50 protein-coding genes and 2 riboswitches (2 of these 52 only partly in view) are annotated in these 56,519 nt (G+C 66.9%); of the genes, 22 read left to right on the top strand and 28 right to left on the bottom strand.

The genetic code is table 11. The annotated features are described in order from the left end of the window. The 4 genes from FYM52_RS01020 to selD all read left to right on the top strand — a co-directional run. A protein-coding gene (locus FYM52_RS01020) for a methyl-accepting chemotaxis protein (RefSeq protein WP_154162896.1) crosses the window boundary here: on the top strand, positions 1-337 show its 3' end. The gene continues 1,298 nt to the left of window position 1, outside the view; 337 of the gene's 1,635 nt are visible here — the last part of the coding sequence; its start codon lies beyond the left edge, outside the window; the stop codon is at positions 335-337. A gap of 10 nt (positions 338-347) precedes the next feature. After that, a complete protein-coding gene (locus tag FYM52_RS01015; protein ID WP_154162728.1) occupies positions 348-863 on the top strand; it encodes a chemotaxis protein CheW in 516 nt (171 codons plus the stop codon). Between the two features lie 21 nt (positions 864-884). Further along, a complete protein-coding gene (locus FYM52_RS01010) occupies positions 885-2,171 on the top strand; it encodes an EAL domain-containing protein (RefSeq protein ID WP_154162727.1) in 1,287 nt (428 codons plus the stop codon). Positions 2,172-2,311: 140 nt separating this feature from the next. After that, positions 2,312-3,385: a selenide, water dikinase SelD gene (gene selD / locus FYM52_RS01005; protein WP_154162726.1), complete on the top strand. Its 1,074-nt coding sequence runs from the start codon at positions 2,312-2,314 to the stop codon at positions 3,383-3,385. Positions 3,386-3,465: 80 nt separating this feature from the next. Here the strand turns inward: selD and FYM52_RS01000 are convergent, their stop codons facing one another. The 4 genes from FYM52_RS01000 to FYM52_RS00985 all read right to left on the bottom strand — a co-directional run bounded on the left by FYM52_RS01000 (position 3,466) and on the right by FYM52_RS00985 (position 6,764). Further along, positions 3,466-3,711 (bottom strand): hypothetical protein, encoded by a 246-nt coding sequence (locus FYM52_RS01000; protein WP_154162725.1) that lies wholly within the window; start codon positions 3,709-3,711, stop codon positions 3,466-3,468. A 214-nt stretch (positions 3,712-3,925) separates the two neighbouring features. Continuing rightward, positions 3,926-5,311 carry an HD-GYP domain-containing protein gene (locus tag FYM52_RS00995; RefSeq protein ID WP_154162724.1) on the bottom strand — a complete coding sequence of 462 codons (1,386 nt, stop codon included), beginning with the start codon at positions 5,309-5,311 and terminating at the stop codon, positions 3,926-3,928. 103 nt (positions 5,312-5,414) lie between these two features. Then, complete coding sequence (locus tag FYM52_RS00990) at positions 5,415-6,053, bottom strand: 3-oxoacid CoA-transferase subunit B (RefSeq protein ID WP_043377995.1); 639 nt, start codon at positions 6,051-6,053, stop codon at positions 5,415-5,417. A gap of 9 nt (positions 6,054-6,062) precedes the next feature. Then, positions 6,063-6,764 carry a CoA transferase subunit A gene (locus tag FYM52_RS00985; protein WP_043377998.1) on the bottom strand — a complete coding sequence of 234 codons (702 nt, stop codon included), beginning with the start codon at positions 6,762-6,764 and terminating at the stop codon, positions 6,063-6,065. A 79-nt stretch (positions 6,765-6,843) separates the two neighbouring features. Between FYM52_RS00985 and FYM52_RS00980 the strand changes: the two genes are divergently transcribed. The 3 genes from FYM52_RS00980 (at position 6,844) to FYM52_RS00970 (ending at position 11,758) form a co-directional block, all read left to right on the top strand. Further along, a complete protein-coding gene (locus FYM52_RS00980) occupies positions 6,844-7,386 on the top strand; it encodes a PAS and helix-turn-helix domain-containing protein (protein WP_042412684.1) in 543 nt (180 codons plus the stop codon). A gap of 485 nt (positions 7,387-7,871) precedes the next feature. Then, entirely contained in the window at positions 7,872-10,073 is a 2,202-nt protein-coding gene (gene katG / locus FYM52_RS00975; RefSeq protein WP_154162723.1) for a catalase/peroxidase HPI, read from the top strand. A gap of 269 nt (positions 10,074-10,342) precedes the next feature. Continuing rightward, positions 10,343-11,758, top strand: a complete 1,416-nt coding sequence (locus FYM52_RS00970; RefSeq protein WP_154162722.1) for an MBL fold metallo-hydrolase RNA specificity domain-containing protein — start codon at positions 10,343-10,345, stop codon at positions 11,756-11,758. A 102-nt stretch (positions 11,759-11,860) separates the two neighbouring features. On the opposite strand, the gene FYM52_RS00965 is transcribed toward FYM52_RS00970, so the two are convergent. Then, entirely contained in the window at positions 11,861-12,352 is a 492-nt protein-coding gene (locus FYM52_RS00965; protein ID WP_045266673.1) for a DUF6882 domain-containing protein, read from the bottom strand. 145 nt (positions 12,353-12,497) lie between these two features. Here FYM52_RS00965 and FYM52_RS00960 point away from each other — a divergent pair, with 145 nt between their 5' ends. Next, positions 12,498-13,079 carry a peroxidase-related enzyme gene (locus FYM52_RS00960; RefSeq protein ID WP_154162721.1) on the top strand — a complete coding sequence of 194 codons (582 nt, stop codon included), beginning with the start codon at positions 12,498-12,500 and terminating at the stop codon, positions 13,077-13,079. 266 nt (positions 13,080-13,345) lie between these two features. Here the strand turns inward: FYM52_RS00960 and FYM52_RS00955 are convergent, their stop codons facing one another. The 3 genes from FYM52_RS00955 to FYM52_RS00945 form a co-directional block, all read right to left on the bottom strand. Further along, entirely contained in the window at positions 13,346-14,677 is a 1,332-nt protein-coding gene (locus FYM52_RS00955; protein ID WP_154162720.1) for a sigma-54 dependent transcriptional regulator, read from the bottom strand. Continuing rightward, complete coding sequence (locus FYM52_RS00950) at positions 14,674-16,545, bottom strand: ATP-binding protein (RefSeq protein ID WP_154162719.1); 1,872 nt, start codon at positions 16,543-16,545, stop codon at positions 14,674-14,676. Before FYM52_RS00950 ends, FYM52_RS00955 begins: the two co-directional genes overlap by 4 nt. A 71-nt stretch (positions 16,546-16,616) precedes the next feature. Continuing rightward, positions 16,617-17,921, bottom strand: coding sequence for a dicarboxylate/amino acid:cation symporter (locus FYM52_RS00945; protein WP_154162718.1), 1,305 nt, complete (start codon positions 17,919-17,921; stop codon positions 16,617-16,619). A gap of 500 nt (positions 17,922-18,421) precedes the next feature. Between FYM52_RS00945 and FYM52_RS00940 the strand changes: the two genes are divergently transcribed. From FYM52_RS00940 to FYM52_RS00925, 4 genes are all read left to right on the top strand, one after another. Next, complete coding sequence (locus tag FYM52_RS00940) at positions 18,422-20,122, top strand: electron transfer flavoprotein-ubiquinone oxidoreductase (RefSeq protein ID WP_154162717.1); 1,701 nt, start codon at positions 18,422-18,424, stop codon at positions 20,120-20,122. 275 nt (positions 20,123-20,397) lie between these two features. After that, positions 20,398-21,363, top strand: a complete 966-nt coding sequence (locus FYM52_RS00935; RefSeq protein WP_154162716.1) for an ABC transporter substrate-binding protein — start codon at positions 20,398-20,400, stop codon at positions 21,361-21,363. Between the two features lie 84 nt (positions 21,364-21,447). Continuing rightward, positions 21,448-22,332 carry an ABC transporter permease gene (locus tag FYM52_RS00930; protein WP_154162715.1) on the top strand — a complete coding sequence of 295 codons (885 nt, stop codon included), beginning with the start codon at positions 21,448-21,450 and terminating at the stop codon, positions 22,330-22,332. Between the two features lie 30 nt (positions 22,333-22,362). Next, positions 22,363-23,157 carry an ABC transporter ATP-binding protein gene (locus FYM52_RS00925; protein ID WP_042412664.1) on the top strand — a complete coding sequence of 265 codons (795 nt, stop codon included), beginning with the start codon at positions 22,363-22,365 and terminating at the stop codon, positions 23,155-23,157. Between the two features lie 124 nt (positions 23,158-23,281). Here FYM52_RS00925 and FYM52_RS00920 read toward each other — a convergent pair whose 3' ends face one another. The 10 genes from FYM52_RS00920 to FYM52_RS00875 form a co-directional block, all read right to left on the bottom strand. Further along, the gene (locus FYM52_RS00920; protein ID WP_154162714.1) at positions 23,282-25,996 is read right to left on the bottom strand and encodes a cation-transporting P-type ATPase; all 2,715 of its coding nucleotides are present in this window, start codon (positions 25,994-25,996) and stop codon (positions 23,282-23,284) included. A gap of 135 nt (positions 25,997-26,131) precedes the next feature. Continuing rightward, complete coding sequence (locus tag FYM52_RS00915) at positions 26,132-26,764, bottom strand: VWA domain-containing protein (protein WP_202981128.1); 633 nt, start codon at positions 26,762-26,764, stop codon at positions 26,132-26,134. A 35-nt stretch (positions 26,765-26,799) separates the two neighbouring features. Then, on the bottom strand, positions 26,800-27,900 hold the full coding sequence (locus FYM52_RS00910; protein ID WP_154162713.1) for an ATP-binding protein: 1,101 nt from the start codon (positions 27,898-27,900) through the stop codon (positions 26,800-26,802). After that, positions 27,900-31,727 carry a cobaltochelatase subunit CobN gene (gene cobN / locus FYM52_RS00905; RefSeq protein ID WP_154162712.1) on the bottom strand — a complete coding sequence of 1,276 codons (3,828 nt, stop codon included), beginning with the start codon at positions 31,725-31,727 and terminating at the stop codon, positions 27,900-27,902. Before cobN ends, FYM52_RS00910 begins: the two co-directional genes overlap by 1 nt. Beyond that, positions 31,727-32,806, bottom strand: a complete 1,080-nt coding sequence (cobW, locus tag FYM52_RS00900; protein WP_154162711.1) for a cobalamin biosynthesis protein CobW — start codon at positions 32,804-32,806, stop codon at positions 31,727-31,729. The genes cobN and cobW overlap by 1 nt, the downstream gene beginning before the upstream one ends. Positions 32,807-32,849: 43 nt before the next feature. Then, the gene (locus FYM52_RS00895; RefSeq protein WP_154162710.1) at positions 32,850-33,659 is read right to left on the bottom strand and encodes an ABC transporter ATP-binding protein; all 810 of its coding nucleotides are present in this window, start codon (positions 33,657-33,659) and stop codon (positions 32,850-32,852) included. Beyond that, positions 33,659-34,693, bottom strand: a complete 1,035-nt coding sequence (locus tag FYM52_RS00890) for an iron ABC transporter permease (RefSeq protein ID WP_202981127.1) — start codon at positions 34,691-34,693, stop codon at positions 33,659-33,661. Before FYM52_RS00890 ends, FYM52_RS00895 begins: the two co-directional genes overlap by 1 nt. Beyond that, positions 34,690-35,559, bottom strand: a complete 870-nt coding sequence (locus FYM52_RS00885; protein ID WP_154162709.1) for an ABC transporter substrate-binding protein — start codon at positions 35,557-35,559, stop codon at positions 34,690-34,692. Before FYM52_RS00885 ends, FYM52_RS00890 begins: the two co-directional genes overlap by 4 nt. After that, positions 35,559-36,185 carry a cob(I)yrinic acid a,c-diamide adenosyltransferase gene (cobO, locus tag FYM52_RS00880; protein ID WP_154162708.1) on the bottom strand — a complete coding sequence of 209 codons (627 nt, stop codon included), beginning with the start codon at positions 36,183-36,185 and terminating at the stop codon, positions 35,559-35,561. Before cobO ends, FYM52_RS00885 begins: the two co-directional genes overlap by 1 nt. A 123-nt stretch (positions 36,186-36,308) precedes the next feature. Continuing rightward, positions 36,309-36,525, bottom strand: a riboswitch (cobalamin riboswitch). 45 nt (positions 36,526-36,570) lie between these two features. Next, positions 36,571-37,074, bottom strand: a complete 504-nt coding sequence (locus FYM52_RS00875) for a GNAT family N-acetyltransferase (protein ID WP_202981126.1) — start codon at positions 37,072-37,074, stop codon at positions 36,571-36,573. A gap of 59 nt (positions 37,075-37,133) precedes the next feature. Further along, a riboswitch (cobalamin riboswitch) is annotated at positions 37,134-37,360 on the top strand. A gap of 133 nt (positions 37,361-37,493) precedes the next feature. On the opposite strand from FYM52_RS00875, the gene FYM52_RS00870 reads away from it, so the two are divergent. The 6 genes from FYM52_RS00870 (at position 37,494) to FYM52_RS00845 (ending at position 44,130) form a co-directional block, all read left to right on the top strand. Then, positions 37,494-38,501, top strand: coding sequence for an ABC transporter substrate-binding protein (locus FYM52_RS00870; protein WP_154162707.1), 1,008 nt, complete (start codon positions 37,494-37,496; stop codon positions 38,499-38,501). 55 nt (positions 38,502-38,556) lie between these two features. Further along, entirely contained in the window at positions 38,557-39,636 is a 1,080-nt protein-coding gene (locus tag FYM52_RS00865) for an iron ABC transporter permease (RefSeq protein ID WP_154162892.1), read from the top strand. Between the two features lie 5 nt (positions 39,637-39,641). Then, positions 39,642-40,427, top strand: a complete 786-nt coding sequence (locus tag FYM52_RS00860) for an ABC transporter ATP-binding protein (protein WP_370513778.1) — start codon at positions 39,642-39,644, stop codon at positions 40,425-40,427. Positions 40,428-40,444: 17 nt separating this feature from the next. Next, positions 40,445-40,897 carry a pseudoazurin gene (locus FYM52_RS00855; protein WP_154162705.1) on the top strand — a complete coding sequence of 151 codons (453 nt, stop codon included), beginning with the start codon at positions 40,445-40,447 and terminating at the stop codon, positions 40,895-40,897. Positions 40,898-41,025: 128 nt separating this feature from the next. Then, the gene (locus tag FYM52_RS00850; protein WP_154162704.1) at positions 41,026-42,363 is read left to right on the top strand and encodes an OprD family outer membrane porin; all 1,338 of its coding nucleotides are present in this window, start codon (positions 41,026-41,028) and stop codon (positions 42,361-42,363) included. 300 nt (positions 42,364-42,663) lie between these two features. Further along, positions 42,664-44,130, top strand: coding sequence for an amino acid permease (locus FYM52_RS00845; protein ID WP_154162703.1), 1,467 nt, complete (start codon positions 42,664-42,666; stop codon positions 44,128-44,130). 140 nt (positions 44,131-44,270) lie between these two features. On the opposite strand, the gene FYM52_RS00840 is transcribed toward FYM52_RS00845, so the two are convergent. Further along, positions 44,271-45,773, bottom strand: a complete 1,503-nt coding sequence (locus FYM52_RS00840) for an MFS transporter (protein ID WP_154162702.1) — start codon at positions 45,771-45,773, stop codon at positions 44,271-44,273. Positions 45,774-45,843: 70 nt separating this feature from the next. On the opposite strand from FYM52_RS00840, the gene FYM52_RS00835 reads away from it, so the two are divergent. Further along, complete coding sequence (locus FYM52_RS00835) at positions 45,844-46,362, top strand: TetR/AcrR family transcriptional regulator (protein ID WP_154162701.1); 519 nt, start codon at positions 45,844-45,846, stop codon at positions 46,360-46,362. A gap of 36 nt (positions 46,363-46,398) precedes the next feature. On the opposite strand, the gene FYM52_RS00830 is transcribed toward FYM52_RS00835, so the two are convergent. From FYM52_RS00830 to FYM52_RS00805, 6 genes are all read right to left on the bottom strand, one after another. Then, positions 46,399-47,688 carry an arsenic transporter gene (locus FYM52_RS00830; protein WP_154162700.1) on the bottom strand — a complete coding sequence of 430 codons (1,290 nt, stop codon included), beginning with the start codon at positions 47,686-47,688 and terminating at the stop codon, positions 46,399-46,401. A 167-nt stretch (positions 47,689-47,855) separates the two neighbouring features. Beyond that, a complete protein-coding gene (locus tag FYM52_RS00825; protein ID WP_154162699.1) occupies positions 47,856-48,368 on the bottom strand; it encodes an arsenate reductase ArsC in 513 nt (170 codons plus the stop codon). A 6-nt stretch (positions 48,369-48,374) separates the two neighbouring features. Then, positions 48,375-48,875, bottom strand: coding sequence for an ArsI/CadI family heavy metal resistance metalloenzyme (locus tag FYM52_RS00820; protein WP_154162698.1), 501 nt, complete (start codon positions 48,873-48,875; stop codon positions 48,375-48,377). A gap of 11 nt (positions 48,876-48,886) precedes the next feature. Continuing rightward, positions 48,887-49,210: a helix-turn-helix transcriptional regulator gene (locus FYM52_RS00815; RefSeq protein ID WP_042412634.1), complete on the bottom strand. Its 324-nt coding sequence runs from the start codon at positions 49,208-49,210 to the stop codon at positions 48,887-48,889. Between the two features lie 352 nt (positions 49,211-49,562). Then, positions 49,563-50,396 carry a substrate-binding domain-containing protein gene (locus FYM52_RS00810; RefSeq protein WP_154162697.1) on the bottom strand — a complete coding sequence of 278 codons (834 nt, stop codon included), beginning with the start codon at positions 50,394-50,396 and terminating at the stop codon, positions 49,563-49,565. A gap of 47 nt (positions 50,397-50,443) precedes the next feature. Beyond that, on the bottom strand, positions 50,444-51,418 hold the full coding sequence (locus FYM52_RS00805) for a tripartite tricarboxylate transporter substrate binding protein (protein ID WP_043378044.1): 975 nt from the start codon (positions 51,416-51,418) through the stop codon (positions 50,444-50,446). 100 nt (positions 51,419-51,518) lie between these two features. On the opposite strand from FYM52_RS00805, the gene FYM52_RS00800 reads away from it, so the two are divergent. Further along, complete coding sequence (locus FYM52_RS00800; protein WP_154162696.1) at positions 51,519-52,469, top strand: LysR family transcriptional regulator; 951 nt, start codon at positions 51,519-51,521, stop codon at positions 52,467-52,469. Positions 52,470-52,606: 137 nt separating this feature from the next. Here the strand turns inward: FYM52_RS00800 and FYM52_RS00795 are convergent, their stop codons facing one another. Further along, positions 52,607-53,161 carry a DUF3455 domain-containing protein gene (locus FYM52_RS00795; protein ID WP_154162695.1) on the bottom strand — a complete coding sequence of 185 codons (555 nt, stop codon included), beginning with the start codon at positions 53,159-53,161 and terminating at the stop codon, positions 52,607-52,609. Between the two features lie 70 nt (positions 53,162-53,231). Continuing rightward, positions 53,232-53,825, bottom strand: coding sequence for a ferritin-like domain-containing protein (locus FYM52_RS00790; protein WP_045266653.1), 594 nt, complete (start codon positions 53,823-53,825; stop codon positions 53,232-53,234). A gap of 232 nt (positions 53,826-54,057) precedes the next feature. Between FYM52_RS00790 and FYM52_RS00785 the strand changes: the two genes are divergently transcribed. Both FYM52_RS00785 and FYM52_RS00780 read left to right on the top strand, forming a co-directional pair. Then, the gene (locus FYM52_RS00785; RefSeq protein WP_042412625.1) at positions 54,058-54,633 is read left to right on the top strand and encodes an RNA polymerase sigma factor; all 576 of its coding nucleotides are present in this window, start codon (positions 54,058-54,060) and stop codon (positions 54,631-54,633) included. Positions 54,634-54,651: 18 nt separating this feature from the next. Then, positions 54,652-55,455 (top strand): anti-sigma factor domain-containing protein, encoded by an 804-nt coding sequence (locus tag FYM52_RS00780; protein WP_154162694.1) that lies wholly within the window; start codon positions 54,652-54,654, stop codon positions 55,453-55,455. Between the two features lie 235 nt (positions 55,456-55,690). Here the strand turns inward: FYM52_RS00780 and FYM52_RS00775 are convergent, their stop codons facing one another. Continuing rightward, positions 55,691-56,519, bottom strand: the end of a protein-coding gene (locus FYM52_RS00775; protein ID WP_154162693.1) for a TonB-dependent siderophore receptor. The gene runs 1,307 nt beyond the window's last position; the window shows 829 of its 2,136 coding nt (coding positions 1,308-2,136); its start codon lies off the right edge, out of view; the stop codon is at positions 55,691-55,693.

Below are 56,519 nucleotides of genomic sequence, written 5' to 3'. Positions count from 1 at the left end.
ACTGGTGCAGGAAATTGCTGCGGCCTCCGAAGAGCAGAGCAGCGGCATCGGCCAGATCAACCTGGCCATGGGGCAACTGAGCCAGGCCACCCAACAAAACGCCTCCAGCTCCGAAGAGCTGGCGGCCACGGCCGAGGAAATGAGCGCCCAGGCTGAGCAATTGCAGCAAGCCATTGCCTTCTTCCGGCTGAGCGGCCCTGCGGCCACTGCGCTGCACGCCCATCCACCGCGCACAGGCACAACCGCCAAACCCAAGGGCGCAACGCTGGCACGCGGCCCCATGGTGGCCCGCACCAGCGGCAAGACCCTGGACGAGTCTGATTTCGTCAAGTTCTGAGAGGACGGGCATGCACGCAAGCCAATCGTCCCCTGCCACCCCGGCCCTTCCCAGCCAGTACCTCACCTTCTTGCTGGGCGGTGAGGCCTATGCCCTGGGTATCCTGTCGATCAAGGAAATCATCGAATACACGCACATGACCGAGGTGCCGCTGATGCCGGCCTGCATCCGCGGGGTGATCAACCTGCGTGGTGCGGTGGTGCCGGTGATGGACCTGCAGGTCCGCTTCGGCCAGGCCACCAGCGCGGTGAGCAAGCGCACCTGCATCGTGATCGTGGAGCTGCCGGGCAGCGAAGGCCCCCACACCATGGGCGTGGTGGTGGACGCCGTTAGCGAGGTGCTGGAGATCGCCCCGCAGGACATCGAGCCACCGCCGGCCTTCGGCACCCACATCCGCACCGACTTCATCTCCGGCATCGGCAAGGTGCGGGGCCGGTTCGTCATCCTGCTGGACGTGCAGCGCGTGCTGGATCTGGACGAGCTGCAAACCCTCTCAGAATCGCTGGCAGCCACAGAAAACGGTTAAGCTTGTCGTTTTAACGCCACCATGCCATTGACACACTCAGCCCCGTCATCGCTAGGTCTGCAGTCCATCATGGTGGTGGACGACAGTCCCGTGCAGCGCGACCACGCGGCGCAGCTGTGTCGCCAGCTCGGCATCGGCCTGATTTACGAGGCCTGCCACGGGGTCGAGGCGCTGGAGCAGCTGGCCATGCTGCGCCTCAAGCCCGATGTGATGCTGATCGACCTGCACATGCCCGTCATGGACGGGGTGGAACTGATCACGCAGTTGCAAGACAAGGGCTGGAAGATTCCGATGCTGGTGGTGTCCAGCCAGCAGCAGGGCATCCTGAACGCGGTGCAGGAACTGAGCAGCACCCTGGGCCTGCCCATGCTGGGTTCGCTGCCCAAGCCCTTGCGCCAGGAACAGCTGGAGTCCGCGCTGCAGCACTACAGCCAGTGCCTCAAGGGCAATGTGCTGCAGTCCGGCCCGCGGCAGCCGCTGCCCATCAGCACCCAGGACCTGTGCCACGCCATCGACTGCGAACACATCGACGTGCACTACCAGCCCAAGGTCGACATCCGCACGGGCCTGGTGCGCGGCATGGAAGTGCTGGCCCGCTGGACGCACCCCAGCCTGGGCCGCATCCCCCCCGACCAGTTCATTGCGCTGGCCGAAAAGGAAGGCCTGATCTTCGACCTGACGCTGCGGGTGCTGCGCAAATCGATACGCCAAGCCGCCGCCTGGGTACACATGGGCTTCACCCCCAAGCTGGCCATCAACCTGTCGCCCCTGCTGCTGGACAACCCCGGCATCGTGCAGGAGATCACCTCCCTGGTGGAAAGCAGCGCCATCAGCCCATCCCAGGTAGTGCTGGAAATCACCGAAAGTGCGGGTGTGGAACACCTGGGCAAGGCGATTGCCGTGCTCACCCGCCTGCGGCTCAAGGGCTTCGGGCTGTCCATCGACGACTACGGCACCGGTTTCTCGTCCATGCAGCAGCTGGCGCGCCTGCCCTTCTCGGAGCTGAAGATCGACCGCAGCTTCGTGCACGGCGCGCACCAGCGCCGCAACCTGGGCGTGATTCTGGAGTCGGCGCTGGACATGGCCAAGCGCCTGGAGCTGGTCTCCGTGGCCGAAGGCATCGAGACCATGGAAGACTGGCGCCTGTTGCAACGCTGCGGCTGCGCCGTCGGCCAGGGCTACCTGATTGCCCGGCCCATGCCCGCGCAGGACATCCCGGCCTGGCTGCGCAGCCACCGCACCCGCCTGCCCGAATTGCGCCTGCCGCCCTCGCCCGCCCTGGCGCCGGCCCTCACGCCCCTGGATTGAGCACGCACGCTCCTCGGCGATGGCCGCACCCCACCCGCCCAGGCCGTGAACTGGCGCACAATGTGGGGCGCACCTGCGGGTGCCGTCTCTTCCATGCCTCTCAAGCCAACTGCCGTGCTGCGTGCAGCCATTGAATGACCATGACCCAAGCTTCCCCCACCACCTCTGCCCACACGCCCCCCCGCCTGACCTCCCTGTCGCACGGCGGCGGCTGCGGCTGCAAGATTGCCCCCGGCGTTCTGGCCAAGCTGATCGGCCAGAGCACCCTGCCCAAGCAGTTCTTCCCGGACCTGCTGGTGGGGACGGAAACCGCCGACGATGCCGCGGTCTACCGCATCAACGATGCACAGGCCATCGTCGCCACCACCGACTTCTTCATGCCCATCGTGGACGATCCGCGCGACTTTGGCCGGATTGCCGCCACCAATGCGCTCAGCGACATCTACGCCATGGGCGGCACGCCCCTGATGGCGCTGGCCATCGTCGGCATGCCCATCAACGTGCTGCCGCACGAGACCATCGCCGCCATCCTGGAAGGCGGGGCCTCCATCTGCCAGGAAGCCGGCATTCCCCTGGCCGGCGGGCACTCCATCGACTCGGTCGAACCGATTTACGGCCTGGTCGGCATTGGTATCGTCAACCCCCAGCACATCAAGCGCAACGCCGACGCCCAGGCTGGCGACGTGCTGGTGCTGGGAAAGCCCCTGGGCGTGGGCATCCAGTCGGCCGCGCTGAAGAAAAATCTGCTGGATGCAGCCGGCTACCAAGCGATGGTGGCGGCCACCACCCAGCTGAACCGCCCCGGCGCAGCACTGTCGCAGCTGGCCGGCGTGCACGCCCTGACCGATGTGACCGGCTTCGGCCTGCTGGGCCACAGCCTGGAGCTGGCACGCGGCGCGCAGCTGACGGCCCACCTGGACATGCAGGCCCTGCCCGTGCTGCCCGGTGTGATGGAACTGGCACAGCAAGGCGTATTCACCGGCGCGTCCGGCCGCAACTGGGCCTCGTACGGCGACGCCGTGCAACTGGCCAGCCACGTCACCGATGCCCAGCGCGCCCTGCTGACCGATCCGCAGACCTCCGGCGGTCTACTGGTGTCCTGCACGCCCGAGACGGTGGACCAGGTGCTGGACATCTTCCGCAGCAGCGGCTTTGCCCAAGCCGCCGTCGTGGGTCGCATGCAGGCCGGCGCGGCCCAGGTGCACGTGGCCTGACGCCACCGTTCACACAGCGTCCATGCCCAAGCCCCGGGTGACCGCACCCGGGGCTTTTTTGTCTCCATCCTGGGCCGGCTTCAGGCCAGCGTCTTGCGCTGCATCCAGGCACTGGCCTGGTCCACGGCATAGGCCAGCGCACCGTCCGCCGACTCGAACACCGGGGTGAAGGTGAAGAGGCGCTGGTAGCGCGCCGCGCCGGCACCGCTGTCGATGCGCAATTGCGACACAAAGCCCGGCCCGTCCGTGGGCTGTGCATGCGGCACAAAGGTGAAGCGGTCCATGGTGATGCCCGGGTGGGCGGCGGCGGCGTAGGGGCTGTGCATGGCAAAAATCCTGGGTGATCGGGCCACCGCATCGGTGGCCGCACGCAGCCGTCATGGCCGCGCGGGTGTGCAACATCTGAGCGTGTGGAATGCAGCTTAGGCCTGGCGCATGACAGCCTGATTACATAAAAAAAGGAGCGCCTTGCGCAGGCACTCCTTGGTATTCAGCATCCAACGTATTCAAACACCTTGAAATACGTGCGCAGTCCGCTCCTCAAATCGCAGCATCTGCAGTGACCGCCGTGACCCCAGCGGGCAAGGCCGCATGGCCCAGCACCGTGCGGCAGCTCTGCAGCCAGTCGTGCATGGCCGCATCGAAGGTGGTGCGCGGCTGCAGCAGCTGTGGCCAGCGCCGCACACAGGCCTCGATGCAGTTGTTGACCTGCCACAGCGCCTCTTTGTTGATCAGCACCAGCTCGCCCATGCTGGAGGGGTCCTCCTCGAACATGCGCAGCCAGTCCGCCTGCTGGCGCGGGTGCGAACCCGATTCGGCCAGGGATTTTTCCAGCGCCTGCATGCGCAGGTCCACGTACACGCCAGCGCGCCCGCCGGGCAGGGCCTGCCACTGCGATGGGAACTTGCGCTTGCACATCGTCCAGTGCTGGAACACGGCGCCCAGTGTGGCGATCACCTCGCGCACCTCGGCGCTGGTGTGCGTGACCGCCGTGGCCGCGGCCGGCACGGCCTGCGCCAGCAGCGCAAACACGTGCTGCGTCAGCGCTGCGTCAAAGCGGCTGTGGTTCATGCGCAGCATCAGCGACAGGCGCTGGGCCGGCATGTCCGAGAACTTGCTGTAGAACGCCGACACCACCTCGGCCAGCATCAGGATGCGCCCCCAGGGCCCCACCTCGTCGCCCTTGGTGTGGCGCGGATAGCCGCTGCCGTCCAGGCGTTCATGGTGCTCCAGCACGGCATCGGCCACCGCCTGGGGGTAGACCTTGGCGCCCTGCACCACCAGCATGGCGGTGATGGAATGCGCGGCCAGCTGTCGGTGCTCCTGCGGTGTCAGCTTGTGCCGGGGGTTCAACCAGTTGGGCGGCATATAGAGCATGCCCACGTCGTGCAGCAGCGCCGCCGCCGCCAGGTCCGCGCACTCCGCAGGCTCCATGCCCTGCTGCACGCCCAGAAAGACCGCCACCATCATCATCAGCACGCTGTGCTCGAACAGCTCCGGCATCTGGTGGCGCATCACCGTCATCTTGAAGCTGGCCGGCTGGGGCCACTTCAAATGCCGCAGTGCCTCCAGCAGCAGGTGGTGGCGCTCGCCCATGTGCTGCGCCAGCAACTGGCCCAGCGGCGTCGAGCCGGACAGCAGCAGCACCTGGGCTTCCAGGCAGGCGCGGTCCACCGGATTGCGGGTGCTCAGCTGCTCATCGATCGATGTCGCCAGCCGGTGCTGGATCAGCTGCTCGTACAGGCGGCTGTCGATGCGCCCGCCCTTGTCCAGCAGCTTGATGCCGCTTTCGGAGTAGATCGCGCTGTCGGCCACCACCTCCTGGCTGTCGGCCATGCCGGTGACGGCACGCAGGAAGTGCGCGTCGTTGTGCAGGGACGACGCATTCAAAAGCAAGGAGGCAGCATCCGCTGTGGCCGAATTCATCCGTAAAAAGCAAGTTGCGACGGTGCCGATGTTAGTGGATTCCCCAAGTCAAAAAGCCCGCACCGGACTGGGTGCGGGCTTGACAGTCGTCAAAAACCGGCGCTCAGCGCAGCAAGGTCACCCCGGTCTTGGACTGGATCTCCTCGAAACTCACGCCCTCGGCCAGCTCCACCAGGCGCAGGCCCTGGGGCGTGACGTCCATCACGCCCAGGTCGGTGATGATGCGGTCCACCACGCCCACGCCGGTCAGCGGCAGGCTGCAGTGGGGCAGGATCTTCAGGTCGGTGGTGCCATCCTTCTTCTTGGCCACGTGTTCCATCAGCACGATCACGCGCTTGACGCCGGCCACCAGGTCCATGGCGCCGCCCATGCCCTTGACCATCTTGCCGGGGATCATCCAGTTGGCCAGGTCACCCTGCTCGGACACCTGCATGGCGCCCAGGATGGACAGATTGATCTTGCCGCCACGGATCATGGCGAAGGACTGGTCCGAGCCAAAGATGGCCGAGCCGGGGATGGTGGTCACGGTCTGCTTGCCGGCATTGATCAGGTCAGCATCGACCTGGTCTTCGGTCGGGAAGGGGCCGATGCCCAGCATGCCGTTCTCGGACTGCAGCCACACTTCCTTGTCGCCCGTGTGGTTGGCCACCAGGGTGGGGATGCCGATACCGAGGTTGACGTAGAAGCCGTCTTCGAGTTCCTGGGCCGCGCGCGCGGCCATCTGGTCTTGGGTCCAAGGCATGACAGCTCCTTATTGCTTTTCGGTGATGGTGCGCTTTTCGATGCGCTTTTCCGGCGTGGCGTTGTGCACGATGCGGTGCACATAGATGCCGGGCAGGTGGATGTCGTCGGGCGCGATCTCGCCAATCTCGACCACTTCCTCGACCTCCACGATGCAGACCTTGCCGCAGGTGGCCGCTGCCGGGTTGAAGTTGCGCGCCGTCAGGCGGAACTGCAGGTTGCCGCTCTTGTCGGCGCGCCAGGCCTTGACCAGGGCCACATCGGCCACGATGGCACGTTCCATCACATAGGTTTCACCGTCGAATTCGCGCAGCTCCTTGCCCTCGGCCACCTGCGTGCCCACGCCGGTCTTGGTGAAGAAGGCGGGAATGCCGGCGCCACCGGCGCGCATCTTCTCGGCCAGCGTGCCTTGCGGCGTGAATTCCAGTTCCAGCTCGCCCGCCAGGTACTGGCGCTCGAACTCCTTGTTCTCACCCACGTAGCTGGCGATCATCTTCTTGATCTGGCGGGTTTCTAGCAGCTTGCCCAGGCCAAAGCCATCGACGCCGGCATTGTTCGAGGCGATCGTCAGGTCCTTGACACCGCTGTCGCGCAGGGCGTCAATCAGTGCCTCGGGGATACCGCACAGGCCAAAGCCGCCAACCGCCAGCAATTGCCCATCGGCCACCACGCCTTGCAGGGCCGCCGCCGCAGAGGGATAGAGTTTTTTCACGTTGTCTCCTATTGATCTTGAGCCACTTGCAACGATACTACGTAGCTACGTACGTAGTATTTCTTAAAGTCTTACCCACATGAACCTGGACCACCGTTTGGCATTCGATCTGGCGCCCGTCGGGCTGGTGATCTCCCGCAACCGCATCATGGTCGACTGCAACCAGCATGTGTGCGAGATGTTCGCCACCTCGCGCGAATTGCTGATCGGCCAATCCTTCCAGGTGCTCTACCCCTCGGCCGATGAATACGAACGCCTCGGGGCCCACATGGCGCCCATTCTGAATGCCAAAGGCTTTTACGCCGACAACCGCATCATGAAGCGGGGCACAGGCGAAACCTTCTGGTGCCACGTCAGCGGCCGGGCGCTGGACCGCAGCGAGCCCCATGCGGCGGGTATCTGGAGCTTTGAGGACCTCTCGGCCCAGCGCCCCGTCAAGGCCGAACTCACCGGCCGCGAACGCGAAGTGGCCGCACGCCTGCTGGAGGGGCTGACGTCCAAGGAAATTGGCCGGGCCCTCAACATCAGCCACCGCACCGTGGAAATCTACCGTGCCCGGCTGATGCGCAAGTACTGCGCCTCGACCGCAGCGGACCTGGTCCACAAGCTGCTGGCCGGCTGAGGGCCGCCCCAGCCCTGCTCGACCTGTTCCCCGGCCTCGACAGGGTTACAGACGTACTGCCTGATTTCAGCCCCCAGCAGCCAGGGCAGTTGCCCTTCATCACAACCGCCGCTGGTGTAGGCCAATCCCGCGATTTGACCGGGCACCCTTGTTAGTGCCTTGTCGGTCTTCTAAGCTTTTTGCACAGCATGCGCACGAGGCTGCGTCTTTGCTTGTCGACACCCAGGTTCCGTGCCACACCCCGCACTGGCTAAGCGGGCCTGGACTGCCCGACAACCCGCCGTGCCAACGGTGATGAAGACGCTGCCTATGGTGCAGCTAAGAAAAATCAATAGCAAAAATCGCCCGCTTTGCTTGCAAGCAAGGATAATTCGAGGCATCAATTGCAAACAGCTATTGATTTAATAAGTTTAATATCGATTATTAATTGATATTGCACTCCCGAAACCGTCGACTTGTCGGCCTCGCAGAAACGGAGATTCCCCATGACCACTGAATCCAAGTGCCCCTTCCACCAAACCAACAGCGGCACCGCTGCCAAGGGCGGTGGCACCACCAACCGTGACTGGTGGCCGAACCAGCTGCGCGTGGATCTGCTGAGCCAACACTCCGCCAAAAGCAACCCCATGGACGAAGGCTTCGACTATGCACAAGCCTTCCAGCAACTGGACTACGAGGGCCTCAAGCGCGACCTGCGCGCGCTGATGACCGACTCCCAGGACTGGTGGCCTGCCGACTTCGGCCACTATGGTCCCCAGTTCATCCGCATGGCCTGGCACGCCGCCGGCACCTACCGCATGCAGGATGGCCGTGGAGGTGCTGGACGCGGCCAGCAACGCTTCGCCCCGCTGAACAGCTGGCCTGACAACGTCAACATCGACAAGTCGCGCCGCCTGCTGTGGCCCATCAAGCAGAAATACGGCAACAAGATTTCCTGGGGCGATCTGATGATCCTGTGCGGCAACGTCGCACTGGAGACCATGGGCTTTCGCACGTTCGGTTTTGCCGGTGGTCGCGTCGACACCTGGGAACCCGATCAGGATGTGTACTGGGGTGCGGAAAAGGAATGGCTGGCCACCAGCGACAAACCCAACAGCCGCTACAGCGGTGACCGCGATCTGGAGAACCCGCTGGCTGCGGTGCAGATGGGCCTGATCTACGTCAACCCCGAAGGCCCGGACGGCAATGGCGACCCACTGTCGGCCGCCCGCGACATCCGCGAGACCTTTGCCCGCATGGCCATGGACGATGAAGAGACCGTCGCCCTGATCGCCGGTGGTCACACCTTCGGCAAGACCCACGGCGCAGGGCCAGCCAGCCACGTCGGCACCGACCCCGAGGCTTCCGGCCTGGAAGCCCAGGGCCTGGGTTGGGCCAGCAGCTTTGGCAGCGGCCACGGTGGCGACACCATCACCTCCGGCCTGGAAGTGACCTGGACGCAAACCCCCGCACAGTGGAGCAACTACTTCTTCGAGAACCTGTTCAAGTACGAGTGGGTCAAGACCCACAGCCCCGCCGGCGCCATCCAGTGGGTGGCCAAGGATGCCGGTGACGTCATCCCCGACGCCCATGGTGGACCCAACAAGAAGCCCACCATGCTGACCACCGACCTGTCGCTGCGCATGGACCCGGCCTACGAAAAGATTTCGCGCCGCTTCCTGGAAAATCCCCAGGCTTTTGCCGAAGCCTTTGCCCGCGCCTGGTTCAAGCTGACCCACCGCGACATGGGCCCGCGTGCACGCTACCTGGGCCCCGAAGTGCCCAAGGAAGAGCTGGTCTGGCAGGACCCTGTGCCCGCCGTCAACCACCCGCTGGTGAATGCCGCCGACGTGGCCGCACTGAAGGCCAAGCTGCTGGCCTCCGGCCTGAGCGTGCAGGAACTGGTGGGCACGGCCTGGGCCGCGGCTTCGACCTTCCGGGGTTCGGACATGCGCGGCGGCGCCAACGGGGCCCGCATCCGCCTGGCCCCGCAAAGGGACTGGGCCGTCAACCACCCTGTGCAGCTGGCCAAGGTCCTGGCCGTGCTGGAAGGCATCCAGCGCGAGTTCAACAAAGCTGCCGAGGGCGACAAGCGCATCTCCTTGGCCGACCTGATCGTGCTGGGTGGCTGCGCCGGTGTGGAACAGGCCGCCGCCGATGCCGGCACGCAGATCTCGGTACCGTTCACCCCCGGTCGCACCGACGCCAGTGCCGAGCAAACCGATGCCGCATCGTTCGATGTGCTGGAGCCTGTGGCCGATGGCTTCCGCAACTTCCAGAAGCAGGCGTTCGCAGCGCCTGCCGAGGCCTTGCTGATCGACAAGGCACAACTGCTGACGCTGACCGCCCCCGAAATGACGGTGCTGCTCGGCGGCCTGCGTGCCATCAACATCAACACCGATGGCAGTGAGCACGGTGTGCTGACCGCGACACCCGGCAAGCTGACGAACGATTTCTTCGTCAACCTGCTGGACATGGGCACCCAGTGGAAGGCGCTGGACGATGGCACCTACGAAGGCGTGTGCCGCAAGACCGGCGCCAAGAAGTGGACCGGTACCCGTGTGGACCTGGTGTTTGGCTCCAACGCCATCCTGCGCGCACTGGCCGAGGTGTATGCCGAAGCAGGTTCCAGCAGCAAGTTCATCCACGACTTCGTGGCCGCCTGGACCAAGGTCATGGAACTGGACCGCTTTGACCTGAAGAAGTGAGACACCACACTGGGGCACCGGCCCCAGCGCTGCCCCGCTCCTGCCGCGCCCTTCGGGGCGCTTTTTCTTGGCAGCGTACACCTACGGTGCCAGGCAGCGCGCGGTTTGCCCTGTATCAAGCCAGGCTGCCACAGCGGGCCACGCACCGCGCCTGGCTTGAACTGCCCTCCGTTTCTGGCGTATGGTGGACCTGTGCACCACCGCTGCACAGGCCTGTCCGAGGGTGGTGTGCTCTCCTGTAACACAGGGACAGGCCCGGATCCTCATTCATGCAGATCACTTTTCATGGTGCCGCCCAGCAAGTCACGGGATCGTGTTTTCTGGTGGAGGCGGCGGACTGCCGTTTCCTGATTGATTGCGGCATGGTTCAGGGCAATCGCGAAGCCCGGGAACGCAATTACGAACCCTTTGCCTTCGACCCGCGACGCATCGATTTTGTGCTGCTGACCCATGCGCACATCGACCACAGCGGCATGCTGCCGCGGCTGGCCATGCAGGGCTTCAACGGGCCAATCTTCACCACGCCGGCCACCCTGGACCTGGTCGACGTCCTGCTCAAGGACAGCGCCCACATCCAGGAAACGGATTTTGAACGCAGCACCCAGCGGGCCAGCAAGCCCAACGGGCGGCACCGCCACCACAAGATAATGCCACCGCTGTACACGCTGCGCGATGTGAACCACTGCCTGCGGCTGTTCCACACCGTGGACTACGACACCGAGTTCTCACCGCATGCCTCGGCCAAGGTGCGCTTTCGTGACGCGGGGCACATCCTGGGCTCGGCCATCCTGGAAGTCTGGCTCACCGACGAGCAGGGGCGCACCCGCAAGCTGGTGGCCAGCGGCGACCTGGGGCAGCCGGGGCGGCCCATCCTGCGCGACCCCACGCCGATTGACAGTGCCGATGTGCTGCTGATCGAGTCCACCTATGGCGACCGCCTGCACAAGGACATGCCGTCCACGCTCGACGAGCTGGTCGAGGTGGTCCAGCGCACGGTCGCCAAGGGCAATGTGGTGATTCCCGCCTTCGCCGTCGGCCGCACCCAGGAGCTGATCTATGAATTCCTGAAGCTGTCCTCGCAGGGGCGGCTGGGGCCGCTGGACATCTTCATCGACTCGCCGATGGCGATTGCCGCCACGGAAGTCACCCGCAAGCATTTCACCCTGTTTGACGACGAAGCCCGCGAGCTGTTTGCGCAGGCCAAGCAGCTGACCCAGCAGCTGCGCATCCATTTCGTGAGCGATGTCCAGGACTCGATCAAGCTGACGCGCGTGCGGTCCGGGGCCGTCATCATCTCGGCCAGCGGCATGTGCGATGCCGGGCGGGTGATCCACCACCTGCACCAGAACCTGGGACGCCGCGAATGCGCCGTGGTGATTGCCGGCTTCCAGGCCCAGGGCACACTGGGGCGGCGGCTGGTCGATGGCGAACGCCATGTGCGCCTGCTGGGCGACGACATCGAGGTCCAGGCCACGGTCCACACCCTGGGCGGCTTCTCGGCCCACGCCGACCAACGGGCGCTGCTGGACTGGGCACGGGCTTTTGAACGGCCACCGGCCAAGGCCTATGTCATCCATGGCGAGGCCCAGGCCTCGCAGGCACTGGCCTCGGCACTGCGCCAGCAACAGGGCTGGGGCACCAGCGAGGTGGTCGTGCCCAGCCACGGTAGCGCGTACGCCCTGTGAGCGCCATGCCAGTGGCCTGGCGCTGAGGGCAAGCCGCCTGGGCCCGGACGGTACGCTCCACGGTGGCAGGCACGGTATCAGCGCCGGGACTCGGCCGTGCCCTCAGTTCAGCGCCAGATCGTCGTCCACAGCCACCTGCAGGTGCAGGATGGTGAAGTACAGGGCCACATCGCCCTGCTGGTCGATGAACGTGCCCACCGCTCGCTGCAGGCGACCGGCAATGCACAGGCATTCGGTCGCCTCCGGGCGGCCGCCCTGGATGCGCGGGGTCGTCAACAGTGCCAGATGGTGGTCACGCCCGAATTCATGCACCACCTCCAGCGCCTGGCCGTGCACAGGGGGAATGGCCTCGTTGGCCCAGCTCCAGACAAAGCTGCCTTCGCGCTCGCTGGTCGTGCCCACCAGGCAGACGGTGGCCACCACTTCGTGCAATGGCCCTTCAAACACCAGCAGCGCACGCTCCAGATCCCAGCGGTAGGCCGGGTGGCCCTGCAGGCCAAACTGACGTGGCCATTCCGCGTTGCGGGCCACCATGGTCTCGACCGCCTCGCGGCTCCAGGCCGCCCAATCGGTCGCTTCGTGTGCGTCACTCATTCCAGATTCCATCTTTTTGCAATAGGCATGATTGTCAGGCAGGCGGGGCGCCCTTCTCGTTATGCTGGGCTTGGGCGTGCCACCGCCGCCGCAGGGTGGCGGTGCGCAGCCCCACCCTCTTCCCAGAACCACGGAGACCTTGACCATGCCAGCGGTACGCTACCCTTTCCCGGACCTGAACAGCCTGCCCGCGGACATCCGCGAGCGCATTCTGCAGGTGCAGGACAAAGCCGGCTTCATTCCGAATGTCTTCCTGGCCCTGGCCCGCCGGCCGGCCGAATGGCGTGCATTTTTTGCCTACCACGATGCACTGATGCTCAAGGAGGAAGGCAGCCTGACCAAGGGCGAGCGCGAGATGATCGTCACCGCCACCAGCGCCGCCAACCAGTGCCTGTACTGCGTGGTGGCCCACGGCGCCATCCTGCGCATTTACGAAAAGCAGCCACAGCTGGCCGACCAGGTGGCCGTGAACTACCGCAAGGCCGACATCACGCCACGCCAACGCGCCATGCTGGACTTCGCCATGAAGGTCTGCCAGCGCAGCCACGAGGTCGAGGACGCAGACTTTGCCCTGCTGCACGCCCATGGCCTGGACGACGAAGACATCTGGGACATTGCCGCGATCACGGCCTTCTTCGGGCTGTCCAACCGCATGGCCAGCTTCAGCAACATGCTGCCCAACCCGGAGTTCTTCACCATGGGCCGCCAGCCCAGGACCACGAGCTGAGCCAGACCCGCCACCATCGCCCCCTGCGGGAGTGCTCACAGCGCCACGCAAGAGATGAAAAAATTTATAGCACCTAGCGCTTATTGGAAAAGCGCTAGATCCATTTTTCACTCCAAAAAACGCTATCCCAGAGCGTCTGACCGCTGTGCCCCCACCCGCTGGCCCGAATGCCGGGGCAATGCAGCATCCAGACCAGCACGATCACTGCCCCCACTGAGCAAGCCCCTGGGGCGATCCTTCTCCATCGCGCAAGGCCGTGCGTGCCGTCAGCGCTCCAGTCCGTACTTGCGGATCTTGTCGTGCAACGTGGTCTTGGCCGTGGCCAGGGCCTGAGCCGTGCGCGCCAGGCTGCCGTCGTGGCGGCGCAGGGCTTCGGCGATCAGGGCGCGCTCGAAGGCCTCGACCGTGGCCGCCAGCGGCCGGGGCGCGGCCGTGGCCGCTTCGCCAAAGGGCGGGGAGCCGGCCTCGATGCCCAGCACCGTGCGCTCCGCCACGTTGCGCAGCTCGCGCACATTGCCCGGCCAGGGGTAGCTCAGCAATTGCTGCACGCGGCCCGGTGTCAGCTCGGGCACGGGGCGTTCGTGGCGCGCCGCGCCCTGCAGCGCAAAATGCTCGAACAGGCGCGGGATATCCTCGCGCCGCTCGCGCAGCGGTGGCAGGGTCACCGTGGCGACGTTCAGGCGGTAGTACAGGTCGGCGCGAAAACGCCCTTCGCGGCTCAGTTCCAGCAGGTCGGTCTTGGTCGCGGCGATCACACGGCAATCGATGGGGATCAGCGTGTTGGAGCCCAGGCGCTCCAACACCCGCTCCTGCAGCACGCGCAGCAGCTTGATCTGCATGGCCATGGGCATGCTCTCGATCTCGTCGAGGAACAGCGTGCCGCCACTGGCGTGCTCGATCTTGCCGATGCGCTTCTTGCTGGAGCCCGTGTAGGCCCCGGCTTCGCTGCCGAACATCTCGCTGTCGAACAAGGTGTCGGGCAGACCGCCGCAGTTGATGGCGACGAAGTTGCCGCCGCGCCGCGCGCTGGCCTCGTGCAGGCAGCGCGCCACCAGCTCCTTGCCGGTGCCGGTCTCGCCCTGAATCAGCACGTCGGCAGCGCTGCTGGCCAGGCCCAGCAGCATCTGGCGCAGCTGCTGCATGGCTGCGGAGCGGCCGATCAGGCGGCTCTCCAGGCTGTCGCGTTCGTCCAGGCGCTGGCGCAGCGCCCGCACTTCCAGCACCAGGCGGCGCTGCTCCAGCGCACGCCGCACGGCCCCCACCAGGTGCTCGGGGGCAAATGGTTTCTGGATGAAATCGTGCGCGCCATCCTTCATGGCCTGCACGGCCATGGACACGTCGCCATGGCCGGTGATCAGCACCACGGGCAATTCACGGTCCATGGCCATCAACTCTCGCAAGAACGCCATGCCGTCCATGCGGGGCAGGCGGATGTCGCTGACCACGATGCCCGCGAAATCGCGCGACAGGCGCCGGCGCGCCTGCTCGGCACTGCCCACGCTTTCGGTGGCGATGCCTTCGAGCTGCAGCGCCTGCTCGCAGCCCAGCACGATGTCGGGGTCGTCTTCGATGATCAGAACTTTGAGGGCGTCGGTCATGGGATGTGCGGAGGGGAAGGCGCCAGCGGCAGGCGCAGGGTGAAGACGGCCCCACCCTCAGGGTGGTTGGTGCCGGTCAGCGTACCGCCGCATTCGCGCACGATGCCGGCCGACAGCGCCAGCCCCAGGCCCAAGCCCACCCCTGCTTCCTTGGTGGTGAAAAAGGGCTGGAACAGGTGCTGCTGCGCGGCCTCGCTGAGGCCCGGGCCGTGGTCGCGCACGGTCACCAGGGCCGCGCCATCGACCTCGGCACAAGCCAGCTCCACCTGCGGTGCGGACTGGCCACGCATCGCGTCCAGGGAATTGTTGATGAGGTTGACCAGCACCTGTTCGATGCGGTTGCCATCACACCAGGCCACGGGGTCGGCCCCATCGGTCTGGCGCAGGATCTCGGCCCCGGTCTCGGCCACGCGCGGCTCGAGCACCGACAGGGCATTGTCCAGCGCGCGCGACAGCGGCACCGCCTGCGGAGCGCCGCTGGACTTGCGCGCGAAATTGCGCAGCTGGCCCGTGATGCGGCCCATACGGTCGGCCAGTTGCGCCATACGCTGCAGGTTGACACGCGTGGTGTCCAGGTCCCCGCGTTCCAGGAAACGCTGGCTGTTGCCCGACAGGGTGCGCAAGGCCGTCAGCGGCTGGTTGAGTTCGTGGGCGATGCCGGTGGACAGCTGGCCGATCACGGCCAGTTTGCCGGCCTGCACCAGCTCGTCCTGGGCGGCCCGCAACGTGGCTTCGGCGCGGATGCGCTCGGCCACCTCGTCTTGCAGCAGCTGGTTGGCCGAGGACAGGTCGGCCGTGCGCTGGGTGACCTTGCGCTCCAGCTCATCGTGGGCGGTCTGCAGGGCCTCGCGCGCGGCCAGACGGTCGCGCAGATGGCGGCGGCGCTCGTTGTACAGCAGGCCCAACAGGCCGACAAAAGCCGCACCGATGGCGGCGACCAGGGCACGGCTCTGGGCAATCTGGTCCACCTGTTCCAAGTGGGACAGCACGGTCAGCGTCCAGGGCGTGCCGGACAGCGGCCGCGACTGCGCCAGGAAGCGGCCCGAGACCGGGTAGACCGAGGCCGTGGTCGCACCGTCGCCACGCAGCCGCACCAAACGGGCACCCTGGTCCAGCTCGCGCATGGACTGCAGGCCCAAGGGCTGCAAGGGACGGCGGTTGTACTGTAGGCTGGCATCAAAGGCTTCGCGCATGGCGGCATCCAGCGGCAGCAGCGCGCGGAACTTCCAGTCGCTGACCGAGCTGAGAATGACCACCCCATGCTCGTCGCTGACCAACACCGGTGCTTCCACCGTGGACCAGGACTGCTCCAGCTGGTCCAGGCTGACCTTGACCACGGCCACGCCCACCGTGTGGCGGCTGTTGCCCAGGGCCGTGGCCAGGTAGTAGCCGGGTTCGCCGCGGGTGGTGCCGATGCCGAAGAAACGCCCGCTGCCGGTGTCCAGGGCATCGCGGAAATAGGGGCGGAAGGCGAGGTTCTCGCCGAAATAGCTGTCGGCGCGCCGCCAGTTGCTGGCGGCCACGACGCGCCCCTGGGTCGTGATGACATAGATGCTCAACGTGCCGGCGCGGTCATTGAGCTGCTCCAGGTAGGCATTGACCTTGCCGGCCAGTCCCGGCGTGTCCGGGGCCTGCAGCAGGTCCAGCACATCGCCCTCCAGCTCCAGCACCCCGGGCAGGAAGGCGTATTTGCCGATCTCGCGCTGCAGGCTGGCGCCGTACAGCTCCAGGCGGTGCATGCCGGTGGCGCGCAGCTCGGCGATGCCCACGCGCTGGGCCAGTTGGAGCGCCAGCCAGCCGCTCAGCCCCGTCAAGGCAAGCCAAAGCAGGAACAGAAGGAGCTGGCGCAGCGGGCGGCGGACTGGCATGGTGAGTGCGGCAATGGTAGCAGCGCCCGCCGCTGCGCCGGGGGCGCCGCCCGGAGTGGCCACGTGGTCGTTCAGGCGGCCTGGGGGGCGCCGTCCTCACCCGGTGCGGGCAGGACCTCTTCGCGCTCGGCCAGGGCCGGATCGACGGGGTCGATGGCGTTTTCCCACTTGGCGACCACGGCCGTGGCAATCGCGTTGCCCAGCACATTGGTCAGGGTACGGCCCATGTCCAGGAAGTGGTCAATACCCAGGATCAGCAGGATGCCGGCCTCGGGCAGGCCAAACATGGGCAGCACGGCGGCCACCACCACCAGCGAGGCCCGCGGCACGCCGGCAATCCCCTTGCTGGAGACCATGAGCACCAGCAGCATGGTGATCTGCGCCGTCAACGACATCTCGATGCCGTAGGCCTGGGCGATGAAGATCGCCAGGAAGGTGGTGTAGACCATGGAGCCATCGAGGTTGAACGAGTAGCCCAGGGGCAGCACAAAGCCCGTGACACGCGGCTTGACGCCGAACTTCTCCAGCTGCTCCATCAACTTGGGGTAGGTCGATTCGCTGCTGGCCGTGGAAAAGCCCACCAGCAGCGGGCCGCGGATCAGCTTGAGCAGGCGGAAGATGTCCTTGCCCAGCACCACATATCCGGCCACCACCAGCAGCAGCCACAGTGTGGCCAGGGCCAGGTAGAAGCTCAGCATGAACTTGCCGAACACCGACAGCATGCCCAGACCCTGGACGGTGATGGTGGCGGCCACGGCGCCGAACACGCCCACGGGGGCGAAGCGCATCACGTAGTCGGTGACCTTGAGCATCACGTGGACCACCTCCTCCATGGTGCTGACCAGCGAACGCGCGGTCTGGCTGTGCAGATGGCCCAGAGCCACACCGAAGAACAGCGCAAACACCAGGATCTGCAGCACCTCGTTGGTGGCCATGGCCTCGAAGATGTTCTTCGGGAAGACGTGGGTGATGAAGTCCTTGAGGTTCAGCGCCGAGGTCTTGAGCTGCAGACCAGCGGCCGAATCGGGCAGCGGCACATTCAGGGCATGGCCAGGCTGCAGCAGGTTGGAGAACACCAGACCGATGAACAGCGAGCAGAACGAGGCCGCAATGAACCAGCCCAGGGCACGGCTGCCGATGCGGCCCACGGCCTTGGCATCGCCCATGCCCGCCAGGCCTGCGACCAGGGTGGCAAACACCAGGGGCGCAATGATCATCTTGATCATGCGCAGGAAGATGTCGGTCAGGATGCTGAAGTAGCTGGCGATCTCCTTGGCCGCTTCGGGACTGGGAGCGTAGCTGTGGCAGGCATAGCCCACCAGCACACCCAGCACCATGGCCATCAGGACCAGGGTGGTCAAACGATTGAATTTCATGCGGTTTTCCGTTGATTGTTGGTCGGGCGTGCAAGTCAGCCCCAGGGGCGGCAGTGCTTGGCCCTGCCCTTGCCCCACGCCTGCAACACCAGGACCTCAAGCCACTGGGTGCCAGGCATGGTTTGTCTCCCGTACATACACAGCCACCGTTGTGGCCTGCGCTTGCATTCGCAGGGACCGTGCCAGCTCTAAAATCAACGCCAAGTGATTGATTTGCTTATGAGAAGCAAACATTTCCGCATAAAATCGCACGGATTTCCGAACAATCCACAGGGCCACACATTCGGAATTCCGAACATCGCCTTCTGCGACGGCCACTGTCACCCAGGCGTCACATCTGCGGCCAGGAAGGCCGGTTTCGGTCGTTTGCCAACGCTGTGCCCCGGCGCAGAACGTTGGATCCACACCAAGCACCGCATAGAATCGGCCGCAGTTTTGGTCCGTGCGCCTTGACACGCAGACGGCAAGAAAAAATTTTCACCATCCAAGAGAGACCCCCGATGACAAACGAAGAAATCTTGGCCCAGTACGGCCCGCGCGAGGCCATGGAATACGACGTCGTGATCGTGGGCGGAGGCCCTGGCGGCCTGGCCACAGCGATCCGCCTCAAGCAACTGGCGGCCGAGAAGGGCCAGGATGTCTCGGTGGTGGTGCTGGAAAAGGGCTCCGAGCCCGGTGCCCACACCCTGTCGGGCGCCATCATGGACCCGGTCGCACTGAGCGAACTGATCCCCGACTGGAAGGCCAAGGGCGCGCCCCTGAACCAGCCCGTCACCGAAGACGCCATGGTGTTCCTGAGCGAGAAAGGCTCGCTGCGCACCCCCAACTTCCTGCTGCCCAAGTGCTTCCACAACGAAGGCAACTACATCGTCCGCCTGGGCTTTGTGACCAAGTGGCTGGCCGACCAGGCCGAAGCCCTGGGCGTGGAAATCTTCCCCGGCTTTGCAGCGGCCGAAGTGCTGTTCAACGACGATGGCTCCATCAAGGGGGTGGCCACCGGCAACATGGGCGTGGGCAAGGACGGCGAGCCCACGGGCGACTTCCAGTTGGGCATGGAACTGCACGGCAAGTACACCATCTTTGCCGAAGGCGCTCGCGGCCACCTGGGCAAGCAACTGATCGCCAAATTCCAGCTGGATGCCGACAAGGACCCGCAAACCTACGGCATCGGCATCAAGGAATTGTGGGAAATCGACCCTGCCCGCCACAAGCCCGGCATGGTCCTGCACACCGGCGGCTGGCCCATGGACAGCAAGACCTATGGCGGCGGCTTCTTGTACCACCTTGAGGACAACCTGGTCACGCTGGGTTATGTGGTCGGCCTGGACTACGCCAACCCCTACCTGTCTCCCTTCGAGGAGATGCAGCGCTGGAAGACCCACCCCAACATCCGCTACTACCTGGAAGGCGACGAGGCCCACGGCATCAAGCCGGCCAAGCGCATCTCCTACGGTGCCCGCGCCATCACGGCCGGCGGCATCCTGAGTCTGCCCAAGTTCGTGTTCCCCGGCGGTGCGCTGGTGGGCTGCGATGCTGGTTTCCTGAACGTGTCGCGCATCAAGGGCAGCCACGCCGCCATCAAGACCGGCATGCTGGCGGCCGAAGCCGCCTATGAAGCCATCGTGGCCGGCCGCCAGGGCGATGTGCTCTCGGCCTACGAAACCGCGTTTGAAAGCAGCTGGCTCTACGACGAACTGTGGAAGGCCCGCAACTTCAAGGCCTGGTTCAAGAAGGGCCTGTCCACCGCCACCGTCATGAACGGGGTCGAGCAGTTCCTGCTCAAGGGCAACATCCCCTGGACGCTGCACCGCGACAAGCCGGACCACGCTTACCTCAAGCCAGCGGCCGAGTGCCAGCCCATCGAATACCCCAAGCCCGATGGCAAGCTGACCTTTGACCGCCTGTCCAGCGTCTTCATCAGCAACACCAACCACGGCGAGGACCAGCCCGCCCACCTGACGCTCAAGGACGCTTCGGTGCCCGTGAGCATCAACCTGGCCAAGTACGCAGGACCGGAAAGCCGCTACTGCCCGGCCGGGGTCTACGAGTTCGTGGACAACGAGGCCGATGGCGGCAAGCGCCTGCAGATCAATGCGCAGAACTGCGTGCACTGCAAGACCTGCGACATCAAGGACCCCACGCAGAACATCGTCTGGGTGACGCCCGAGGGCGGTGGTGGCCCGAACTACTCCGGCATGTAAGCCCTGGCCGCATGCATCGTGCAAAAAAGACTCGCTTGGCGAGTCTTTTTTCATTGCAGAACGCACCAGCCTCATGCAAAACGCACCATATCGATACATTGCGCAACAAAATTGCGCAATGTAGGAAAACTGTCACACAGCCTGCGCGACAGCCCAGGGAGCCAACATCCGCTGCTATAGACTTGATCGGCTGCAAAGCGGCCACAGCTGGCCCGTTCTTTGCATGTGCATGTCGCAGGCCGCATCGGCTTCATAACAATGGTGGAGAAAAAGCAATGAACTTCAAGTCTTGGGCACCACTGGGTGCCATCGCATTGGCAATCGCTTCGATGACCAGCGCCCATGCGGCGGACAAATCCGTGGCCGTGACGGCCATCGTCGAGCACCCCGCCCTGGACGCCGTGCGTGATGGCGTGCAGGCCGCACTGAAGGACGCCGGCTTCGAAGCAGGCAAGAACCTGAAGTGGCAGTACCAAAGCGCCCAAGGCAACACCGGCACGGCCGCCCAGATCGCCCGCAAGTTCGTGGGCGACAAGCCCGATGCCATCGTGGCCATCGCCACTCCTTCGGCCCAGGCCGTGGTGGCCTCCACCAAGACCGTGCCCGTGGTGTTCTCCGCCGTGACCGACCCCGTGGCCGCCAAGCTGGTGGGTTCGTGGGAGCCTTCTAAGACCAATGTGACCGGCGTGTCCGACCTGCTGGCCCTGGACAAGCAGATGGACCTGGTCAAGCAGGTCGTGCCCGGTGCCAAGCGCGTGGGCATGGTCTACAACCCCGGCGAAGCCAATTCCGTGGTCGTGGTCAAGGAACTGCAAAAGCTGCTGCCCAGCCTGGGCATGACCCTGGTGGAAGCCGCCGCCCCCCGCTCCGTGGACGTGGGCAGCGCGGCCCGTTCGCTGATCGGCAAGGTCGACGTGATCTACACCAACACCGACAACAACGTGGTGTCGGCCTACGAATCCCTGGTCAAGGTTGGCCAGGACGCCAAGATCCCGCTGGTGGCCTCGGACACCGACTCCGTCAAGCGCGGCGCCGTGGCGGCCTATGGCATCAACTACCGTGACCTGGGCGAACAGACCGGCCGCATGGTGGCGCGCATCCTCAAGGGTGAAGCCGCTGGCAGCATCAAACCCGAAGTCAGCACCAAGATGGAGTTATTCGTGAACCCCGGCGCCGCTGAAAAGCAAGGCGTCAAGCTGTCCGACGCCCTGGTCAAGAGCGCCGCGCAAGTCGTGCAGTAAGCTTGCACCCTTCCCAAAGGCAGGTGCCAACGCCTTGGCCCTGCCTTTTTTCGTTGAACCCCAGCTACCGACCGTTTTCCTTCCATGTCCCTGTTTTCGCTGTTCGGTGCCATTGAAATTGGCCTGATCTTCGCCCTCGTCGCGCTGGGTGTGTACATCTCCTTTCGACTGCTGCGTTTCCCGGACCTGACCGTGGACGGCAGCTTTCCCCTGGGTGGCGCGGTCTGCGCCGTGCTGATTGCCGCAGGCACCAATCCCTGGATCGCCACCCTGGCCGCCACGGCGGCCGGCGCCGTGGCCGGCATGGTCACGGGCTGGCTCAACGTCAAGCTCAAGATCATGGACCTGCTGGCCTCGATCCTGATGATGATCGCGCTGTATTCCGTGAACCTGCGCATCATGGGCGGCCCCAACGTGCCGCTGATCAACGACCCCACCATCTTCAATCTGCTGCAACCCACCGGCATGGAAGACTACGTGTTCCGCCCCCTGCTGCTGCTGGTGATCGTGGTCGCGGCCAAGCTGGCCCTGGACTGGTTCTTTGCCACCGAGCGAGGCCTGGCCATCCGTGCCACCGGCTCCAACCCACGCATGGCCCGTGCCCAGGGCGTGAACACCGGCGCCATGATCCTGCTGGGCATGGCCGTCTCCAACGGCCTGGTCGGCCTGGCCGGCGCCATGTTCGTGCAGACCCAGGGCGGCTCCGACATCTCCATGGGCATCGGCACCATCGTCATCGGTCTGGCCGCCGTGATCGTGGGCGAGTCCATCCTGCCCTCGCGCAAGATCATCTGGGCCACGCTGGCCGTGGTGGTCGGCGCCATCGTCTACCGTTTCTTCATCGCCGCCGCACTCAACAGCGACTTCATCGGCCTCAAGGCGCAGGACCTGAACCTGGTCACCGCAGTGCTGGTGACCATCGCCCTGGTGATCCCCCAGCTCAAGCGCAAGCTGAGCCGCAAGTATTGATGCGCCCACTGTGAAGAAAGTCGAACCCCTATGTTGAGCGCCAAAAACCTCGAACTCACCTTCAACCCCGGCACCCCCATCGAAACCCGCGCACTGCGCGGCCTGTCGCTGGAGATCCCCGACGGCCAGTTTGTCACCGTCATCGGCTCCAACGGCGCCGGCAAGTCCACATTCCTGAACACCATCTCCGGCGACCAGAGCGTGGACAAGGGCAGCATCCACATCTCGGGCGAGGACATGACCCGTCGCCCGGTCTGGGACCGTGCCCACCGCGTGGCCCGCGTGTTCCAGGACCCCATGGCCGGCACCTGCGAAGACCTGACCATCGAAGAGAACATGGCCCTGGCGCACCGCCGGGGCGGCTCGCGCGGTCTGTCGCTGGCCGTCAAGGCCGAACACCGCGAGCTGTACCGCGAACGCCTGGCCACCCTGGGCCTGGGCCTGGAAAACCGCCTCAGCGACCGCATCGGCCTGCTGTCCGGCGGTCAGCGCCAGGCCGTCAGCCTGCTGATGGCGGCGCTGCAGCCCTCGCGCATCCTGCTGCTGGACGAGCACACCGCCGCGCTGGACCCGCGCACCGCCGACTTCGTGCTGCAGCTGACCGCACGCATCGTGGCCGAAAGCAAGCTGACCACCATGATGGTCACGCACAGCATGCGCCAGGCCCTGGACGTGGGCGAGCGCACGGTGATGCTGCACCAGGGCCAGGTGGTGCTGGACGTGCGCGGCGAAGAGCGCGCCCAGATGGATGTGCCCGACCTGCTGCAGATGTTCGAGAAGGTGCGCGGCGAAAAGCTGGCCGACGACGCCCTGCTGCTGGGCTGATCACAGCCCCTCCAAAAAAACATAGCTGCCCGTGCTTGCCCAGCAAGCGCCGGCGGCTTTTTTCATGCAAATCGCACAACCGCTCCCCATCCGGGTGCTGTGACGCACGGGCACCACCCCCAACTCAGCGGCGCTGCGCTGCCCGGCGGGCACGCCACTTGTCCAGCTCGGCGCCCAGGAACACCACGCCCCCCGCCAGGGCGACCTTGGCCCACTGCGCCGCATCCAGCGGCGCCGAGCCAAAGATGGACTGCAGCACCGGCAGGTGCACGAAGCCCAGCTGCAGCAGCAGGCAGGCCAGCAGCGTCCACACCAGCACCCAGTTGCCGTTCAGGGCCTCCCGGCTGAAGGCCGGGGCCAGCACCAAGCGGCTGCTGAGCAGGTAGCCCATCTCCGCCAGCACGATGGTGCTGACCGCCATGGTGCGCGCCACGGCCAGTTCGGTGCCCTGCGCCAGCTCCCACAGGAACAGGCCCAGCGCGGCCGCCATCATCAGCACCGAGACCAGCAGCACGCGCCAGATGAACAGGCCCGAAATCAAGGCCTCCTGCGGCGGACGCGGGGGCCGCTGCATGATGCCCGGCTCGGCCGGCTCGAAGGCCAGCGCCAGCCCCAGGGTGCAGGACGTGGCCATGTTGATCCACAGCACCTGGGCCGGCGTCATCGGCAGCGTCAGCTGAAACAGGATGGCGGCGATCACCACCAGCGCCTCGCCGCCGTTCGTGGGCAGCATGAACAGGATGAACTTGCGGATGTTGTCGTACACCGCGCGCCCTTCGTGCACGGCCGCGGCGATGGTGGCGAAGTTGTCGTCGGCCAGCACCACGTCGCCCGCCTCCTTGGCCGCTTCCGTGCCCTTGCCGCCCATGGCCACGCCCACATCGGCGCATTTCAGGGCCGGGGCGTCGTTCACGCCGTCGCCAGTCATGGCCACCACCTGGCCGTGCCGCTGCAGGGCCTGCACCAGGCGCAGCTTGTGCTCCGGGCTGGCGCGCGCGAACACGTCCACCTCCAGCGCCATGCGCTGCAGCTCGGCATCGTCCATCAGCTCCAGCTCGGCCCCGGTGACGGCGGGCTTGCCCGTCCCGATGGCCAGCTGCGCACCGATGGCGCGCGCGGTCTCGCCATGGTCGCCGGTGATCATCTTCACGCGGATGCCGGCCGCATGGCACTGGGCCACGGCCCGCACCGCCTCGTCGCGCGGCGGGTCGGCAATGCCGACCAGGGCCAGCAGGGTGTAGCCCTGGGCCACATCGGCAAACGCCAGCCCCTGCCCGGCGGGGGCCGCCCGCTTGCAGGCCAAGCCCAGCAGACGCAGGCCGCGCGCGGCCATGTCGGTGGCCATGCGTCGCCAGGTGTCGACATCCACGGGCCGCTCGCCCTGCGGCCCCCATTCCCGGTCGCAGATGTCCAGCATCTTCTCGGGCGCGCCCTTGGCAAAGATCCAGGGCGTGCCGGCGTCATCACGGTGGCCCGTGGCCATGAAGCGGTGCTGCGACTCGAAGGGGATGGAGTCGCTGCGCGGCCAAGCGGCCGCCGCCACCTCCTGCAGCAGTCCCGCCTTGTGGCCGGCCACCAGCAGCGCCCCTTCGGTCGGGTCGCCCACCACATGCCACTGGCCCTGGTCATCGAGCGCCATGCGCGCGTCGTTGCACAGCACGCCCGCCCGCAAGGCCAGCGCCAGGGCTTCGTGGCGGTCGGGGTCGATCACGTGTGCGCCCACCTGGAAGCGCCCCTCGGGCAGGTAGCCGGCACCGCTGACGGCCACGTCCAGCCCGGCGCAGACCACGCGCTGCACCGTCATCTCGTTGCGGGTCAGCGTGCCGGTCTTGTCCGAGCAGATCACCGTGACCGACCCCAGGGTCTCCACCGCCGGCAGGCGGCGCACGATGGCCTGGCGCTGCGCCATGCGCTGCACGCCCAGGGCCAGGGTGATGGTCATGATGGCCGGCAGCCCCTCGGGGATGGCCGAGGCCACCAACGCCACCACCAGCATGAACATGTCGGCCGCCGGGTGCCCGCGCAGCCAGACCCCCAGGACAAAGGTGAGCGCCGCCAGCCCCAGGATGACCCCGGCCAGCCGGTGGCCGAAATGGTCGATCTGGCGCAGCAAGGGGGTGCTGGTGCTGGCCACATCGGCCAGCAGGCGGTCGATGCGGCCGATCTCGGTGTCGCGTGCCGTGGCCACCACCAGACCGGTGGCCTGGCCATAGGCGACCAGGGTACCGGCATAGGCCATGCCACGGCGGTCCCCCAGGGGGGCCTCGGCGGCCACACCCTCTATGTGCTTGTCCACCGGCACGGACTCGCCGGTGAGCGCGGATTCATCGCAGCGCAGCTCCTTGACCTGCAGCAGCCGCAGGTCGGCCGGCACGCGGTCACCCGAGGCCAGCAGCACCACATCGCCGGTCACCAGGTCTGCCGCGTCAATCTCCTGGCGCTGGCCATCGCGCAGCACCACGGCATGCGGCGACAGCATGGCACGGATGGCATCCAGCGCCGATTCGGCCTTGCCCTCCTGCACAAAGCCGATGCCGGCATTGACCAGCACCGCCGCCAGCAGCACACCGGTGTCCACCCAGTGGCCCAGAAAGGCCGTGACCACCGCCGCGGCCAGCATGACGTACAGCAGCACGTTGTGAAACTGCAGCAGCAGGCGCAGCCAGGCACTGCGCCGGGGGGCCGCCTGCAAGCGGTTGGGTCCGTACTGGGCCAGGCGCTGTGCGGCCTGCGCGGCAGTCAGCCCCTGGGGGCGGCTGTCCAGTGCGGCCAGGGCCTGCTCGGCCGGTTGCGCGTGCCAAGGCGGTGCGGGTGGGGGGCAGTCTGGGCGTGGGGTCATGCGGCATCAGCTCCTTGCCCCAACTATGCGGGCAGTGCCGATGCTGCCACCGGCAGCACCATGACCGCCTGCTCGGATATGGCTTGACGGATCGCGCCAATTCCCGTTGCGCTCCCCGCCTGTGGCCGCCGCCGCTTAGCCCGCGATCGGCGTGCCCCACTGCGCGGCAGGCACGCAGGTGCCGCCCCACATCTCGGCCAGGCGGTGGCAGCGGCCCAGGGCCACGGCCCCGTCTTCAAAGTCGATGATGTAGCAGTCGTCGACCCCCCCGGGGCGCTGCGGTAGCGGGTCGAACCGGCCGTCGGTCAGCAGCCACACCGCCACCTGCGTGCCAGCCGGGGTGCGGCGCACGGTGTCCTGCACGGCATCGATGGCCGACTGGATGGGCGTGGCCCCGCCACCGCGCAATGGAGCGATCCAGTGCTCGTTGAACAGCCCGGCCTTGCCGGGCTTTTGCAGCCACTGCGCCTGCTCACCCGCAAAACCGAGGACGGCCATCGCGTCGCGGCGGCGGTAGAACAGCGTGGACAGGGCCAGCAAGCAGCCCTTGGCCCAGGCCAGCTTCTGCCCGCGCAGCATGGACGCGGACTGGTCCAGCAGCACCAGGTGCAAGGTCTTGCGCCCCTGCGGCTGGCGGCGGAAGTGCAGATGCTGCGGTTGCAGCGCACCAGGGCCCTTGGCCGCCAGCGTGGCGGCCCAGTTCAGCTGGCGGCTGGCCGGCCCCAGGCTGCGGCCCTTGCGTGCCGTGTTGCTGTCGCGCCCTGCCACGGCCTGTCCGGCCTGGCCCGTGGGGGCAGAGCGCGTCAGGCTTTTTTTGGCTGAAAAGGCCTCAGTGCTTTCACCGCCTGCAGGGGCACGGCCTGCGAGGCGGGCATGGCACCCCAGTCGCCGGCCGGGTTCTGGTCCGCAGGGCCGGCGTCCGGTGCGGGCGCCGGGGCCGTGGGCGGTGGGTTCGTGGCCGCCTGGGCAGGCGGGGTCTCGGGGTGCTGCGGCGGTGGCTCGGCCGGTGGGCTGGACGGCGCCGGTGGCTGCCCCTGGGTGCGGCGGTGGGCCAGCGCCAGTTCGGCCACGGCCTGCACGTCGGCCGGCGTCACCTGCGCCCGGGCCTCCAGCGCGGCATGGGCGCGCGCAGCGCGCAGCATCACCAGATCGGCCCGCACGCCTTCCACGCCGGCGTCCTGGCAGCGCTGGGCCACCTCGTCGTGCACGGCCTCGGGCCACTCCACGGTGGCCAGCCGGTCGCGGGCCTGCGCCACACCCAGCGCCAGGGCCGTCTGTGCGGCGGCATGGCGGCTGGCAAAGGCCTGCGGATCGGCATCGAAGGCCATGCGGGTGCGCACGATCGCCTTGCGCACCTGGGCGTTGGGCACGTTCTCCAGCCGCACGAACAGGCCGAAACGGTCCAGCAGCTGCGGGCGCAGCTGCCCCTCCTCGGGGTTCATGGTGCCGATCAGGGTGATGCGCGCCTCGTGCTGGTGCGACACACCGTCGCGCTCCACGCGGTTGATGCCGCTGGCGCTCACGTCCAGCAGCAGGTCCACCAGGCCATCGGCCAGCAGATTGACCTCGTCCACATACAGGATCCCGCCATGGGCGCGCGCCAGCAGGCCGGGGCGGAACTGCACGGCGCTGCGCTGCAGGGCCGCCTCCAGGTCCAGCGAACCGACCAGTTGCTCCTCGGTGGCGCCCAGCGGCAGATTCACAAAGCGGCCGGCCGGCAGCAGCGCGGCCAGCGCCCGGGCGCTGGTGGACTTGGCCGTGCCCCGTGGCCCCTCGACCAGTACCCCGCCCAGCAAGGGGTCCACGGCCGCCAGCAGCAGGGCCCGTTGCAGCAGGGGCTGGCCCTCGATGGCCGTGAAGGGGAAACCCACGGGCGCGGTGGCAGGCGGGGTGGCTGTCGACATCATCGGCTCTCCAAAAGTTGCTCGGTGGCCAGCAAGTGCTGCTCCAGCAGTTGCTGGTGGTCACCGGGTTGTTGCCACAGGCCGCGGCCGATGGCCTCCAGCAGGCGCTCGCACATGCCGTGGAAGGCCGCCGGATTGTGCTGCTGCAGGAAATCGCGCGTGGCGGCATCGGCCACGAAGGCGTCGGTCACGCGGGCGTACTGGTCGTCGCGCACCACGCGCGCCGTGGCGTCGAAGGCGAACAGATAGTCCACCGTGGCCGCGACCTCGAACGCGCCCTTGTAGCCGTGGCGCTTGATGCCCTCGATCCACTTGGGATTGGTCACGCGCGTGCGCACCACGCGGCTGATTTCCTCCTGCAGCGTGCGCATGCGCGGCGATTGCGGGTTGCTGTGATCGCCAAAGTACAGGTCCGGCTGCTGGCCGCTGTAATGGCGCACGGCGGCCGCCATGCCCCCCTGGAACTGGTAGTAATCGTCCGAGTCCAGCAGGTCGTGCTCGCGGTTGTCCTGGTTGTGCACCACCAGCTGGATCTCGCTGAGGCGGCGCACAAAGGTCTCGGGCACCGCCGTGCCGTCATCCTGCTGGCCATAGGCATAGGCACCCCAGTTGCGGTAGGCCGTGGCCAGGTCCTCGTCGCTGTCCCAGTTGCGGCCGTCGATCAGCCCCTGCAGGCCGGCGCCATAGCTGCCGGGCTTGGCGCCGAACACGCGCAGCCCGGCCTGGTGGCGGGCCGCCTCGTGGCTCAGGCCCTGGGCCTGCAGCTCGGCCGCTTCCTGCAGCACGCGCGCGCGGATGGGGTTGGTGAAGGCGTCCTCGTCGTCCAGGCTGGCGACCTTCTGCACGGCGGCATCGAACAGGCGGATCACGTTCGTGAACGCGTCGCGGAAGAAGCCGGACACCCGCAAGGTCACGTCCACCCGGGGGCGGCCCAGGATGGACATGGGCAGCACCTCGAAGTCGCTCACGCGCCAGCTGCCGTCGTCCCACTTGGGGCGCACGCCCAGCAAGGCGAAGGCCTGGGCGATGTCATCGCCACCGGTGCGCATGGTGGACGTGCCCCAGACCGACAGGCCCAGCGAGCGGGGGTAGTCACCATGCTCTTGGGTGTAGCGCTCGACCAGCAACTGGGCCGACTTGAGGCCCAGCGTCCAGCTGGTGGGCGTGGGTACGGCCCGGGTGTCGATGGAAAAGAAGTTGCGCCCGGTGGGCAGCACGTCGGGGCGACCGCGCGTTGGCGCACCGCTGGGCCCGGCGGGCACGAAGCGGCCCTGCAGGCCACGGCTGAGCTGCAGGATTTCCTGCGGGCCGCAGTCCTGCAGGCGTGGCCGCAGGTCCTGCTGCACGCGTTGCAGCACCTGGCTGGCATGCACGAAATTGGCCTCCAGCGCAATGCTGTCAAGCGCATCATGCTCCAGAATTTGAAGTGCCAGCAGCTCCAGCCGTTCGCGCGTATCGCCGGTGTGGCGCCAGGGCTGGGGGTCGACCTGCCGCAGCAGCTCGGGGAACGGGCCGCTCCAGGGCTGCTCCCAGGCGGCATCCAGCGGATCGAAGTCGCAGCCCGGCAGCAGGTCCTGCGCCAGCGCCCGGATCAGGCTGTTGTTGGCGCCCTGGCCGTGGCCCACGGGGTGGCGCGCCAGGGCCAGCAAGGTGTCGCGCTCCAGCCGGCCAGTGGGCGACTGGCCAAAGATGTGCAGGCCGTCGCGGATCTGGCTTTCCTTGAGTTCGCACAGGTAGGCATCGGTCTTGTTCAGCAGCTCCTGCTCCTCGGCCTCAGAGCGTGGCGCCGCCATGCCCAGGTCCTGGTGCAGGTCGTGCGCGACGATGTGCGCCAGGATCTGCTGGCGCAGCAGCGTGGCCCGCCGGCGGTCCAGCGTGATGGCTTCGTAGTACTCGTCCACCATGCGCTCCAGGTCGCGCGTCGGGCCATAGCTTTCGGCGCGCGTCAGCGGCGGCATCAGGTGGTCCACGATCACCGCCTGGGCACGGCGCTTGGCCTGGGTGCCCTCGCCCGGATCGTTGACGATGAAGGGGTACAGGTGCGGCATGGGGCCGAACGCCAGGTCCGGCCAGCAGGTCTGGGACAGGGCCACGCTCTTGCCAGGCAGCCATTCCAGGTTGCCGTGCTTGCCCACGTGCACCATGGCATCGGCCTGCCAGGCGGTGCGCAGCCAGTGGTAGAAGGCCAGGTAGTAATGCGGTGGCACCAGGTCCGGGTCGTGGTAGCTGGCCATGGGGTCCAGGTGGTAGCCGCGCGCCGGCTGGATGCCGACAAACACCTGGCCCAGGCGCAGCCCGGCCACCATGAAGCGCCCCTGGCGCAGCATGGGATCGGCTTCGGGCGCACCCCAGCGCTGCAGCACGGCCTGCTGGTTGACCGCCGGCAGGCTGGCAAAGAAAGCCTGGTAGCTGGCCAGGTCCAGGCTTTGCTGGGCCGCGCGCAGCTGCCAGGACGCGGGATCGTTGGTGATGCCTTGCTGCAGCAGCGCCATCAGGGCATCGCCGTCGGCGGGGATGTCCTGCAGCGCATAGCCTTGCTGCTGCAGGGCCTGCAGGATGTGGATGACCGAGGCCGGCGTGTCCAGCCCCACGCCATTGCCCAGGCGCCCTTCCTGCGTGGGGTAGTTGGCCAGGATCAGCGCCAGGCGCTTGTCTGCATTGGGCCGGTGGCGCAGGCGGCACCAGCGCCGGGCCAGCTCCACCACGAAGGCCAGGCGCTCCGGATGGGCCTGGTACTGCACCACGTCGGACTGGGTCAGCGCGCTGCGGTGCGACAGCCCCTTGAAACTGATGGCGCGCGTGATGATGCGGCCATCCACCTCGGGCATGGCCACGTGCATGGCGATGTCGCGCGGCTGCAGGCCGTGGGCGTCGTCCAGCCAGCTTTGCTGGTTGCTGCCCGACATGATGACCTGCAGCACCGGGATGTCGCCTGCCAGCGCGTGGTCGCCCGGGGCTTCCAGCGACGACTGGGCGAACGAGGTGGTGTTCAGGATCAGCGACACCTGGTGGGCCGCGCACAACTGGTGCAGCAGGGCCAGGCTGGTGGCGTCTTTCAGCGACAGCACGGCCAGCGGCAAGGGGTTCATGCCCTGGGCCCACAGTTGCTGGCACAGGGTGTGGAACAGCTGGGTGTTGCCCGATTGCAGGTGCGCACGGTAGAACAGCACCACCACCACCGGCTGGCCGGCCTGCCACTGCAGCGGCCCGGGCTGCTGCCAGTCATCGACCGTGGCCACATCGTGTGCCGGGTGGTAGACGGCGGTGGCCGGCAGCGGCCGGGCGGGCAGCGCCGCCTGGGCGCCGCCCAGGAAGCTGTGCCACAGGTAGCGGAACATCTCGCGCGCGTTGGCCGCCCCGCCCTCGCGCAGGTAGCGCCAGATGCTGCGGCACTGCTCGATGGAGGCCGTGCTCTTTTGCAGCAAGTTCATGTCTTCCGTGGTGCAGCCGGAGAACATCACCAGCGTGATGCGGTGCTTGCGGCAGACCTCGCGCACGCGTTCCGTGCCATAAGGCCAGTAGCTTTCGCCGCCCAGGTGGTCGATCACGATCACGCGGGCATGCTGCAGCACCTCGTCCACGTACAGGTCCACCGAGGCGGGCTGGCGCAGGTGCATCAGGTTGGCCAGGCGCACCGTCGGCAGGGGCTCGCCCTCCAGCCCCGGGGCTGTGGCCTGTGCCTGCAACTGTTCATAGGCATCGGCCAGCAGCGCCAGCGTGGTGTCGGCCGCACTCAGCACCACCACATCGGCCGGCGACTGGCCCAGGCTGGACACAAAGGCTTCGTCGTCGACAAAGCCACCGGGCTGGACAGCGAGCAGGTGCATCAGCAGGCTCCGGCAGTCAGGCCGTCCAGCGCAGCGCGGATCGCGCCTTCCTCCAGGTCGTGGCCGATGAACACCAGGTGGGTCTGGCGGGCCTCGTCCTCGCGCCAGCGGCGGTCGAAGTAGCTGTCAAAGCGCTTGCCCACGCCGTGCACCACCAGGCGCATGGGTTTGTCCGGCAGGGCCACAAAGCCCTTGATGCGGTAGACCGTGTGCTCGGCCACGATGGCGGCCAGCTGGGCCAGCAAGGCCTCGCGCTCCACCTCGGGCAGCTGCACCACCACCGAGTCGAACACGTCGTGGTCGTGCTCGTCGTGGTGGTGGTCGTCGTCACCGTGCTCGTGGTGGCCCACGCGTTCATGGATGCTGTCTTCCGAGGCGCTGGACAGGCCCAGCACCACGTCCAGGTCGATCTGGCCATGGCTGGCGGCCACGATCTTCACCTGCGCCGGCACTTCCTCGCGCACGATGGCTTCGACCTGCGCGCGCTCGGCGGCGCTGGCTTGGTCCAGCTTGGTCAGCACCACCAGGTCGGCGGAGATCAGCTGGTCCTCGAACAGCTCGTGCAGCGGCGATTCGTGGTCCAGGTTGGGGTCCTGCTTGCGCTGGGCATCGACGGCCGCGGGGTTGGCGGCAAACTGCCCAGCCGCCGTGGCGGGCACATCGACCACGGTGATGACCGCGTCGACCGTGCAGGCGTTCTTGATTTCGGGCCAGTTGAAGGCCTGCACCAGCGGCTTGGGCAGGGCCAGGCCGCTGGTCTCGATGAGGATGTGGTCGATCTCGTCGCGGCGCTCGATCAGCTTGCGCATCACCGGGTAGAACTCTTCCTGCACGGTGCAGCACATGCAGCCATTGGCCAGCTCGTACAGCTGGCCGCTTTGCGCGCCGGCCTCGTCCTCGCAGCCGATGCCACAGCCGCGCAGGATGTCACCATCGATGCCCAGCTCGCCGAACTCGTTGACGATCACCGCAATGCGACGGCCATTGGCGTTCGCCAGGATGTGGCGCAGCAGCGTGGTCTTGCCGCTGCCCAGAAAGCCGGTGACGATGGTGGCGGGAATTTTTTGGTGGGTGTTCATGGTCGAAAGACTCCTGTGATCCGTGAAAAATGGGTCGTCGGCTTCAGCGCACGCCGGCCCCCGAGGGTTCTGTCCCAGGCCGGCAGCGCCAGGGCAGCACGTAGCCCTGGCTTTCATGCTCGCCATGCATGGCCTGGACCTGGTAGACACGCTGCAGGTGTGCCGGGGTCAGCACATGGCGCGGCGCACCGCAGGCCACGGCCCGCCCGCCTTGCAGCAGCAGGACGCGGTCGCAAAAGCGGCTGGCCAGGGTGAGATCGTGCAACACCACGACCACGGCATGGCCGGCATTGCACTGGGCGCGCAGCAGCTCCATCACGCTGAGCTGGTGGTAGGGGTCCAGCGCCGCCACGGGCTCGTCGGCCAGCAGCAGCGGCGCCTGCACGGCCATGGCACGGGCCAGGCGCGCGCGGGCGCGTTCGCCGCCCGACAGCGCATGCAGGTGGCGCTCGGCCATGTCCGTCAAATGCATAGCGCTCAGCGCAGCATCCACGGCATTCTTATCGGTTTTTGATGTCGACGCCAGGCGCCAGCGGACTTGGTGTGGCAGGCGCCCCAGTGCCACGAAGTCACGCACCTGCAAGGGCCAGGCCACCTGGTCACCCTGGGCCAGGTAGGCCAGGCGCCTGGCGCGCTGGTGGGGGGCCAGGCGTGCCAGGTCCTCGCCATCCAGCAGCACCCGCCCCTGGTGCGGCAGCAGCTGGGCCAGGGCGCGCAGCACCGTGCTCTTGCCGGCGCCGTTGGGGCCGATCAGGGCCAACAGCTCACCCGACTGGACCTGGAACGATAGGTCCTGCACGCAGGTCTGACCCCGCCATGCCACCTGCAGCGACTCGACCGACAGCGTACGCATCAGCGATGCCTCCAGCGCTCGCGCACCACCAGGTAAAAGAAGAAAGGCGCGCCGATCAGGGCCGTGACCACGCCCAGCATCAGCTCCACCCGCCCGCTGAGCAGACGCAGCGCAATGTCCGCCCCCAGCAGCAGCACGGCCCCGCCCAGCGCACTGGGCAGCAGCAGGCGCGAAGGCCGGTAGCCCACGAGGCTGCGGAACAGGTGCGGCACCACCAGCCCGATGAAGCCGATGGACCCCGTCACCGCCACGCTGGCACCCACGCACAGCGCCGTGCCGGCAATCACCTGCGCGCGCAGCCGCGGCAGGTTCACGCCCATGCTGGCGGCCTCGTCCTCGCCCAGCGTCAGCGCATCCAGCTGGCGGCCGCTGCCGGCCAGGATCAGCAGCCCCAGTGCAATGAAAGGCAGGCACAGCCGCACCTCGTCGAAGCTGCGGTCGGCCAGCGAGCCCATCAGCCACAGCACGATGTCCTGCATGTCGGTGGGCGTGGGGGCCAGGTTGATGGCCAACGACGTCAGCGCCGCCATCAGCGAGGACATGGCCACGCCCGCCAGAATCAGGGTCAGATTGCTAGCGCCCCGGCTGGCGATGCGGTAGAGCACCAGCGTGGCGGCGGCCGCGCTGGCCATGGCCACCGTGGGCAACAGCCAGGCATTCCAGTGCCACAGCCCGAAATAGATGCACAGCACGGCACCCAGGCCGGCGCTGGAGCTGACGCCCAGCAGGCCGGGCTCTGCCAGCGGATTGCGCAGCAGGCCTTGCAGAGCCGCGCCCGCGACACCCAGCGACATGCCCACCAGCACCGCCAGCACCACGCGCGGCAGGCGGATTTCCTGCACGATGGCCTGGTGGCGCACGGCCAGATCGCTGGCGCCTGCGGGCTGCCAGGCCGCCGCCCACCAGTCCGCCACCCCGATGGACACCGAACCGATGCCCAGGGAGATGCCGGCCAGCACCAGCAGCAGGGCCAGCAGCCCGGTGTTCAGCAGCCAGACACGGGGCATGCCGGTGCGTGCGGTCCAGCGCATCATGGGGCCCCCTCGCGCAGCGCCACCCGGGCGGCAGGCCGCGGCAAAGCGTCGATCTGGGCGGCCACCGACTCGGCCGCCTCGATCAGTTGCCAGTTGCTGCAGCCCCAGTCGTTGTGCTGCAGCACCACCACGGGGATGTGCTGCAGCAGCTTTTGCATCTGCGGATGGCGGCTCAGCCCGGAGCGGGCGTAGGCCGCGTCATTGACCAGCCCGGGGGTGATGAAGATGTCGGGCGGGTTCTGCACGATGCGCTCCAGATCGATGCGCCCCCAGCCCTGCAGGCCCAGCGCGCTGGCATGGTTGCGCAGGCCGGCGGCCGTCAGCACGGCGTCCACATGCGTCTGCGCACCCGCGCTGCCGCCATTCGGGCGCAGGTACAGGACCTTGAAAGGCCGCGGTGTGGCGCGCAACTGCGCCAGTCTGGCGGACAGGCTGTCCAGCAGCGCCTGCGCGGCGGCCTCGCGCCCCAGGGCCTGGCCCATCTTGCGCGTGCTGCTGAAGATGCCCTCCCAGTCGGTGGGAAACGGCACCGTCACGATCTGCACGCCATGGCGCTGGAGCAAGGCCGTCTGGTGCCGGGCATTCCAGCGCCGCGAGGCCAGCACCACCTGGGGCTGCAAGTGCAGCACGTCCTCCGCCGTCGCTTCGTTGGCGGGAAACTGCCGGGCCTGGGCGGCCAGGGAAAAGCGCTGCGCATCCTGGCTCTGGCGCGACAGTGACAGGATCTGCTGCGGCGCTGCCAGGCTCAGCGCCAGGGTGTCGGCGCAGATGTTGGTGGACATCAGCGTGGGCAGCGCACCCGCCCCCACGGCCATGGGCAGGCCGGCGCACAGCGCCAGCAGCAGGGCCTGCAGCGGTGGCCGCATCAGAAGTCCACGCCCGCCTGCGCCTTCACGCCGGCCTGGAAGGCATGCCGGGTGTCGGCGATCTCGCTGACCGTGTCCGCCAGCGCCAGCAGCGGTGCCGGCGCACTGCGGCCGGTGATGACCACCGATTGTCCGGCGGGGCGGCGCTCCAGCGCCTGCAGCAGCTGGGGCAGCGCCAGATAGCCGTACTGCAGCATGAAGGTCAGCTCGTCGAGCACCACCAGGCGCAGGCTGGGGTCGGCCAGCATGCGCTGCGCCGCCTGCCAGGCCTGGTTGGCTGCGGGCAGGTCGGCGTCCCAGTCGCTGCGCTGCCAGGAACAGCCCGTGGCCATGGCGTGGTAGTCCACCTGGGCCCTCGCCCCCTGCCCCAGCAGCCCCTGCTGCTGCAAAAAGGTGACTTCACCCGAGGCGTGGGTGCCCGTGATGAACTGCACCACGCCGGCGCGCAGGCCATGGCCCAGGGCCCGGTACAGCATGCCGAAGGCCGAGGTGGTCTTGCCCTTGCCGTGGCCGGTCAGCAGCACGACGATGCCGCGCTCAACCTGGGCGCGCGCCATGGCGGCCTGCACCTGGGCTTTCTTGTCCTGCATGCGTTCAGCATGCTGTTGTTTGAACGTGAGGTCCATGCTCTCCCCGAGCCATTTCCATGGAAAGGCATGCCCATACGGGAAGGTGGTGTGTGTGCGGCGGGCCGGCGCCCCGCCAAGGCGGGATGGAACCTGTCAGCAAACGGCCCACACCCCGTGGCATACAACTGCGTGCCAACAGGTCGGTATTCTGGCTTGCCGTCATACAGCGCACACCGCCTTCCCGGGGGGCTCCCAGTGGCATCGAAGTGTGTCTGTCAGGCTTACAGCAGCGGGGGCTGCGCCGGAATGCTCCACACCAAGGGTGTGAGGTCACCGGACTTCCCGTTTCACCCCACGCACGCGGGTGCGGCGGGGCTCCTGTTGGAGTGCGGATTATAGAAGCGACTGCCGCCCCCGCGGCGCAGACTGCGCGCGGCGCGCGCTACAGGGCGCATTGCATGTGGATGGTGTGCCAGGGCGCGGCCGTTTCGCGCTGCACCACCTGAAAGCCCTGCTGCTGCCAGAACTCCAGCGCGCCCGGCAGGAACGGGTGCGTGTGCAGGTACAGCAGCTGCACCCCCTGGGCGATGGCGTGCTGGCGCACGTGGTCCAGCAAGGCAACGGCCAGCCCCTGCCGGCGCCACACCGGGGCGACGAACAGGCGCACCACCTCCACCACGCGCAGCGCGCCGAAATCCAGTTGCGCGAAGCGGCCATCGTAGGCGCGGTAGGCAATGCTGCCCACCATGCCGTGCTGCGGATGCCGGGCCGCCCACATGCAGCCCGTGCCCGCCGCGTACACCTGCTCAAAATGCTGCAGATCCGCGGGGGTTTGCTGCGGATCCACCAGCGTGCCGAACATCTGCTGGCGGGCCGTGTGCAAGAAGTCCTGCACCGCCTCCAGGCGGTGGACGGGCGCAATGGCCATGCATTCGGGAAGGGACATATCAGACTGGAAACAGGTGTCCACGCAGACGGTGCCTGCGCCAGACGCTACAAAATCAGCTACATTACCCGAACTTTGGTTCCGCAAGGACATGCGCCAGCCACCGCCAGCCGCATGAGGGAATCCAATGACCGCCGCCCGCTTCAGGGTCTGGCGGCCGAATGGAACTGCCCCCGCAACTGTAGGCAACGAGCCCGCCCCATCCGCCACTGAATCCACATTCGGGAAGGCGGGGCGACGCGATGACGTGCCAGTCAGGAGACCTGCCAAAGCACCAACCATCGATTGCCGGCGGGGTGTCCGGGAAGTGAGCAATGTCCCGTGGACCTGCCTGCCAGGGCCTTTCGGGGTCTCGCGCGCTGCGGGGGTGTTGCCAGTGCTTCCAGGGGTACCCGCTGTTTCTGGAAAGAAGCCCCCTGATGCTGCCTCGACGCCTTGCCTACGCCGCCCTGCTGGCCACCGCCCTGTCTGCCCACGCCGCGGACTACCCGCTGCAGCTGCAGAACTGCGGCCATCGCCTCCAACTGGACCGGGCACCGGCCTCGGTGGTCACCATCGGCCAGGGCGGCACGGAAATGCTCTACGCCCTGGGCCTGGGTGACAAGGTGGTGGGCACCGCCCTGTGGTTCAACCCCGTGCTGCCGCAGTTCAAGGCCATCAACGACAAGGTACCGCGCCTGTCGGACAACATTCCCAGCTTCGAGTCGGTGATCGGCAAGCGCCCGGCCCTCGTGGTCTCGCAATTCGAGTGGATGGTGGGTAAGGACGGCGTGGTCGCCACGCGCGAGCAGTTCCATGACCTGCGCATCGCCACCTACGCCATGCCGACCGATTGCGAAGGCAAGAACAACCTGGTCGGCGCCGACGGCACGCGCACGGCCAGCTACGACGTCCAGACCCTGTACAAGAGCATCCGCCAACTGGCCGAGATCTTCGGCGTGCCGGCGCGCGGTGCACAGCTGGTCCAGAGCCTCAGCGACCGCCAGGCCCAGGCCGTGGCCAAGGTCCAGGGCGCGCAGCGCCAGCCGCTCACGGCGGCGCTGTGGTTCTCCAGCGCCGACCTGGCGGCCGACCCCTACATGGCCGGCAAGAACGGCGTGGCCGGCTACATGATGCAGACGCTGGGCCTGCGCAACATCGTCAGTTCGACCGAAGAGTGGCCCACCGTGGGCTGGGAAACCGTCGCCAAGGCCAACCCGTCGGTGCTGATCATCGCCCGCATGGACCGCCGCCGCTTCCCGGCCGACGACTACCAGAAGAAGCTGGAATTCCTGCAGCAGGACCCAGTCACCCGGCACATGGACGCCGTCAAGCACCAGCGCATCGTGATCGTGGATGCAGATGCGCTGCAGGGCTCCATCCGCCAGGTGGATGGCATGGAGCAGATCGCCGAGGCGGTGCTGCAACTGCAGGGCCGCGCGAAGTGACACGCGGCCGTCCACGCCGGGCCCCGCGGCCTGCGCCCGGGTGCGCACGGTGCTGATGCAGACCGTGGCGCGCCCGCCTGCGCCCGCCCTGCTGCACGCGGCCGGCCTGTGGCTGCGCGGGGGTCTGCTGACCCTGGCCGCGCTGGTGCTGCTGCTGGTCGCCGTCGTGCTGGGGATTGCAATCGGCGAGACCGAGATCTCCGTGCGCACCGTCTTCGAGGTGCTGGCCAACCAGTTGGCGGGCACCCGCTACGCCGTCGACCCCATCAACCAGGGGATTGTCTGGAACTACCGCCTGACACGCGCCCTGGTGGCCGCCTGCTGCGGCGCCGGGCTGGCCATCTCGGGCGTGATCCTGCAGTCGCTGCTGCGCAATGCGCTGGCCGAACCCTATTTGCTGGGCATCTCGGCCGGGGCCTCCACGGGCGCGGTGCTGGTGACCGTGGCCGGCCTGGGTGCCGGCGCCATCTCCATGACCACCGGCGCCTTCGTCGGCGCCGTCTGCGCCTTCGCCCTGGTGGCGCTGCTGGCCCACGCGGCCGGGCGGGGGGGCCTGCACAACAGCGGGCAGATCGTGCTGGCCGGGATTGCCGGCTCGCAGCTGTTCAACGCGCTCACCTCGCTGATCATCACCAAGTCCGGCAGCGCCGAACAAGCGCGCGGCATCATGTTCTGGCTGCTGGGCAGCCTCAGCGGCGTGCGCTGGCCCGACACGCTGGGGGCGGCCACCGTGGCCGTCGCCGGCACGGTGGTGTGCCTGCTGCACGCGCGCTCGCTTGATGCCTTCACCTTTGGCAGCGAATCCGCCGCCGCCCTGGGCGTGCCCGTGCGCCGCGTACAGCTGACGCTGCTGCTGGCCGCTGCGCTGATGACGGCGGTGATGGTGTCCATCGTCGGCGCGATCGGCTTTGTGGGGCTGGTGATTCCGCACGCCGCCCGCCTGCTGGTGGGCGTGCGGCACCGCCGGCTGATTCCAGTCAGCGCGCTGATGGGCGCCCTGTTTCTGATTGCGGCGGACGTGGTCTCGCGCACGCTGATCCCTGGCCAGGTGCTGCCGATCGGCGTCATCACGGCCCTGGTGGGTGCGCCCGTGTTCGCGCTCATCCTGCTCAAAGCTCCCGGGGGCCGGCCATGACGGCTGTGCAGTCCCCCGCCCTGCAGGCCTGCGGCATCAGCTGGCAGGCGCACGGCACGCGCATCGTGCACGAGGTCTCGCTGCAGGTGCAAGCCGGTGAGCTGCTGGGCCTGATCGGCCCGAACGGCTCGGGCAAGTCCAGCCTGCTGCGCCTGCTGTCCGGCGTGCTGCGCCCCCAGCAGGGCGAGGTGCTGCTGGGCACACAGCCGCTGCACACCCTGCCACGCCGGTCGCTGGCGCGGCAGCTGGCCTTCGTGCCGCAGATGGCCCATACACAAGATGCCATCAGCGTCTGGGACGCGGTGGAACTGGGGCGCACGCCCTGGCTGTCCGCGCTGCGCCCGCTGTCGGCCCACGACCGCGCGGTGGTGGCCCAGTCGCTGGCCGCCGTGGGCCTGCAGGCCAAGGCACACAGCGCCTGGAGCACCCTGTCGGGCGGTGAACGCCAGCGCGCCCACCTGGCGCGGGCCCTGGCGCAGCAGCCCTGCGTGCTGCTGCTGGACGAGCCGACCAACCACCTCGACATCCACCAGCAGCTGTCGCTGATGCAGCTGATCCAGGGCCTGCCCATCACCAAGGTGGTGGCGCTGCACGACCTGAACCAGGCCCTGGCCTGCGACCGGCTGGCGGTGCTGCAGCACGGGCGGCTGGTGCGGCTCGGCCCGCCGGCCGAGGTGCTCAGCCCCGAACTGCTGCGCAGCGTCTTCCAGGTGCAGGCGCGCACCCTGATCGACCCCCAGGACGGCCGCCACGTGCTGCGCTTTCAGCCGCTGGCGGCCCCTGCTCCCTGAGTTTGAAAGGCCCCTCCATGACCCTCCTGCCCCCCAGCCGCCTGGCGGCCCTTCTGCTGTGCGGCGGTGCCGCCACCCTGGCCCACGCCGAGACCTGGGAGGTCCGGATGCTGAACCGCGGCCCGCACGGCCCCATGGCCTACGAGCCGGAGTTCGTGCGCGCCGCACCGGGCGACACCATCCGCTTCGTGGCGGCCAGCAGCGGCCACGATGCGGTCTCCATCGACGGCATGGCGCCCGCCGGGGCCACGCCGTTTCGCGGCAAGGTCAACCAGGAGATCGCCGTCACGCTGACCGAGCCCGGTCTGTACGGCGTCAAATGCCTGCCGCATTACGCCATGGGCATGGTGATGCTGATCCAGGTCGGCGATGCCCCGCTGTCCGCCCTGGCCGTGCCCGAGGTGGTGCCGCCGCAGGCGCAGCAGCGCTTCCAGGCGATTGTGGCGCGCGCCCAGGCCGGCGCCAAATAAAAGAGCACCCTGCGCAGACCCCATGCGGGCTGGCGCGGTATTTCATGGAATTTCTGGCACCGCGGCTGCAGCACCCGCCCGCTGCGGCGGCAGCGCCCCCACCGACCACCTCTCCCGGACCCGACCCCATGCCTTGCAAGACCTCCCCCCTTTCCGCCCTGGGCGCCGCCTTGCTGTGCGCCGCCGCCGCCAACGCCCAGGCCAGTGCCCAGGACGAGGCCCAGGGCTTTGTCGCCGGCAGCCGCCTGGGCCTGCTGAACCGCGTGGTGTGGGAGCAGCTGGACTACCAACAAGGCAGCAGCTTCCGCGCCACCAACGGGCTGCGCGGCCAGACCCAGGCCCAGGAATCGGCCTACGGGCTGATGCTGAACTACCAATCGGGCTACACGCGCGGCCTGGTGGGCGTCGGCCTGGATGCCCACGCCTACGGCGCCCTGAACCTGGACACCCAGGCCGACAGCGCCCGTGCCACGCCGCGCTATGTGGCCAAGGACGGTGCGGACATTGCCGACCGCTTCGGCCGTGCCGGCGCCGCGCTGAAGCTGCGCCTGGCCTCCACCGAGCTGAAACTGGGCGAGATGCGCACCAAGAACCCCATCTTCAGTTCCTCCGACAGCCGCCTGCTGCCCGAGACCAACCGCGGCTGGCAGCTCACCAGCACCGACCTGCCCGGCCTGAGCCTGCAGGCCGGCCGCTTCACACGCTGGAGCGACCGCAACGCGCGCCAGAACGGGGGCCGGCTGCTGGCCAACTATGCCGGCAGCCCCGGCGATGCCTTCAGCTTCCTGGGTGGCACCTGGACCACCCCCGTCCCCCACCTGTCCGTTAGCAGCTACTACGGCCGCTATGCCGAGCACTGGAACACCTGGTACCTGGGCGGCGCCTACCAGCTGCCGCTGGCCGAGCAGCGCAAGCTGGCGTTCAACCTGAACCTGTACCGCAACACCGACACCGGCCAGGCGCGGGCCGGCCACATCGACACCACCACCTGGAGCCTGATGGGCAGCTACGCCTTCGGCCCGCACCAGCTGGGGCTGGGCTACCAGAAGGTGCAGGGCGACAACCCGTTCGACTATGTGAACCGCGGCTCCATCTGGCTGGACAACGCCATGCAGCTGTCCGACTTCAACGGCCCGCGCGAAGCCTCCTGGCAGCTCAAGTACGACGTGGACCTGGGCCCCCTGCTCGCCCCCGGGCTGAGCGCGGGCGTGGCCTACACGCGCGGCTCGGGCATCGACCACCGCCACCTCAACAGCGTCTACGCCAACTACCTGGGCTACAGCGGCAGCGGCGGCAAGCACTGGGAGCGCGACCTGCTGCTGCGCTACACCGTGCAGCACGGCATGGCCAAGGGCATGGCGCTGCAGTTGCGCTACAGCGTGCACCGCGCCAACCGGACGCAGGGCGAAGCCAACATCGACCAGATCCGCCTGCTGGTGGAAATGCCCATCCAGCTGCTGCCCTGAGGCCAGGCCCGTGCGGCACTTTCGTGGCGAAAAAGCAGAGCAGCCTGCGCAGACTGCATGCGCGCTGCAGGCCATTTTGACTGCAACGCCCGGTCGCACCGCCTCGGCAAATGGGCGGCGCGTTAGCTTCTCTTAACTGGCTGTAGGGTCATTAACGCCATCGCCACACAAGAGGTCGGCCATCGCCCAAAATCCAGCCCCTTACGCCACCGCCAAGGCCGCAGCAGTGCGGCTTTTTTGTGGGCCTGTCCGGCCAGGCCAGCGGCCCGCCGGGTGATTGCAACGGATTTCCCCCTTTCTATGTCTGCTGACTCGCAAGTGTCTTCCCTGCGCCGCGGCCTCAAGGCCCGGCACATGTCCATGATCGCCATTGGCGGCTCCATCGGCACCGGGCTGTTCGTGGCCTCGGGCGCCACCATCTCGCAGGCCGGCCCCGGCGGCGCGCTGCTGGCCTACTGTGTGATCGGCCTGATGGTCTACTTCCTGATGACCAGCCTGGGCGAGATGGCCTCGCACCTGCCCGTCTCGGGTTCGTTCGCCACCTACGGCGCCAAGTACGTGGACGAGGGCTTCGGCTTCGCCCTGGGCTGGAACTATTGGTACAACTGGGCGGTGACGATTGCCGTGGACCTGGTGGCCGCGCAGCTGGTGATGGCCTACTGGTTCCCCGGCGTCAACGGCCTGCTGTGGAGCGCAATCTTCCTGGCACTGATGTTCGGCCTGAACTCGCTGTCGTCCAAGGGCTTCGGCGAATCCGAGTTCTGGTTTGCCGCCATCAAGGTGGTGACCGTGCTGGTCTTCATCGGCGTGGGCCTGCTGATGGTCTTCGGCATCCTGACCGGCGGCGCCCCCGACGGCCTGTGGGGCAACATCGCCAACTTCACGGCCGGTGACGCGCCGTTTGCCGGCGGTTTTGCGGCACTGATCGGCGTGGCCATGATCGTGGGCTTTTCCTTCCAGGGCACGGAGCTGATCGGCATTGCCGCCGGCGAGTCCGAGAACCCCGCCCAGAACGTGCCCCGCGCAGTGCGCAAGGTGTTCTGGCGCATCCTGCTGTTCTACGTCTTCTCCATCCTGATCATCGGCCTGCTGATCCCCTACACCGACCCGCAGTTGCTGCGCAACGACCTGGGCGACATCAGCGTCAGCCCCTTCACCCTGGTGTTCGAACACGCCGGCCTGCTGGGCGCGGCAGCGGTGATGAATGCCGTGGTGCTGACCTCGGTGCTGTCGGCCGGCAACTCCGGCATGTACGCCTCCACGCGCATGCTGTACGCCCTGGCGCAGCAGAACATGGCGCCCAAGATCTTCGCCCGCGTGAATGCGCGCGGCGTGCCCATCATGGCGCTGATCGCCACCACCGTGATCGCGGCCTTGTGCTTCTTCACCAATGTGTTCAGCCCCGAGTCGGTCTACATCTGGCTGCTGAACCTGTCAGGCATGTGCGGCTTCATCGCCTGGCTGGGGATTGCCATCAGCCACTACCGCTTCCGCCGCGCCTGCGAGGTGCAGGGCTTTGACACGCACCAGCTGCCCTACCTCGCCGCGGCCTTCCCCATCGGGCCCATCTTCGCGTTCGCGCTGTGCCTGATCATCACCCTGGGCCAGAACTACCAGGCCTTCCTGGCCGAGACCATCGACTGGACCGGCGTGATCGCCACCTACATCGGCATCCCGCTGTTCCTGGCGATCTGGTGGGGCTACAAGCTGGGCAAGGGCACGCGCTTCGTCCGGCTGCAGGACATGGACATCAGCGGCGCCCGCTGAGCCACCGGGCCGCGGCCAAGGGCTGGACAGCCGGGGGCCGCTACTCTGAAAAGAGCTGTCAGCGCTCGTGCCATAAGGGTTTTCAGCTGTTTTATCGCTGAAACCCAATGTGGGCCTGCGCTGGCAGCTCTTTTTTTGGATCAATGCGCGGCCACGCGGGGCGCTTCACCCGCTGCGCCCAGTCTGCGCCGCTGGCCCAGCACGGCCAGCACCAGGGCCAGCAGGATGGCCGCCACGGCCACGCTGACCCAGGTGAAGGACGTCTCGAACGCCTGCATCGCCGCCTGCAGCATGGCCTGGGCCTCGGGGTGGGCACGGGCGTGGGCATGCGCCTCGTCCAGGCTGCCGCCCGCCTGCACGGCAAAGCCCAGGCGGTCCACCGTGGACACGTAGACCGCTGTCATCAGCGAGCCGAAGATGGTCACGCCAAAGCCGCCACCAAACTCATAGGCCACGCCCTCCACGGACCCGGCCATGCCGGCGCGGTCTTCCGAGACATTGCTCATCACCAGGGTGCTGGACGCCGTCAGGCTGGCGCCGATGCCGATGCCGCAGACCGTCAGCACCAGCACCTGTGCCAGCACACTGCCGTCGCGCAGCAGCAGATAGCCGGCGATACCCAGGGCCGTCATCGCCAGCCCGGCGGCAATCACGCGCACGCAGCCGATGCGGCCGATCACCGCGCCGGCCAGCGGCCCGGCAAAGAACGAGCCCAGCGAAATCGGCAGCACAAAGGCCCCGGCCTCCAGCGGGCTCTTGCCCACCACCAGCTGCAGCCGCTGGCTGAGCACCAGCTCGAAGCCGATCAGGGTCATGGACGCCACCAGCGCCACCAGCATGCCGGTGGCAATCGGCGCCTGGGCCAGCAGGCGCAGGTCGATCAGCGGGCGCTCCAGCCGCAGCTGCCGGCGCACGAAGACCCCCAGCGTGGCGCCGCCCAGCACCAGCATGCCCAGGGCCAGCGCGGTGCTGCCGCCGGGCTTGGCCAGCTCCTTGATGCCGTAGGCCAGCGCGATGATGCCGACCATGCTCAAACCACAGCTGGGCAGGTCGATGGTGATAGCGGCATTGCCCGGGCGCACCGGCACATAGCGCAGCGCCAGCAGCGTGGCCACGGCGATGATGGGCACGTTGATCAGGAACACCGAGCCCCACCAGAAATGCTCCAGCAAGGCGCCGCCCAGCAACGGCCCCACGGCCGCACCACCGGAGGCGATCGCAGCCCAGATGCCGATGGCCAGCGCCAGCTCGCGCGGGTCCTGGAACGTCACCCGGATGATGGCGATGGTCGCCGGCAGCATGGCGGCGCCGCCGATCGCCAGCAGCACCCGCGCGCCGATCAGCACCGCGGAGGTCGTCGCCAGGGCCGCCAGCATGGAGGCCACGCCAAACACGACCATGCCGGCGATGAAGATGCGGCGGTGCCCGATGCGGTCACCCAGTGCGCCCAGCACCGGCATCAGCCCGGCCATGACCAGGGAGTAGGCGTTCAGGATCCACAGCTTCTCGGAGGCCGTGGTGCGCAGGGCCTGCGCCAGACTGGGCAGTGCGGTGTACAGCACCGTCATGTCGATCACGACCAGGAACAAGGCCGCGGAAACAATCGCCAGCGTCAGCCAGCGATTTTGAAAGGGTCTCTCCATGTGTCCCACATTCAATTAAAATACGACCGCATTGTAATACGTTCGTATTTTTATTTCCTGCCCCACTGCCATGGCCCGAAAACCTTCCATCGACAAAACCCGCCTGCTTGAAGCCGCGGAGCAGATCATCGTGGCGCGCGGCGCGGCCGCCCTGTCTTTCGACGCCATCGCCAAGGCGGCCGGAGTCAGCAAGGGCGGTGTGCAAAACACCTTCGGCACCAAGGAAGGCCTGCTGGCGGCGCTCTATGAGCACCTGGACAGCGGCTACCAGGCGCGCTTCGACAGCGCCCGGGCCGAGGGCGCCTCGTCGGTGGATGCCTATGTGGATGCCGTGACCACGGCGGCTTCGGCCGTGAACCAGCGGATTGCGGCCTTCTCGCTGGCCATCACCCAGGAGCCGGAGAGCCGCGCCTGCCTGCGCGCCTGGTACGCCCAGGTGTTCGACCAGCTGTCGGCCGCCACCCCCGAATGCCGCCAGGAGATCCTGCGCCTGTGCGCGCTGGAAGGTGCGCTGATGCTGCGCTTCATGGACCTGCTGCCGCTGCAGGACAGCGACTGGGCCCAGGTGTTTGCCGACCTGCGCCAGTGAACGCCCGGTGCATGGGCCGGCACCAGGCCGCAGAATTCAGGCCCGGGCGCCCAGCACCACGGCCAGGGCCGACAGCGTGACCAGCAGCACCGGCAGCGTCAGCACCGCGCCCACCTTGAAGTAGTAGCCCCAGCCAATCGTGCGGCCCTTTTGCGCCAGCACATGCAGCCACAGCAAGGTGGCCAGGCTGCCAATCGGTGTGATCTTGGGCCCCAGATCGCAGCCGATCACGTTGGCGTAGACCATGGCCTCCTTGACCAGCCCGGTGGCGCTGGAGGCATCGATGGACAAGGCGCCGATCAGCACCGTGGGCAGGTTGTTCATGACCGACGACAGCAGCGCCGACAACAGCCCAGTGCCCAGGGCCGCGCCCCAGATGCCGCCCTGCGCAAACCAGTCCAGCCAGCCGGCCAGCTCATCCGTCAGCCCGGCATTGCGCAGGCCATAGACCACCAAGTACATGCCCAGCGAGAACACGACGATCTGCCAGGGCGCGCCGCGCAGCACCTTGCGGGTGCTGATGACCGAGCCGCGCGCGGCCACCGCCAGCAGCAGCGCCGCGGCCACCGCCGCCACGGCGCTGACCGGCACGCCCAGCGGCTCCAGGCCAAAGAAGCCGACCAGCAGCAGCACCAGCACCACCCAGCCGGCACGGAAGGTGGCCGGGTCGCGGATGGCATCGGCCGGGGCCTTGAGCTGGGCCAGCTCATACCGGGCCGGGATGCTGCGGCCAAAGCACAGCATCAGCACCACCAGGCTGGCCAGCACCGAGGCGATGTTGACCGGCACCATCACGGCCGCGTAGGCGTTGAAGCCGATCTGGAAGAAGTCGGCCGACACGATGTTCACCAGGTTGGACACGATCAGTGGCAGGCTGGCGGTGTCGGCGATGAAACCCGCCGCCATCACGAAGGCCAGCGTGGCCGCCGGGGAAAAGCCCAGCGCCATCAGCATGGCCATGACGATGGGCGTGAGGATGAGCGCAGCGCCATCGTTGGCGAACAGCGCCGACACCACCGCCCCCAGCAGCACGATGAAGGCAAACAGCCGCAGGCCATGCCCGCCCCCCCAGCGGGCCACGTGCAAGGCTGCCCATTCGAAGAATCCCGCCTCATCCAGCAGCAGGCTGATGAGGATGATGGCGACAAAGGTGGCCGTCGCGTTCCACACAATGCCCCAGACCACGGCAATGTCGCCCAGGTGCACCACGCCCAGCAGCAGCGCGATGGTGGCGCCGATGGAGGCGCTCCAGCCGATGCCCAGGCCGCGCGGCTGCCAGATGACCAGCACCAGGGTGAAAACAAAGATCAGGATGGCCGTGAGCATGGTGCAGGGCTTTTTCAGAAAAACAAACGAGGCACCACCATGGTGGTGCCGGGAATCGGGAACAGCCGGTCAACGGGCTTGGCCGGCCGCGCAGTGTTCCGCATGGGCACCCATTCCCCCATATGGAGGCATGACCGCTCGGAACGCTGCTGCAGCCGTGCGGCTGGTTACTGGCTGGCAGAGGCAGACAGTGCACGCGCCGTGCCTTGCAGGCATGTGCGCGCCAACTTGTCCGCCGGCAGATTGACCAAGAGCTCCAGACGCTGGCGCATCAGGTGCAGGGTCTGGCGGAAGGCCTCCAGCTTGGTGTCATCGCTGCCGTCGCCGGCGGAAGGGTCGGCATAGCCCCAGTGCGCCGTTGCGGGATGGCCGGGCCAGATTGGACAAACCTCGCCCGCCGCGCTGTCGCAGACCGTGATGATCAGGTCCATGTGGGGTGCCCCGGGGGCGGCAAACACCTCCCAGCTCTTGCTGTGCAGCCCTTGCGTAGCGATGCCGGCCCGCTCCAGCACCTGCAGCCCCAAGGGGTTGGGTTGCTGGTTGGCGCGCGGGCTGCTGCCGGCCGAAAAGGCCTGGAAACGGCCCTGCCCCAGATGGTTGAGCAAGGCCTCGGCCAAGATGCTGCGCGCCGAATTGTGGGTGCACAGGAACAGAACATGCAATGGTTGAGCAGAAGTCATGGAATCTCAGCAACAGGACGAGGAGTTGGAGCCAGAGCGGGGAGCACAGCAACTGGTGGTGGGGGCCGGTGCAGGTGCTGCCGCTTTCGGGGCGCAGCAAGCGCTGTTCGCGGCAGGCGCGTCGGATGTTTCGTGGAAGACCGGAATGTTCTCCAACGAATGGAAATGCTCCCAGGCGATCCCCTGGGGATCGGTGATCCAGTGCTTGTCGCTGCGTGCGTAGCAGCAGGTGGTGCTGCCCTCGTCCTGCACAGCCATGTCTGCGGCCTGTGCACGCGCCTTGAGGTCAGCCAGTTCCTCGCTCGCATCCACCTGAAAACCCAGATGGTCCAGACCCGGCGGGTGGTGGCCGCGCGTGGAAATGGCGAAGTTCACACGCGGATCCTCCAGCATCCATTTGGCGTAGTCGCGCTCCACGAGTGCTGGTGCTGCGCCAAACAGCTGGGTATAGAAGGCGATGTTCTGGGCCAGATCATCGACGTGCAGGTGGACATGAAAGCGTTTCATCGCGAGCTCCTTCAGCAGTGGCAGGACGCGGCCCCGGCCGGCGTGCAGGCCGCGCCTTGACAGCAGTTTTCGGTCATGTACGCAAGCAATCCGTTCATCGCAGGGAACGCGGCCCGGTACAGCACATTGCGACCCAGGCGCTCCTGGCTGACCAGCTCGGCGTGGAACAGCTCCTTGAGGTGGAACGACAGGGCGTTGGGGGCGATTCCCAACTGCTCGGCCAAGGCGCTGGGCGTCAGCCCATCGGGGCCTGCGACCACCAGCGCCCGGAACACGCGCAAGCGTGCCTCGTGGGCCAGCGCCGCCAGGGATCGAATGACTTGTGCTTCTTGCATCAAACAATAATACAACATTTATTGAATCATTGATTTATAAAAAACTGCCTGCCATACCGACGCCAGCATCCATGCCGTGCAACGGCCCAACACCACAGGGCTTGGGACAGCACACCGGCGACGAGGACAGGGATGTTCCCCGCGGCCCTGCAAAGAAGCGCAACGCCTGTTTGTTCAAGCCGTGCTTGCTACGAAAATCGATAGCACTCGACCTCCTGCCCTCCAAAAAAAAGGACCACCTGTGCAGGTCACAGGTGGTCAGCGTGCCCGCCATTGACGGGCGCATGGCCGGCTAGGACAGTCGTCACGGGCGGCACAACCCGAGCGACTCACCTTACGCCAAGCTGGGGGTTCAACGCGCCGCAGCGGCTGCGGGCTCCATGCCAGTGCTGCGCACGATGGGCGCCGCGGCAGGCGCGGCCAGGAAGCGGATCAAATGCGAGGCCACGGCCGTGTCCGCAGCACCTTCCGCGACCCCGGCGGAAAAGAAGACTCGTTGCTGAACTTCCTCAGGCAAAGGGCCGACGAACTCCAGCTCCTTGAATGGCAAGAGTTCGCTGACCTGCTGGAAGCCGATTTCAGCATCCCCGCGCAGCACGACAGCCCCCACGCGTTCGCTGTAGATCTTGGTGGCCTTGTGCTTGATCTGCTCGGCCACGCCCAGGCGTGGAAACAGTTCGTTGGACAGGTACGTCCCGCTGGCACTGGCGGAATAGGCGATCGACTTAGCATCCAGCAAGGTCTGCTTGAGTCCATCGACGCTGCTGATGTCAGGCTTGGGCGTGCCTTTGCGCACGCTCATGCCGATCATGGAACGTGCCAGATCCACACGGCTGCCGGTCTTCACCTTACCTTGCTGAATGAACTGGTCCAGGGCCGAGTCGGCCAGGATCACGATGTCAAACTGCTCGCCCCGCGCCAGGCGGCTGGGGATGGAATCGGGCGCATTGCCGATCGAGGCGCCACGTGAGGTGATCACTTTGTGCCCTGTGGCCTGCTCGTAGAGCGGGATCAGTTGGTCGTATGCGGCCGAAAACCCGCCGGAGGTCACCACCCGGATTTCCGCGGCATGGACGACCGTGGTGCACAAGGCACTGACGGCCAAGCCTGCGCCCGCCAGCAGGCCCAGGAAGGTGCGGACAGCGCCACGCCGGGATACGGCATGCTTGTGAGCGATGGTGTGCATGGAATGTCTCCTGTGTTGTTGTCAGTTGTCGTTGTCGCTGCAGACCATCAATCGGCTGAGATCTTGCGCTCGCGGATGATGCGGCCCCACTTCGCATGCTCGGCGGCGATGAAGCTGCCCAGTTCTTCGCGCGTCCCTGGTGCTGCGGTCTGCCCGTGCTTGAGCAGGTTGTCGCGCACCTCGGGGGTGTTCAAGACCTTGACCAGCTCGGTGTTCCAGCGGTCCAGCAAGGCCTTGGGCGTTTTGGCGGAAGCCACGAAGGCATACCAGTTGGTGGCATTGAAGCCTGGGTAGCTTTCGGCCACAGTGGGCACATTCGGCAGGTAGGCAGGCCGGCTCAGGCCCGTGGTGGCCAGCGGAATCAGCTTGCCCGATTCGATGTGCGGCAGCGCCGTGGGTGGCGCCGCATAGAACGATGTGACGCGCCCACCCAGCACGTCCTGCAGCGCAGGCGCCCCGCCCTTGTACGGCACGTGCACGGTATCGATCTTGGCGACATCATTAAGCAACTCGCCCGCCAGATGCGCAGCCGAGCCTGGGCCTGTGGAGGCGAAGTCCAGCTTGCCCGGTTCACGCTTGGCCTTGGCCACAAACTCGCCCATGCTCTTGATGCCGGTGCTGGCCGGCACCACCAGCACATTCGGGAAGGTCACCCCCATCGTGATCGGTGCCAAATCCTTGAGCGGGTCGTAGCTGACCTTCATGAAGTGGGGAGAAATGGTCAAGGGGCCGATGGAGCCAAACAGCAGCATGGAGCCGTCCGCAGGGCCATTCGCCACCTGGCCATGGGCCAGGTTACCGCCGGCACCGGGCTTGTTTTCCACGATCACGGATTGGCCGATGTTTTCGCCGAGTTTCTTGGCGATCACCCGGGCGGCGATGTCGGCCGAGCCGCCTGCAGCGAACCCAACCACCAAGGTCACAGCTTTCTTGGGCGGAAAGTCCTGCGCATGCGCTAGGTTCGTGGCAAGGCAGGCAGTTGCGGCCAGGGCACCGCTCGCAAGCAATGTGCGTCGTTTCATTTTGTCTCCAGAATTGCCGGGCTTTGACGGCTTTGTAAAAGCCCGCATCCTAGGCAGAGGACAATATTCTGTGAATTGCAATTTATAAAGAGACTATTGCATGCAACGCATCAAATTCGACATGGGCGAGCTGATCGCCTTTGTGGTGACTGCCGAAAAAGCCAGCTTCCGCCACGCTGCCGATGCCCTGTTCCTGTCGCCGCCGGCATTGAGCCGTCGCGTCGAACGCCTGGAGGCGGCCGTGGGAGCACGCTTGCTGGAACGCACCACCCGGCACGTGGAATTGACGGCGATTGGCCAGGAATTCCTGCAAGAGGCGCGGGCCGCCTTGTCGGGCCTGGAAGAGGCCATCCAGCGCGTGAACGACCAGCAAAAGCTGCGCCGCGGGCGCGTGTCCATCGCCTGCATTCCGTCCGTGGCCATCAATTTGCTCCCCAGCCTGCTGGCGAAGTTTGCCGTGCAGCAGCCCGACGTCCAGGTGCATGTGATCGATGAAAGTGCCCCCCAGGTGCTGGACGCCGTACTCAAAGGGGATGCCGACTTTGGCATCAGCTTCACCGGCAGCCAGGAATCGTCCCTGCGGTTTGAAGCCCTGACACGGGAGCGCTACATGCTGGCCATGCCGCGCAGCCACCCCTGGGCCACCCGCCCCCATATCCCCTGGGCCGAGCTGTCAGGCCAGCGCCTGGTGTCGGTGTCGCACAAAAGCGGGAACCGGTTGTTGCTGGACCAGGTCATGGCCGAACTGCCGCACCAACCCGTCGCCTGGTACGAATGCAACCACGTGGCCGGCGCACTGGCCTTGGTGGAAGCCGGCTTGGGGTTGAGTGCCATTCCCCATTTGGCCTTGCGGCCAGACCACCCGAATTTGTGCGCCATTCCGCTGACGGAACCCGATCTGTGGCGCACGCTGGGTTTCCTGCAGCGCCGCGACAGGGTGCTGGGCCCCTCGGCCCAGGTCTTTCGCACCCACCTGCAGCAGGAATTGCTGCCCACGCCCGAGGCAACGAGCATGGCGCCTGAGCGCACAGCACCCGCAAAAGCGAGATGAGCGCAGATCGTTCTGCGCGCGCTCTCTCGCACCCCAGCCATTCGGGTGCAAGCGCGGCAGATCCTTTGCCGGCGTGCAGCAGCCCTGCGGCGCAGGTCCGGGCTGGCCCCTGGAACATGCGCCGCTGGCACGGACGATCAGGACGCCTTCCAGAAAATATAGTCCGCCTGGTAGGGCACGACCTGCTTGCTGCCCACGCTACTTGCCCCGCAAACCATGCTGGACGCCACACCGCCCTTGGTCGCCACGCGCTGGATGTACGTCACCCCCTGCATGGCACCCATGCCACTGGCTGGATTGGCCTTGACCAGTTGCAGTGGAATGTTGCCCGCCCCGGCCGGCGAGACCGCGACCTGCGTGGCCGTGACTTTGGAGCCATCGTTGTTCTCCCACGTCGCAGGCGGCCCCCAGTATTTGCCGATCACCTCACCGTCGCGGCTTTGCAGCTTGGCATCGGGGCCCACAAAGACCCATTCGTGCTCGCTGGGCATGTCTTTCTTGGCGCGGCATTCATAAGTGATGTGGCCCACGCCCACGGTTTCCATGGCCACTTGATGACCAGCCGGCACCTGCACGGGTGCTGGCAATTGCGCCTGCGAAAAAGCGGGATGCCGCTGCATGGGTGCACATGCGCTGAGCACCAGGGCCGATACACCCAGGGCCGTCGAAAAGCGTACGCGTTGATGTTGCATGATGATTTCCTGGAACGATGAAGTGAATCAAGGCATCCGGCCGGTCGGCCGGGTGCGGGGAAGCGGCCTGTCAGCCGCCAAAGGACAAGGGATTGCTTGGTAAGGAACGTCCCAGTGCCGACACCAGCGCGGTGTAGTGCATGGTTTCATCGGCCGCCAGGCGGCCTGCGACCTTGGCCAGATCACGGTGCTCGAACGCGGGAATAACGCCCAGGTAGGCATTGGTGGCCCCCAGCTCCAGCCTGGCCGCCAGCGCCAGCACGTCGGCCTGGCTTTTCAGCGTGGCGGCCTTCAGCGATTCCGCGTAGGTCTGCAGCGGCGCTTCGGCGACCGGGCTGCCCCCCAGCTTCTGGATGGTGGCGACGAGTGCGTCGCGGTGTCCCTTGTGATGGCTCTGGAACAGCAGGGCCACATCCAGTGCAGGTTTTTGCAGCAGGCCACTGCCCGCGCCCAACTGGTAGGCATTGATGGCTTCATGCTCCAGCCCCAACGCCACGTTCAGGATGGCGACGTCCTTGGCGGGATCGTTGCCCATGCCCTGCGCCAGGGCCTCGTTGCCGGCCAGCATGGCGACTGCCACGGCCGACAAGCTGCCGGTGGCTCCCAGAAATCCACGCCGCGAAGCGGTCGTAGAGAAACGGCCTTCAACCAAATTACTGCTCATGGTGACTCCTTGTTGAGGATGGGGCTGTGTCGACGAATTGGTGTGTTCGACGTAGGGAATACGCAGCCGTGGCATCAATGGATTCAAGTTTTTAAGAATTTTTTATTTCCCTCTGCGCTTGCATCCAGTCGCCCGGATGCTGCGTATATGCCCATAGGCAAGGCCTGCACGCTGCGTTGGCGGCAATGCAACAGCGCCCCAACAAACAGGTGCTTCTCATCACAATGGCGGCATGAACGCCACCACACCGGACCAGCAACTGATGGAATTCCTAGACCGCATAGCCGCCCGGGACGAAGCGGCGCTCAAACAGCTGTACGACCAGACCGCCTCGCGGCTGTATGGACTGGCACTGCGCATCGTGGGCAACAAGGAGTGGGCCGAGGATGTGCTGCAAGAGAGCTTTCTGGGCATCTGGCGCAATGCCGGGACCTACCGCGACTCGCTGAGTCCGCCATTGGCGTGGATGGGCATGCTGGTGCGCAGCAGGGCCCTGGACTTTTTGCGCAGACGCCGTGCGGAGCGCTTGCACCTGAACGTTCCCATCGAAGACATGGAGGAGCTGCCGCAGGACCCGCAGGCGCAGGGGCCGATGCAACTGGTCGAAGCCAGTGAGCAGGCCGCCGTGCTGCACCAGTGCATGCAGCGCCTGGAAGATGCCCAGCGCCAGGTGGTCAGCCTGGCGTACCTGAAGGATCTCAGTCACAGCGAACTGGCCAGCTACCTGAAATTGCCTTTGGGCACGGTCAAGACATGGATGCGCCGCAGCCTGGAGCAGTTGCGCAAGTGCATGGCGCGCCATGTTTGAGCCCCAGGAGCCCCACCCATGAACCTGACACGCAATCCGCAACTGCTTGACCAGTTGGCAGCCGCTTACGCACTGGGCAGCCTGCGCGGGGGCGCGCGCCGGCGTTTTGAGCAACTCGCCCGGGAATACCCCCAGGTGCGCGCCTCGGCACTGCTGTGGCAGGGGCGCTGGTCGGCTTTCTCGGAAGTCCAAGCGCCAGTCGCGCCCGATGCCGCAGTCTGGATCCGCATCCACAACCTGGTGCAAGCTGAAACGTCGAATACCCAGTGGACCGCACAGCGCCAGGCCACGACGTCCAGACAGGCGGCGCGGGCATTGACATGGTGGCGTGGCTGGGCGCTGGCCGGCAGTTTTGCCACGGTCGCAGCGATTGCGCTGGGACTGTGGTCGCACCATGGCCTGCAGCACAGCACACGGCAGCAGTTGGCTTTGCTGCAAACGCAGCTCCAGAGTACACAGGCGGCCTTGCAGGCGACACCACAGATCCGGTATGTGGCGGTGTTGGCCGATGCCAAGGCAGATGCCTCGGTGCTGGTGACGTTTGATGCCCGGCACGACCGGCTCATACTGCAGCGCGTGGGTGGCTTCCAGGAAGCCGAGAACCAATCCTTGCAGCTGTGGGCTTTGCCACAGCAAGGCGCCCCACGGTCCCTGGGCGTCCTTGGCCAGGGCAAGCTGGAAGAACTCAAGGCCCAAGAGAACGAGGTCCACACGGTCCCGGCGCTGGCAATCAGCCTGGAGCCCAAGGGCGGCGTTCCCAGCAGCATGGGGCCCACAGGACCGGTGTTGTTCAAGGGGGCGCTGATCCGCCGCGAGCTTTGAGGGCGCGGTGCCCGCACCGAAAGTTGCCCAGCCCACCGTCGTTGCACCCCGCACACTCCAGTTGAACCCGGACAGATCCTGTTTCCAGCCACAAGCCGCCACCCTACTGGCAGGTGCCCTGGCCGTCCACACACGGAGGCCAGATGGCAGCCGGTACCAACCAAAAAGCCTGGCCGCTTGGGATCGCGCCAGGCTTGTGGGGATGCGCCACGTAGCGCATCCGTGTCTGATGCACTCAGAACTGGTAGTTCGCACTCAGCAGGAACGTGCGCGGCGCACCGGGCATGGCGTTGGAGCGCCAGTACTCGGTGTCCAGCAGGTTCGAGACCGCCATCGTCACCGTCCAGGGGGCTGCACGCCAGCCCACCAGGGCATCCCAGCGGGTATAGCCCGGCAGGCGCGCCGTGTTGGCCGCATTGCTCCAGCGGGCACTGATGTAGGTCACCCCCAGCTCCCCGTACCAGGGGCCGGACGGTGCATAGCGCACGAACAAATTGCCATTGCGCTTGGCGGTGTTCTGCAGATTCAGGCCGACATTCGCAGGGGCCTGCTGGTCTTCGACCACTTTGGCACTCATCAGGCCCACGCCACCGCGCACATACCAGCTGGGTGCCACGCGTCCCGAGGCGCTGAGTTCCACCCCTCGCGAGCGCTCCTTGCCGCGGATCGCCCACACGGTGGGCTGGTTGGTGGCATCGGGGCGATAGCGGATGTTGTAGTGCTCGAGCTGGTAAACGGCCAGCTGTGTCGACAAGGCGCCATCCAGCCAGTCACTCTTGAGGCCGGCCTCGACCTGGCGGGAATGCTGTGGCTGGTCGTCGTACACCGCCGTCGCGGCGGTGTCCACCGAAATGGTGCCGCGCCCACCATAGGGGGAATAGCTCTTGCTGTAGGACGTATACAGGCTCTGGCTGGGAACAGGTTGCCAGACCACCCCAACGCGGGGGCTGGTGGATGACCCCTCATAGCCGCGCTGGAACCCCGTGACGTAGTTGGTCGAGTGGAACTTGAAGCGATCGTGGCGCAAACCCGCCAACAGCTTCCACTGGGACGTCAGGCTGATC

The organism is Comamonas sp. CAH-2 (assembly GCF_009668305.1).
Classification (GTDB): domain Bacteria; phylum Pseudomonadota; class Gammaproteobacteria; order Burkholderiales; family Burkholderiaceae_C; genus Comamonas; species Comamonas aquatica.
The sequence above is the reverse complement of the archived record's forward strand: the minus strand, read 5'-3'. Positions and strand labels throughout refer to the sequence as shown.

Excerpts from the sequence above, each read along its gene's own strand:
- FYM52_RS01015 (WP_154162728.1), top strand. The coding sequence starts at position 348 with ATGCACGCAAGCCAATCGTCCCCTGCCACCCCGGCCCTTCCCAGCCAG.
- FYM52_RS01010 (WP_154162727.1), top strand. The coding sequence starts at position 885 with ATGCCATTGACACACTCAGCCCCGTCATCGCTAGGTCTGCAGTCCATC.
- selD (WP_154162726.1), top strand. The coding sequence starts at position 2,312 with ATGACCCAAGCTTCCCCCACCACCTCTGCCCACACGCCCCCCCGCCTG.
- FYM52_RS01000 (WP_154162725.1), bottom strand. The coding sequence starts at position 3,711 with ATGCACAGCCCCTACGCCGCCGCCGCCCACCCGGGCATCACCATGGAC.
- FYM52_RS00995 (WP_154162724.1), bottom strand. The coding sequence starts at position 5,311 with ATGAATTCGGCCACAGCGGATGCTGCCTCCTTGCTTTTGAATGCGTCG.
- FYM52_RS00990 (WP_043377995.1), bottom strand. The coding sequence starts at position 6,053 with ATGCCTTGGACCCAAGACCAGATGGCCGCGCGCGCGGCCCAGGAACTC.
- FYM52_RS00980 (WP_042412684.1), top strand. The coding sequence starts at position 6,844 with ATGAACCTGGACCACCGTTTGGCATTCGATCTGGCGCCCGTCGGGCTG.
- katG (WP_154162723.1), top strand. The coding sequence starts at position 7,872 with ATGACCACTGAATCCAAGTGCCCCTTCCACCAAACCAACAGCGGCACC.
- FYM52_RS00970 (WP_154162722.1), top strand. The coding sequence starts at position 10,343 with ATGCAGATCACTTTTCATGGTGCCGCCCAGCAAGTCACGGGATCGTGT.
- FYM52_RS00965 (WP_045266673.1), bottom strand. The coding sequence starts at position 12,352 with ATGAGTGACGCACACGAAGCGACCGATTGGGCGGCCTGGAGCCGCGAG.
- FYM52_RS00960 (WP_154162721.1), top strand. The coding sequence starts at position 12,498 with ATGCCAGCGGTACGCTACCCTTTCCCGGACCTGAACAGCCTGCCCGCG.
- FYM52_RS00955 (WP_154162720.1), bottom strand. The coding sequence starts at position 14,677 with ATGACCGACGCCCTCAAAGTTCTGATCATCGAAGACGACCCCGACATC.
- FYM52_RS00950 (WP_154162719.1), bottom strand. The coding sequence starts at position 16,545 with ATGCCAGTCCGCCGCCCGCTGCGCCAGCTCCTTCTGTTCCTGCTTTGG.
- FYM52_RS00945 (WP_154162718.1), bottom strand. The coding sequence starts at position 17,921 with ATGAAATTCAATCGTTTGACCACCCTGGTCCTGATGGCCATGGTGCTG.
- FYM52_RS00940 (WP_154162717.1), top strand. The coding sequence starts at position 18,422 with ATGACAAACGAAGAAATCTTGGCCCAGTACGGCCCGCGCGAGGCCATG.
- FYM52_RS00935 (WP_154162716.1), top strand. The coding sequence starts at position 20,398 with ATGAACTTCAAGTCTTGGGCACCACTGGGTGCCATCGCATTGGCAATC.
- FYM52_RS00930 (WP_154162715.1), top strand. The coding sequence starts at position 21,448 with ATGTCCCTGTTTTCGCTGTTCGGTGCCATTGAAATTGGCCTGATCTTC.
- FYM52_RS00925 (WP_042412664.1), top strand. The coding sequence starts at position 22,363 with ATGTTGAGCGCCAAAAACCTCGAACTCACCTTCAACCCCGGCACCCCC.
- FYM52_RS00920 (WP_154162714.1), bottom strand. The coding sequence starts at position 25,996 with ATGACCCCACGCCCAGACTGCCCCCCACCCGCACCGCCTTGGCACGCG.
- FYM52_RS00910 (WP_154162713.1), bottom strand. The coding sequence starts at position 27,900 with ATGTCGACAGCCACCCCGCCTGCCACCGCGCCCGTGGGTTTCCCCTTC.
- cobN (WP_154162712.1), bottom strand. The coding sequence starts at position 31,727 with ATGCACCTGCTCGCTGTCCAGCCCGGTGGCTTTGTCGACGACGAAGCC.
- cobW (WP_154162711.1), bottom strand. The coding sequence starts at position 32,806 with ATGAACACCCACCAAAAAATTCCCGCCACCATCGTCACCGGCTTTCTG.
- FYM52_RS00895 (WP_154162710.1), bottom strand. The coding sequence starts at position 33,659 with ATGCGTACGCTGTCGGTCGAGTCGCTGCAGGTGGCATGGCGGGGTCAG.
- FYM52_RS00890 (WP_202981127.1), bottom strand. The coding sequence starts at position 34,693 with ATGATGCGCTGGACCGCACGCACCGGCATGCCCCGTGTCTGGCTGCTG.
- FYM52_RS00885 (WP_154162709.1), bottom strand. The coding sequence starts at position 35,559 with ATGCGGCCACCGCTGCAGGCCCTGCTGCTGGCGCTGTGCGCCGGCCTG.
- cobO (WP_154162708.1), bottom strand. The coding sequence starts at position 36,185 with ATGGACCTCACGTTCAAACAACAGCATGCTGAACGCATGCAGGACAAG.
- FYM52_RS00875 (WP_202981126.1), bottom strand. The coding sequence starts at position 37,074 with ATGTCCCTTCCCGAATGCATGGCCATTGCGCCCGTCCACCGCCTGGAG.
- FYM52_RS00870 (WP_154162707.1), top strand. The coding sequence starts at position 37,494 with ATGCTGCCTCGACGCCTTGCCTACGCCGCCCTGCTGGCCACCGCCCTG.
- FYM52_RS00865 (WP_154162892.1), top strand. The coding sequence starts at position 38,557 with ATGCAGACCGTGGCGCGCCCGCCTGCGCCCGCCCTGCTGCACGCGGCC.
- FYM52_RS00855 (WP_154162705.1), top strand. The coding sequence starts at position 40,445 with ATGACCCTCCTGCCCCCCAGCCGCCTGGCGGCCCTTCTGCTGTGCGGC.
- FYM52_RS00850 (WP_154162704.1), top strand. The coding sequence starts at position 41,026 with ATGCCTTGCAAGACCTCCCCCCTTTCCGCCCTGGGCGCCGCCTTGCTG.
- FYM52_RS00845 (WP_154162703.1), top strand. The coding sequence starts at position 42,664 with ATGTCTGCTGACTCGCAAGTGTCTTCCCTGCGCCGCGGCCTCAAGGCC.
- FYM52_RS00840 (WP_154162702.1), bottom strand. The coding sequence starts at position 45,773 with ATGGAGAGACCCTTTCAAAATCGCTGGCTGACGCTGGCGATTGTTTCC.
- FYM52_RS00835 (WP_154162701.1), top strand. The coding sequence starts at position 45,844 with ATGGCCCGAAAACCTTCCATCGACAAAACCCGCCTGCTTGAAGCCGCG.
- FYM52_RS00830 (WP_154162700.1), bottom strand. The coding sequence starts at position 47,688 with ATGCTCACGGCCATCCTGATCTTTGTTTTCACCCTGGTGCTGGTCATC.
- FYM52_RS00825 (WP_154162699.1), bottom strand. The coding sequence starts at position 48,368 with ATGACTTCTGCTCAACCATTGCATGTTCTGTTCCTGTGCACCCACAAT.
- FYM52_RS00820 (WP_154162698.1), bottom strand. The coding sequence starts at position 48,875 with ATGAAACGCTTTCATGTCCACCTGCACGTCGATGATCTGGCCCAGAAC.
- FYM52_RS00815 (WP_042412634.1), bottom strand. The coding sequence starts at position 49,210 with ATGCAAGAAGCACAAGTCATTCGATCCCTGGCGGCGCTGGCCCACGAG.
- FYM52_RS00810 (WP_154162697.1), bottom strand. The coding sequence starts at position 50,396 with ATGCACACCATCGCTCACAAGCATGCCGTATCCCGGCGTGGCGCTGTC.
- FYM52_RS00805 (WP_043378044.1), bottom strand. The coding sequence starts at position 51,418 with ATGAAACGACGCACATTGCTTGCGAGCGGTGCCCTGGCCGCAACTGCC.
- FYM52_RS00800 (WP_154162696.1), top strand. The coding sequence starts at position 51,519 with ATGCAACGCATCAAATTCGACATGGGCGAGCTGATCGCCTTTGTGGTG.
- FYM52_RS00795 (WP_154162695.1), bottom strand. The coding sequence starts at position 53,161 with ATGCAACATCAACGCGTACGCTTTTCGACGGCCCTGGGTGTATCGGCC.
- FYM52_RS00790 (WP_045266653.1), bottom strand. The coding sequence starts at position 53,825 with ATGAGCAGTAATTTGGTTGAAGGCCGTTTCTCTACGACCGCTTCGCGG.
- FYM52_RS00785 (WP_042412625.1), top strand. The coding sequence starts at position 54,058 with ATGAACGCCACCACACCGGACCAGCAACTGATGGAATTCCTAGACCGC.
- FYM52_RS00780 (WP_154162694.1), top strand. The coding sequence starts at position 54,652 with ATGAACCTGACACGCAATCCGCAACTGCTTGACCAGTTGGCAGCCGCT.